Genomic DNA, 56132 nt, shown 5'->3' with positions numbered 1-56132 from the left:
CCGAACCCACCGCACCCGCGCCGGACGAAGCCACCGCGCCGGCACCGGCGCCCGCACCAGAACTCACGCCTCCCGCACCGACACCAGCGCCCGCACCGGAGTTCACACCCCCGGCGCCAACACCCGCACTCGCGCCCGCGCCCGCACCGGACTCACCCTCCGACCCCGCCGACCCCTGCAGCCCCTGCGGCCGCCGCTCCCCGATGCCCAGCTTGTCCGCCGCCTCCTGCAGCCACTCCGGAGGAGTCAGCAGGAAGGACGTCTGGTTCAGGTCGACCCGGGCGGGCGCCGGTGCCGGAGACGCGTCCTGCGGGCCGTCAGGACCGCCGTACTCCTCCTCGAACCGGCGGATCACCTCACCCACCGGCAACGCCGGCCACAGCGTCGCCTCCCCGCTGTCCCGCGCGATGACGAGCCGCTGCGCACCCGCGTCCGAACGCGGACCCTCCGCCCGGTCCTCGCCCCACACCACGAAACCCAGCTCGAACTCCCGCACCCGCACCTCACGATGCTGGTACGCCGGCACATCGCCGTTGATCCACTCCTCGGCGCGCTCCTGCGCCTGCGCGTAAGTCACCATCGCCTGAAGCTCACTCCCCCACCGGACCGGACGACATCGGACCGGACGACGCCGAACCGGACGACACCGGCACGACACGGGCGAAGCCACCGTCGACCATCAGATTCGCCACCGTCTCCAACTCCGGCGGACTGCCCGCCAACCGCGACAGGAACGCGTCGAAATCCTCACCCGCCGACACCAGCAGACGCTCCACCCGCTCCGCAGGCGACCACGACGGATCCACGTCCCGCACATCGTCGTACGCGCAGAACCACACCGAACCCGGCCGCTCACCCTTCACCTTCACCGCGAGCAGACCACCCTGCACGAACGCGACACCCAGGTAGTCCTTCGTCAGATGGTCGCGCAGACACTTGTTGACGTACACCAGGTCATTGACCGCCGCCTCGTCCCGCACCGTGAAGAACGGCTGGTCCACCAGCAGACCCAGCTCGGCATCCAGCGCCGTACCCACCGGCGCACAACCGCCCGCCGCCTTCAGGAACGAGCGATACGCACCCGGAAGCCGGTAGCCGAGATCCTCCTCGACCCCCTGCACCTGCGACTCCGTCACCGCCACACCCGACTTCGGCAGCCCGAAATGCGCCGGCCGCGTCTCCTGCAACGGCCGCGTCCCCCGCTTGCCATGATCCACCGGCGCCGTCGCGATCCCCCCGTGATGCCGCAACAACGCCTTCACCTCGACCGGAACCAACTCCAACCGCCGCGTGCCCGCCACGTGATGCCACGTCCAGCCATGCGGCGTCGCCACATCCGGCACCGTGTCCCACAACTCGTGCTCCGCCGCCGCCAGAGCCGCATTCGCCGACACGAAGTCCGTCAACCGCAACTCGTCGACCCCGAACCCGTCCGGCGGCTCGGCAATCTCCACCGCCACGCGCGCGTACGGCGAGAAATCCGGGTAACCCCGCTCGTCGACCCGTACCCCTCTCGGGTGACGCGCCGCCCGGACCGGATCCGGGAAATGCACGACCTGCCCGGCATAGGCCGCGTTCGGCGGCGCGGCTTGCTGCCCGAGCCGACCTGTCGTCATGACGGTTGCCCCCTGCGGCGTTCTCTCTGGCCCTTAAGCGCTGGCCCTTAAGCGGCGGTGTCGATCGCGGATGCCGACAGCCTATGCGGTACACGCACCCCGGTCACCGGCCCACCGCATCCCCGGAGAAACCACCCCTCCGCTTCCGCCACAACCCCGGAAAATCCACCCCCAGCCACCGCCACACCCCCCGCAAACCCCCCTCCGCCTCCACCACACCACCCAACAACCACCCCACCCCCTCCACCTCCGTGACCAGCCGTCACCCCACCGTCACGACCAGCCCCGACCCTGGCGTGTCGCACCGCCCCAGCTTCCGCACAAGCCACGGCATTTGGCACCCTGTGTCCTTCGGGGGACGCCCGGGGAGGGGAAAACGATCATGAATACCTTGCACCACGGAGGTACCGACGTGCGCTCCGGCGACCCCCGCATCGACTGGAGCGGCACCGACACACCCCCCACCCCCACCCTCCGCCACCGCCGCGACGGCATCCTGCCCACCATCGCCGCCGCCCTCTCCGTCCGCGGCGCCACCCTCACCGGCACCGCCGCCCGCGGCGACACACCCCCCACCCTCCACCACCTCGTCCAAGACTTCCTCGACACCCTCACCAGCGCCCAACGCGACCGCTTCACCGGCCGCTGCGCCGAAACCATCCTCATCTCCCGGCACATCACCGCCGCCGACGCCACCCGCAGCAAACGCGCCGCCCGCAAACCCATGACCAACGGCGAAGCCCGCAAAGCCCTCAAACACGCCAAACTCACCGCCCGCCGCATACGCGAGGACGGCGACCCCCTCCACGGCAGCTTCGCCACCCCCTGCCGCGCCTGCACCGCCCTCAGCGCCCACTTCGGCGTCCACATCGTCGACCCCACGGCAACCGACGGCTGACCACCACCGTCACCCCCAGAACGACCACGCCAGCACGACGAACGAAGGGCAGATGCACCCCGACCGCGCCACCACCACACGCTTCCCCGTCCCCGTCGACGCCGCCCTACGCGCCGCCGGCTGGCAACCCGGACGCTGGGACATAAAGCAGGCCGAGATCTGGGCCGACGCCCTACGCGAACACACCTCACCCGCCGGCCACCGCCACACCGTCTTCCCCGCCGCCGTCGAAGCCTGGGCCGAATTCGGCGGACTCCACATCACCCCCGGCGGACCCGGCCGCCAGATCGCCCCCGCCACCCTCCACCTCGACCCCCTCCACGGCCGCCACCTCGCCCGCACCCTCAGCGACCTCGGCCGCGCCCTCGGCACCGAACTCTGCCCCCTCGGCACCGAGACCGACACCACCACCGCCCTCGCCATCGACACCGAAGGCCGCATCTACGCCCTCGACCACACCGGCGACTGGTACATCGGCCCCGACATCGACCACGCCCTCACCACCCTCATCACCGGCATCGAACCCGTACGCCTCACCGCCGGCTGACCCACCCCCGAACAACCCGGACCTACGCCGCCGGAATCACCGCCGACACCCGAAAACCCCCCGCATCCGTCGGCCCCGACACAAACACCCCACCCAACCCCACCACCCGCTCCCGCATCCCCACCAGACCATTACCCCCCGACGGCAACCCCACCGCCCCCGCCGAACCCGGCTCCGGCGGCGCCTCGTTCTCCACCTGCATCGCGATCTCCGACACCCGATGCGCAAGCCGCACATGCGTCTTCGCACCCGCCGCATGCTTGTGCACGTTCGTCAACGCCTCCTGCACCACCCGATACGCCGTCTGCTCGATCACCGCCGCATACGACCGCACCTCCCCCACCACCGACAGATCCACAACCATCCCCGCCGCCGCCGACTGCCCGATCAACTCATCCAACTCCGACAGACACGGCCCCTCACCAGAACCCACCTCGTCCACCACCCGGGACGCCGCCGCAGCAGCCGCCTCCCGCACCGCCGCCAACGGCACCCCCCCACCCCGCCGACCACCCACATCCTCACCAGCCCGCAACACCCCGAGCATCTCCCGCAACTCGGTCAACGCCTGCCGCCCCATATCCCCCACCAACGCCGCATTCCGCACCGCCTTCTCCGGATCCTTCCGGGCAACAGCCTGCAAAGCAGCGGCATGCACCACCATCAACGACACCCGATGCGCGACCACGTCATGCATCTCCCGCGCGATCCGCGTCCGCTCCTCATTACGCGCCCACTCGGCCCGCTCCTCAGCCCGCTCCGCCAGCAACTGAAGCTCCCGCTCCAGACTGTCCGCCCGCTCCCGCAAGCTCTCCATCAACCGCCGCCGCGCCCCCACATACAGACCCAGCAACAACGGCGGAGCCGTCAGCCCCAACGACGTCGTCACCGCCGCGAACGGCACGAACCAGTCACCCAGCGTCAGATCACCACGCGCCATGCTCTGCCGCACCCGCACGAACGTCACGATCATCGTGCCCAGCAACGACATCCCCGCCAGCGCACCGATGACCCGCCGCGGCAGCTCACACGACGCCAGCGTGTACAGGCCGACGATCCCCATCAGGAAACCCATCTCGGCCGGCGTGATCGCAATGGAGACCAGCACGACAGCGATCGGCCACTTCCGCCGCACCAACAGCACCGAACCGGCGATCAGCCCGAACACGACCCCCAAGGACACCGGTATCCCCGCGTCCCGCGCGAACGGAATCCCCTCCGCGCCACACTCCAGGGCCGACACCAGCGCGAGACTCCCGTCGAGCACCGCACTACGCCACCTGGCCCACCACCACGGGCCGGTCACGCCCCTGGTGGTCTCTTCCCCCGTCACGGTCATGCAACCAGCCTACGGGCGACCGGTCCGCCATTTCCGGCGACTTTCCCCACCCGCGACCCACCACACTCCGTGATCGAACGACCTCGAAACGGACCGATATCCCTCGAACAGGTGAACCGGTCCCGTTCGACCCCGGAATGGATCATTCCGCCCGGACGGTATGCGTATGACACATGCACCTGGCAAATATGCCGACTTCGAGGGGCTGCGGGAGCGGGCGGTGGCCTTGCGGCGGGCGGGCTACAGCCTCCGGCAGATCCGGGACGAGCTGAAGATCTTCAACAACGACATCCTCAATCAGCTGGTGAAGGGGGAACCGCCACCGGAGTGGACGAAGCGCCCGAACGCGAAGGACGACCTGCGGGCGAAGGCCCGGGACCTACGACTCCAGGGCTGGACCTACGACCAGATCGAGGCGGAGCTGGGCTGCTCGCGCAGTTCGGTGTCACTGTGGGTCCGGGATCTGCCGAGGCCGGAGCCTCGCTACACACCGGAAGAACAGCGAGCACTCATGCAAGAAGGCCTGGCAAGGCGCCGCGCGGCCGAGAACGAGAAGCGCAAAGAGACGAGGCTGGCAGCCCACAAGGACATCGGCGACCTGACGGACCGCGAGCTCTTCGCGGCCGGAGTGGCGCTCTACTGGGCCGAGGGCTCGAAGAGCAAGCCCTACGACCGCCGCGAGCGCGCGATCTTCGTCAACAGCGACCCAGGGGTGATCCGGACGTACCTCGCTTGGCTCGATCTGTTGGATGTGGACCGGGAGCGGCTGAACTTCAGACTGCTCATCCACGAGTCGGCGGACGTGGACGCCGCGCACCGCTTCTGGGCGGCCGTCGCCGACGTGGACCCGTCAGTCTTCGCCAAGCCGACGTTGAAAAAGCACAACCCGAAGACCGTCCGCAAGAACACCGGAGACGACTACCACGGCTGCCTTGTCATCGGCGTAGCCAGAAGCGCCCACTTGTACAACCGCATCGAGGGCTGGTGGGCCAGAATCGTGGCCCAGGCCGAGGCTCGTCTCGGGTAAGGTCTGAAGCGCCGTTCCCCCGTGGTGTAACAGGCAGCACACTAGATTTTGGATCTAGCAGGACAAGGTTCGAATCCTTGCGGGGGAGCCACGGCACACAAGACCTAATTTCGGGCCCTGACCGGTACGTGACCTCACCGTCCAGGGCCCGCTCTCATGTCCCCCCGGAAACACCCCGGTATCCTGCGGCTGTATCCCCACTCACCCCCAGCCGAAGGGCAACCCCGTGAGCGCCATTCGCCCCGCCGCCGTCGTCGTTCTCGCAGCGGGTGAGGGCACCCGTATGAAGTCGGCCACACCGAAGGTCCTGCACCAGATCTGCGGCCGTTCCCTCGTGGGCCATGTGCTGGCCGCCGCCCGTGAGTTGGACCCCCAGAACCTCGTGGTCGTCGTAGGACACGCGCGCGAGCAGGTCGCCGCCCACCTGAACGAGATCGACCCCGGCGTACGCACCGCCGTGCAGGCCGAGCAGAACGGGACCGGGCACGCCGTGCGGATGGGTCTGGAGGAGCTGGGCGGGGCCGTGGACGGGACTGTCGTGGTCGTCTGCGGGGACACGCCCCTGCTCACCGCCGACACTCTGCAGCGGCTCGCCGAGACCCACGCCACCGATGGCAATGCCGTGACCGTGCTGACCGCCGAGGTGCCGGACGCCACCGGGTACGGTCGTATCGTCCGCGACGAAGTGACCGGTGCCGTGACCGCGATCGTCGAGCACAAGGACGCCACCGACGCGCAGCGGTCGATCCGGGAGATCAACAGCGGGGTGTTCGCGTTCGACGGGCAGCTGCTGGCGGACGCGCTGAAGAAGGTGCGGACGGACAACAGTCAGGGGGAGGAGTACCTGACTGACGTGCTGGGGATTCTGCGGGAGGCCGGGCATCGTGTCGGTGCCTCCGTGGCCGGCGATCACCGGGAGATCGCCGGGATCAACAACCGGGTGCAGCTCTCCGAGGCGCGGCGGATTCTCAACGACCGGCTCCTCACTCAGGCGATGCTGGACGGAGTCACGGTCATCGACCCGGCCACCACTTGGGTGGATGTGACCGTCACCTTCGAGCGGGACGCGATCGTGCATCCGGGGACGCAGCTCATCGGTGCCACGCACATCGGCGAGGGTGCCGAGGTCGGGCCGAACAGCCGGCTGAGGGACACGCGGGTCGAGGCGGGGGCGCGGGTGGACAACACGGTGTCCGACTCGGCTCACGTCGGTCCGGGGGCGTCCGTCGGGCCGTACGCCTATCTGCGGCCTGGTACCCGGCTCGGTGCCAAGGGCAAGATCGGTACGTACGTCGAGACGAAGAACGCGTCGATCGGGGAGGGCACGAAGGTGCCGCATCTCTCGTATGTCGGTGACGCGACGATCGGTGAGTACACCAACATCGGTGCGGCCAGTGTGTTCGTGAACTATGACGGTCAGGACAAGCACCACACCACGGTCGGGTCGCATTGCCGGACGGGTTCGGACAACATGTTTGTGGCTCCTGTCACGGTCGGGGACGGTGCTTACACCGCTGCCGGGTCTGTGATCACGAAGGATGTGCCGCCCGGTTCGCTGGCCGTGGCCCGTGGTCAGCAGCGGAATATCGAGGGTTGGGTGGCTCGGAAGCGGCCGGGGAGCGCGGCGGCGAAGGCGGCCGAGGTGGCGTCCCGGCGGGGCGAGAGCGAGGACTGACCGGAATCGTGTGCGCCAAACACGGCGTACCGTGATAAGTGCACATCCGCACGCGTGCACCCGCATCCCTACCAGCTGGTTCGGCCTTTCATGCCCGACGGGAGGCCGTACGAGCAGCCGGCTGGATGAGACAACCTCTGAGGAGACTGTGCTGTGACCGGGATCAAGACGACCGGCGAGAAGAAGTTGATGTTCTTCTCCGGCCGCGCCCACCCCGAGCTTGCCGAGGAGGTCGCCCACCAGCTGGGTGTCGGGGTCGTCCCGACGAAGGCCTTCGACTTCGCCAATGGCGAGATCTATGTTCGGTATCAGGAGTCGGCGCGTGGTGCGGACTGTTTCGTGATCCAGAGCCACACGGCTCCGATCAACCAGTGGATCATGGAGCAGTTGATCATGCTGGACGCGCTGAAGCGTGCGTCGGCTCGCTCCATCACGGTGATCGTGCCGTTCTACGGTTACGCGCGGCAGGACAAGAAGCACCGGGGTCGTGAACCGATTTCGGCGCGTCTGATCGCGGATCTGATGAAGACGGCGGGTGCGGATCGCATCCTGACCGTGGATCTGCACACCGACCAGATCCAGGGCTTCTTCGATGGTCCGGTGGATCATCTGTTCGCGTTGCCGCTGTTGGCGGACTATGTGGGCGAGAAGGTGGACCGGGACAAGTTGACGGTCGTGTCGCCGGACGCGGGCCGGGTGCGGGTGGCGGACCGTTGGTGTGACCGGCTGGGTGCGCCGTTGGCGATCGTGCACAAGCGGCGTGACAAGGACGTGGCGAACCAGGTGACCGTCCACGAGGTCGTGGGTGAGGTCAAGGGTCGCGTGTGTGTGCTGGTGGACGACATGATCGACACGGGTGGCACGATCTGTGCGGCTGCGGACGCGCTGTTCGCGCATGGCGCCGAGGACGTGATCGTCACGGCCACGCACGGTGTGCTGTCGGGTCCGGCGGCGGACCGGTTGAAGAACTCGCGGGTGAGTGAGTTCGTGTTCACGAACACGCTGCCGACGCCGGGTGAGCTGGCGGTGGATCTGGACAAGATCAAGGTGCTGTCGATCGCTCCGACGATTGCGAGTGCGGTGCGTGAGGTCTTTGAGGATGGTTCTGTGACCAGCCTCTTCGACGAGCAGTGAGGTTTCTGCAGGCCGGCCTTCGGGGCTAGCTGAAGATCCTTTTGGGTGCGGCCTTCCTTGCCGAGTAGACTGACGAAGTTGCTCGGCGAGGGAGGCCGTACGCGTGTGTACGGCGGTCCGTTATCGACGCGCTCTTCGTAGCAGGCCGTTCGTGGCCGGGTGACCCCGTCCGTTTCCGCCTCTACGAGGAGTGATCAGTATGTCCGAGGTGAAGCTCACCGCCGAGACCCGCACCGAGTTCGGCAAGGGTGCGGCCCGTCGCATCCGCCGTGACAGCAAGGTTCCGGGTGTTCTGTACGGCCACGGCTCCGAGCCGCTGCACCTGACTCTGCCGGGTCATGACCTGCTGCTGGCGCTGCGTACGCCGAACGTCCTGATCTCCCTGGACATCGACGGCAAGACCAACGAGCTGGCGATCCCGAAGGCTGTGCAGCGTGACCCGCTGAAGGGCTTCCTGGAGCACGTCGACCTGCTGCTGGTCAAGCGGGGCGAGAAGGTCACGGTCGAGGTTCCGGTGCACACCGAGGGCGAGCTGGCCCCGGGTGGCAACCTGCTGGAGCACGTCCTGAACACGCTGCCGGTCGAGGCCGAGGCCACGCACATCCCCGAGGCTGTGACGGTTTCCGTGGAGGGCCTGGCGGCCGGTGCGTCCGTCCACGCCAAGGACATCACGCTGCCGAACGGCGTGACCCTGGCCGTCGAGGAGGACGCGGTCGTGCTGCAGGTTCTGCAGGCGCAGGCCGAGGAGACCGAGGGCGAGGCCGCCGCCGAGGGCGAAGAGGCCGCCGAGGCCTGATCCTCGCTGTCAGTCGGCAATCCGGTCAGCCGCTGCTTCCTTCCGGGGAGCGGCGGCTGGCGCGTATCAAGGAGACATGGACGTGACCACCCCTGCCAGCACTGATCCCTGGCTGATCGTCGGGCTCGGCAATCCCGGGCCGGAGTACGCCATGAACCGGCACAACGTCGGGTTCATGGTGGTGGACCTGCTCGCGGAGCGGATCGGGGGGAAGTTCAAGCGGGCGGGCAAGGCGCAGGCGCAGGTGTTGGAGGGGCGGATCGGTCCGGCGGGGCCGGGGAGCCGTCGGGTGGTGTTGGTGAAGCCGATGTCGTTCATGAATCTGTCGGGGGGTCCGGTGAACGCGCTGAAGGACTTCTACAAGGTGCCGGTGGCGAATGTGGTCGCGGTCCATGACGAGTTGGACATCGACTACGGGGTGCTGCGGTTGAAGCTGGGTGGCGGGGACAACGGGCACAACGGGCTGAAGTCGATGACGAAGGCGATGGGGGCGGACTATCACCGGGTGCGGTTCGGGATCGGGCGGCCGCCGGGGCGGATGCAGGTGGCGGATTTCGTGCTGAAGGATTTCTCGTCGGCGGAGCGCAAGGAGCTGGATTACTTCGTGGACCGGGCGGCGGACTCGGTGGAGTGTCTGGTGTCGGAGGGGCTGGAGCGGGCAAAGAGCGCGTACAACTCCTGACATGTGCTTGTACGGCGGACAGTGAGGTTGACCGCCCGTGCGGGTATGGCCAATGATCCCGGCCATGCCTGCCACCTCCAGCACTGCCCGTAAGGGTTCCGCTCGTCAGGTGTCCGTGTCCGCGTTGCGCTTCGGGCGGCTCGCGGCGATGGGCGCGGTCGCCGCGTTGATTCTGTTCGCCGGGGTGTGGGGTTCCTGGGGGACGGCGCAGCACGTGATGCTGGCGAAGGGGCGGGAGGCCGGTACGGTCCGGGTGACCGGCTGTTCGGGGAGTACGTGTGCGGGGCCGTTCACGCCGGTGTCGGCGGGGGCGCGGGCACGCGCGCGTGTGGAGCTGCCGGAGTCTGTCGCGGTGCGCAAGGGGCAGACGTATGACGTCGTCCTGAAGCCGGGTACGTCGGAGGCGGTGCGGTCGGGGCCGGCGGGGATCCTGTATGCGTGGGTGCCGCTCGGTGGGGCGCTGTTGCTGGCCTCGGTGGTGGTCGCGGGCGGGATGCGGCTGACGCGGGTGGCGTGGGTGCTGGGGCTGTCGGGTGTGGGGTTGCTGACGGCGGCGTTCGTGGCGGTGCAGTGAGGTGTGGACGTGAGGGTGCCCCCGGGGTCGTGCGACCTCGGGGGCACCTTTTTTCGTGGCTGGTCAGCCGGTGTTGCGCAGGCCTGCTGCCACGCCGTTGACGGTGAGGAGCAGGGCGCGGGAGAGCAGCGGGTCGGCTTCGGCGCCGGTGGCGGCCGCGTCGCGCTGGCGCTTGAGCAGGGTGACCTGGAGGTAGGAGATCGGGTCCAGGTAGGCGTCGCGGATGGTGAAGGTCTGTCGCAGGGCGGGCTGGGCGTCCAGGAGTTCTTGTTCGCCGGTGACCCGCAGGACTTCGCGGACGGTCAGTTCGTGTTCGGCCCTGATGGTGTCGAAGACGTGCTTGAGGTCGTCGGGGACGAGGGTGTCGACGTAGTGCTGGGCGATGCGCAGGTCGGTCTTCGCGAGGGTCATCTCGACGTTGGAGATGAAGTTCTGGAAGAAGTGCCACTGTTCGTGCATCTCGTCGAGCACGGTGTCGAGGCCGGCCTCGCGCAGGGCCTTGAGGCCGGAGCCGACGCCGAACCAGCCGGGGACGATCTGCCGGGACTGGGTCCAGCCGAAGACCCATGGGATGGCGCGCAGGCCGTCGAGTCCGGCGCCGGAGTCGGGGCGCCGTGAGGGGCGTGAGCCGAGGTGGAGGTCGGCGAGCTGGTCGACGGGGGTGGAGGCGAAGAAGTAGGCGGGGAGGTCCGGGTCCTCGACCAGGCGGCGGTAGGCGGCGTGCGCGGCGTCGCTGACGACGTCCATGGCGGCGTCCCAGCGGGCCAGGGCTTCGTCGGACTGGCGGGGGGCGGTGTGCAGGGCGGAGGCCTGGAGGGTGGCGGCGACGGTGAGTTCGAGGTTCTCCCGGGCGAGGGAGGGGATGAGGTACTTGTCGGAGATGACCTCGCCCTGTTCGGTGACCTTGATCTCGCCTTCCAGGGTGCCCCAGGGCTGGGCGAGGATGGCGTCGTGGGAGGGGCCGCCGCCGCGGCCGACGGTGCCGCCGCGGCCGTGGAACAGCCTCAGCCGCACCCCGTACCGATGCGCGACGTCGCGCAGGCGGCGCTGGGCGCGGTGGATCTCCCACTGGCTGGTGGTGATGCCGCCGAACTTGGAGGAGTCGGAGTAGCCGAGCATGACCTCCTGGACGTCGCCGCGCAGTGCGACCAGGCGCCGGTAGGACGGGTCGGAGAGCATGTCCTCCAGGATGGTGTCGGCGGCCTTGAGTTCGTCCGTGGTCTCCAGCAGGGGCACGATGCCGATCTTGGCCCAGCCGGCGTGGAGGTCGATGAGGCCGGCTTCGCGGGCGAGGACGGCGGCGGCGAAGACGTCGTCGGCGCCCTGGCACATGGAGATGATGTAGGACTCGATGACCTCGGGGCCGAAGACTTCCAGGGCGCGCTTGACGGTTTCGAAGACGCCGAGGGTCTTGGCGCCGGCGGCGTCGACGGGGGCCGGGGTGGGGGCGAGGGGGCGGCGAGAGCGCAGTTCCTTGGCGAGGAGCTTGGCGCGGTAGTCGCGGGGCATGTCGGTGTAGCGCCAGGACTCCTCGCCGAGGCGGTCGAAGAGCTGGCCGAGGGCGTGGTGGTGGGCGTCGGCGTGTTCGCGGACGTCCATGGTGGCGAGCTGGAGGCCGAAGGCGGCGAGGGTGCGGATGACGCGGCCGAGGCGGCCGTCGGCGAGGAGTCCGCCGCGGTGTTCGCGCAGTGAGGTCTGGATGAGTCGGAGGTCGCTGAGCAGTTCGCCGGTGCCGAGGTAGTCGCGGCCGTCCTGGTGCGGGGTGCCCTTGGCGAGGCGCTGCTTGGTGTTCTCCAGCTTCTGCCGGATGCAGGTGGCCTTGAGCCGGTAGGGCTCCTCGGCGTTGAGGCGCTTGTAGCGGGGGCTGATCTCGGGGAGGCGCTCCAGGTCGGCGTCGAGGGAGTCCAGGAGTTCCTGGGTGGCGCCGGCGTAGCGGATGGAGTTGGAGAGCAGGCCGCGCAGTTCGTCGATCATCTCCAGGGCGTCGTTGATGCCGTGTTCGTGCTGGAGGATGAGGACGTCCCAGGTGACCTGGGGGGTGACGTTGGGGTTGCCGTCGCGGTCGCCGCCGATCCAGGTGCCGAAGGTGAGGGGCCGGGTGTCGTCGGGGAGCTTGACGCCGACGCGTTCCAGTTCGGCGGTGAGGTCTTCCAGGACGTCGCCGACGGCGTCGGCGTGCAGCTCGTCCAGGTAGTAGATGGCGTTGCGGGCCTCGTCGGCGGGTTCGGGGCGTACGACGCGCAGTTCGTCGGTCTGCCAGACGAGGTCGATGTTCTCGGCGAGGCGGACGTCGTGGCGGCGGCGGTCGGAGTCGAGGACGGGGGTGTCCAGGAGGGCTGCGATGCGCCGGAGCTTGTTGAGGACGGAGCGGCGCGCGGCCTCGGTGGGGTGCGCTGTGAACACCGGGCGGACGTTGAGGTGCTGGACCGTCTGGCGCAGGTGTTCGGGGTCGGCGTCCTTGAGCCGGTCGGCGGTGCGGGCGAGCAGGCCGCCCTCGGCGGCGCGGCGGGCGCGCAGTTCGCGGCCGCGGTGCACCTGTTCGGTGATGTTGGCGAGGTGGAAGTAGGTGGAGAAGGCGCGGACCAGCTTGGCGGCGGTCTGCAGTTCGGTGCCGCGCAGCAGTTCGGCGGCGGCCTCGCCGTCTTCTCGGGTGAGGCGGCGGACCTTCTCCACCAGGTCGAGGAGCTCGGGGCCTTCCTGCCGTACGAGGGTCTCGCCCAGGAGATCACCCAGTCGGCGGATGTCGGCGCGCAGCTCGCTGCCGGTCGTGGTGGTCTGGTCGTCGGCACTGCTCACAGGTGCGGCTCCTTGCAGTGTTGAAGCTCGTCTGGAAGGGAACCCGGCGGTCTGCCGCGCGGCGGGAGCCGCATACGGGCCGGAGCGTCCGGGAAGGAAACTTCAGCGGACCGCGCTGTCCGACCGAGTCCAAGGATAGGTGTCCGCTCGGACGCGCAGGCTGTCGGGCTCTTGCCGGGGCGCGACACGCTGCCATACTTACGTCGCCGTAGGTTACGGAACCGTAGGGACGTACCGTCCGCTCCCGCCGGTCCCGGCGGCCCGGCGAATCCGCCCCGACCCTCGACCCCACAGGGGACGCGCATGACTTCGAGTTCCGATGTGATCGAAGAAGCAGGCAAGGCCACCGACACTCCCACTCCCTCCGCCACGCTGGGCGGCGAGCAGAAGCGCTCGATCGAGCAGATCACCCTGCTCCTGTTCATCGTCGTGCCGTTCCTGGCACTGGTGGCGGCCGTGCCGCTGGCCTGGGGCTGGGGGGTGAGCTGGCTCGATCTGGGCCTGCTGGTCTTCTTCTACTTCCTGGGGTGCCACGGCATCACGATCGGTTTCCACCGGTACTTCACGCACGGTTCGTTCAAGGCCAAGCGGCCGCTCAGGATCGCGCTGGCGATCATGGGTTCGCTGGCCGTGGAGGGCCCGCTGGTGCGCTGGGTGGCCGATCACCGCAGGCATCACAAGTTCTCCGACGCGGAGGGCGACCCGCACTCTCCGTGGCGGTTCGGGGAGAGTGTCCCGGCGCTGATGAAGGGCCTGTGGTGGGCCCACATCGGGTGGATGTTCGACGAGGAGCAGACCCCGCAGGAGAAGTACGCGCCGGATCTGATCAAGGACCCGGCGATCCGGGCGATCTCCCGGCAGTTCGTGCTGTGGACGGCGGTGTCCCTGGCCCTGCCTCCGGTGATCGGCGGGCTGGCGACGATGTCCTGGTGGGGCGCGTTCACCGGGTTCTTCTGGGGTTCACTCGTCCGGGTGGCGCTGTTGCACCATGTGACGTGGTCGATCAACTCGATCTGCCACGCGGTGGGCAAGCGGCCGTTCAAGTCGCGGGACCGTTCGGGCAACGTGTGGTGGCTGGCGGTGCTGTCCTGCGGGGAGTCGTGGCACAACCTGCACCACGCCGACCCGACCTCGGCGCGGCACGGGGTGATGCGCGGCCAGATCGACTCCTCGGCCCGTTTCATCCGGATCTTCGAGAAGTTCGGCTGGGCGTACGACGTGCGCTGGCCGTCACGCTCGCGTATCGATTCGCGCCGGAACACCGGTGATGACGGCTCCCAGCGCCGGAGGGAGCCCGCGAAGGCGGCATGATTGACGCCGTGGCGACCGACTCCAGCAGCACCTCCAGCAACGACAAGCAGCGGCGGACCCGCCGGACCCGGATGACCGGCGCCGAGCGCCGCCAGCAGCTGCTGGAGATCGGTCGCACCCTCTTCGCGGCGAAGGGCTTCGAGGGCACGTCGGTGGAGGAGATCGCGGCGAAGGCCGGGGTGTCCAAGCCGGTGGTGTACGAGCACTTCGGTGGCAAGGAGGGGCTGTACGCGGTGGTGGTGGACCGGGAGATGCGGCGCCTGCTGGACATGGTGACCAGCTCGCTGACCGCCGGGCACCCGCGCGAGCTGTGCGAGCAGGCGGCGTTCGCGTTGCTGGACTACATCGAGGAGTACACGGACGGTTTCCGGATCCTGGTCCGGGACTCCCCCATCCCGCAGTCGACGGGCTCCTTCGCCTCGCTGATCTCGGACATCGCCACGCAGGTGGAGGACATCCTGGGCCGCGAGTTCAAGTCCCGCGGCTTCGACCCGAAGCTCGCCCCGCTGTATGCCCAGGCCCTGGTCGGGATGGTCGCCCTGACCGGCCAGTGGTGGCTGGACGTGCGCCGCCCGAAGAAGGCGGAGGTGGCGGCCCACCTGGTGAACCTGGCCTGGCACGGGCTGGACGGGCTGGAGCAGAAGCCGCGGTTGATCGGGCACCGGAAGGCGTGAACCGCCGACCGGTGCGGTGCTTGACTCTGCGATGGGCTCAGCGCGATTCGCTCAGCGCTTGCCTCAGGGCTTGCCTCAGGGCTTGCCTCAGGGCTTGCCTCAGGGCTTGCCTCAGGGCTTGAAGGCGTCCTTGCCCTTCTCCTTCGCCTGACGGACGTCACCCTTGGCCTTCTCGGCGCGGCCCTCGGCCTCCATCGGCAGATCGCGCACGGCGCGCCCGCCGACCTCCTTGGCCTTTCCCTTGATCTGTTCCTTCTTGGCCTTGGCCTTCTGTTCTCGTGCCACCGTCCGTCCTCCTGACCTGGCGGGACTTCTGGGTCATCGCGACGGGTAACCATGACGGGGGCCGGGCAAACGGCGGCTCAGCCCATCGGCTCCAGGAATTCCAGGCGGTTGCCGACCGGGTCCTCGGAGTAGCAGCGGCGGTGGCCGGGAAGGTTGTCGTCCCAGGTCACCGGGGCACCGAGGGATTCGAGCCGGGCCGCGAACGCCTCGATGCCCGTCACCCTGAGCCCGGGGTGGGCCTTCTTCGCGGGCCGGAAGTCTTCCTCTGTGCCCAGGTGGAGCTGGACGGATCCGGCCTGGAACCAGCAGCCTCCGCGCGCGGCCAGCACGGGCGGCTTGGGGATCTCGGTCATGCCGAGGACGCCGGCGTAGTACGCCCGCAACGCGTCCTCCGACCCGGGTGGGGCGGCCAGCTGCACATGGTCGATCGCGGTGAGCACGCTCAGCCCTCCTTCACGGCGACGGCGAACAGCCGGCGGAACGGCATGACCGTGCCGTACGGCGCGCTCGGGTAGGCCTGCCGCAGCAGGTCCCGGTACTCGGTGAGGAACGCGTCGCGTGCCTCGGGGTCGTCGGCGAGCGCGGTCAGGGCGGGCCGCAGCCCGGTGCCCTTCACCCAGTCCAGGACCGGGTCCTCGCCCTGGAGGACGTGGTGGTACGTCGTCTGCCACACGTCGGCCGCGCAGCCGAGGCGGGCGAGGCGGTCCAGATAGGCGCCGGGGGTGTGCACGGAGTCGGTGCGGCGCAGGACGTCGGCGAGCCGGCCCTTCCAGCGGGGCGTGCCGGCGAGGTCGCGCATCAGGGCGTGCAGCGGGGCGTCGATGTTGTCGGGCACCTGGAAGGCGAGGGCGCCGCCCGGCTTGAGACCGGCGATCCAGTCGGCGAAGCGGTCGGCGTGGCCCGGCACCCACTGGAGGGTGGCGTTGGAGACGATCAGGTCGTACGGCTGCTCGGGCGTCCAGGTGCGCGCGTCGGCGTGGGAGAAGTCCAGCCGGCCGCCCCCGGGGGTGGGGCCGTCGTGGTCGGTGTGGGCCTTGTCGAGCATCTCGGGGGAGTTGTCGTAGCCGGTGACGTGCGCGGCCGGCCAGCGTTCGGTGAGCAGGACGGTGACGTTGCCGGGACCGCAGCCGAGGTCCGCGATGCGGGGTGCCGCCGTGGGGAGGGCGGGGACGCGGGCGAGGAGGTCGGCGAAGGGGCGGGCCCGGTGACCGGCGTGGCGCAGGTACTGCCCGGGGTCCCAGACGGGGTGGGAGTTCGCGTTCGTCATGTCTCCACTGTCCTCCCCGATTTATCTCGATGTCAAGAGACTTGAGATCAAGAGACTTCACGTCGACACAACCACTACACTGATCTCCATGGAGGACGAGGTCGATCGGCTGGTCGCAGCGTGGCGCCGGGAGCGCCCGGACCTCGACGTGGAGCCGCTGGAAGTGCTCAGCCGGGTGAGCAGGCTGGCCCGGCACCTGGACCGCGCACGCCGGCTCGCCTTTTCCGAGCACCAGCTGGAGCCCTGGGAGTTCGACGTGCTGACCGCGCTGCGGCGCGCGGGCACGCCATATCAGCTCTCCCCCGGCCAGCTGCTGACCCAGACCCTGGTCACGTCGGGCACGATGACCAACCGCATCGACCGGCTGGCCAAGAAGGGCCTGGTGGAGCGGCTGCCCGATCCGAGCGACCGGCGGGGCGTGCTGGTCCGGCTGACCGAGACCGGCCGGGACCGCGCCGACCAGGCGCTCGCCGGGCTGCTGGAGCAGGAGCGGGCGATCCTCGGCGAGCTGTCGCGTGCCCAGCGTGCCGAGCTCGCCGGGCTGCTACGCCAGCTGACCGCCCCGTTCGACAACATCCCCGGCTAGCTCGGCCGGGCCGACGCCCGCGCGCCGGGCGAGCGCCACGGCGGCCAGCGTGGAGTGGACGCCCAGCTTGCCGAGGACGTTCTGCATGTGGGTGCGCACGGTGTGCGGGGAGAGGAACAGCCGCTCGGCGACGGCCTTGCGGCCCAGCCCGGCGACCATGCAGCGCAGCACCTCCCGCTCGCGCGGGGTGAGGGACTCCACCAGCCGCTCGCTCTCGGTGCGGTGCCGGCGCGCGGCCGTCAGCTCCTTCAGCACGCCGGTGAGCAGGGCGGGCGGCAGATGGGTCTCGTCGCGCAGCACGCCCCGGATCACCGTCAGCAGCCGGGACAGCGAGCAGTCCTTGGCGACCCATCCCGAGGCCCCGGCCTGCAGCGCGAGCGCCGCCCGCCGGGGGTCGTCCTTCTCGGCGAGTACGACCGTCCGCACGCCGGGCTGGGCGGCACGCACGCCCGCGACCAGCGAGATCCCGTCGACGAGCCCCTCCGCGTTGCCCTCCTGCACGGGCACGGCCGGGCGGCCGCCGGGCACGGTGCCGCCCAGGTCGGCGTCGACCAGCAGGACGTCGTAGCGGCGGCCCTCCCCGGCGGCGCGCTCCAGGCAGCGCAGCGCGGCGGGACCGCTGCCGGCGGCGAAGACGTCGACGTCCGGCTCGGCGGCCAGGGCGGCGGCGAGCGACTCGGCGAAGATGCGGTGGTCGTCCACGACCAGGACTCGGATACGAACCACGAAACCCCCTTCCCCAGGCTCCGTTCGGAGCAGGGGATACCAAAAAGGTTGGGAAACGCCCACGGGTACGACACCCACGGGAAGGACGCGCGCCGCACGGCCGCCGCCGTCGCGGAGACTGCTACCCCCACCGCGGGCGCCGTACCCGCATGTCTCGCCCCCTGATCGGCACCGGCCCCCACCGGTGCTGCTCCTCAGAGTACGGATGCGGGCACGCAGCGGAAGGAGATTTACAAAAGTGGCGCTCTGGCGCGTTTATGGTGTGCCGCATGTTTCGTATCGAGACGGAAGTCGACAAAGGCCGACGTGATCTGCTCCGCTCGCGGCTGCGGGACACCAACACGGCGGCGTCCCCGGTGCTGGCGGCCCTGCGCGGCACACCCGGCGCGCGCGAGGTCCCGCTCCACGTCTGGGCGCTGGACGAGGCCGGCGGCCTTGCGGGCGGCCTGGTCGGCCACACCTGGACGACCTGGCTGCACGTCACCTACCTGTGGGTCGACGCCGCCCACCGCGGCACGGGTCTGGGTTCCCACCTGCTGGCGAAGGCGGAACACCTCGCCCGCACCGACCGCGCCTGCACCGCCGCCCGCCTGGAGACCTGGGACTTCCAGGCCCCGCGCTTCTACGAGAAGCAGGGCTACGAGGTGGTGTGCGTGATCCCGGACTATCCGCCGGGGATCACGGAGTACACGTTGGTGAAGCGGCTACCGGTACGGTGAGTCCGACACCGCGAAGGGAGCCCTGACCGCCATGACCGCAGATCCGGCAGACTCCGGCACGCCCCGCCTGCCCGCCATGCGCACCATCGGTGAACTCCGCGCCGCCCTCACCCTGGGCTACGGCTTCCCCGGCGACGCCGATGACTTCGAGGCCGAGCTGGCCCGCGAGATCAACCATGCCGATCCCGCCGATCTCAGCGGCGTCGTCCGGCTGGTCGAAGAGTTCCGCGGCCGGATCATCGCCCGGCAGGATCCCGGCTTCGACGCCGCCGTCGCCACGGCGGCCGCCGAGATCCGGGCCGCCCGAGGACACCAGCGTTGACCGAGGCCCGGCAGCCGGTCGTCGCCGAGATCACGCACGAGGCCCTCTCCCGCTGCCGAGCCATCGGACACGGGGCTCTCGAAGCCGTCGAAGCTCTGCGTGCCGAGCTGGAGAAGAGCCCGACGCTCGGCCGTCAGGCACGCAGCGCCGTCGGCGGGATGAAGCTCTACACGACACGCCTCGAAGCCACGGCCGGCCGTCCGGCTCTCACGGTCACGTACGTCTACGACGCCCCGCCACCGGAACCCGGCCTGATCCGCATCGCCCTCGTGTCGCCGGTCCGCTTCGCAGGCGGCGCCGGGTCCTGACACCCGGCGCCACCGCACCGCGGACCGCGGACGTCAGACCAGTCGCCGCGCCCCCGGCGAGGGCACCGCCTCGAAGACGCGGGGGGCCGTGAAGCGGGCCGTGGCGAAGGCTTCCTCGATGGCCTTCGTCAGGGTGTCCACCTCGGTGGCCTCGGTCAGGACGATCGCCGAGCCGCCGAAGCCGCCGCCGGTCATGCGGGCGCCCAGGGCGCCGGAGGCGAGGGCCGTGTCGACGACCAGGTCCAGCTCGGCGCAGGAGATGCGGAAGTCGTCGCGCAGGGAGGCGTGGCCCTCGGTGAGGACCGGGCCGATGGCGCGGGTGTCGCCCGCCCTCAGCAGGCCCACGACCCGCTCGACCCGCTCGTCCTCCGTCACCACGTGCCGGACCAGGCGGCGGACCTCCTCCTCGTCCCCCAGCCGCTCCAGCGCCGCGTCCAGCTCGGCGTAGGGGATGTCCCGCAGGGCGTCGACGCCGAGCAGGGCCGCGCCCTTCTCGCAGCCGGCCCGGCGCTTGCCGTACTCGCCGCCGCTGTGCGCGTGCTTGACCTGGGTGTCGACCACCAGCAGGCGCAGGCCCTCGGCCGCGAGGTCGAAGGGGATCTGCTGCTGGGACAGGTCACGGGTGTCCAGGAAGAGGGCGTGGCCCTGCTCGCAGCAGGCCGACGCCGTCTGGTCCATGATGCCGGTGGGCGCGCCGACGTAGACGTTCTCGGCGCGCTGGCACAGGCGGGCCAGCTGCCAGCGCTGGAGGCCGAGGTCGTAGAGGTCGCCCAGGGCGAGCGCGATCACCACCTCCAGGGCCGCCGAGGAGGACAGGCCCGCGCCCGTCGGGACCGTCGAGGACAAGTGGACGTCCGCGCCGGTGATCGCGTGGCCCGCCTCGCGCAGCGCCCAGACCACGCCTGCCGGGTACGCCGTCCAGTCCTCGTCGCTGCCGGGTGCCAGGGCGTCCAGGCGCAGTTCCGCCACGCCGCCCTCGATGTCGTCCGAGTGCAGGCGCAGCACGCCGTCGTCCCGGCGCGAGACCGCCGCGACCGCCTGGTGCGGCAGCGCGAACGGCATCACGAAGCCGTCGTTGTAGTCGGTGTGCTCGCCGATCAGGTTCACCCGGCCCGGCGCCGCCCAGACCCCCTCCGGCGCGGCGCCGTACAGCTCGGTGAAGCGCTGCGCGACCTGCTGTGCTGCCCCCACTACTGCTCCTTTGCGATGTGCTGCGCGAACTGCCAGGCGTCCGCGACGATCCCCGCGAGGTCCTCGCGGGACGGGTTCCAGCCCAGTTTCTCGCGGGCCGTGTCCGCCGAGGCGACCAGGACCGCCGGGTCGCCGCCTCGGCGGGGGGCGACCACCTCGGGGATCGGGTGGCCGGTGACCTGCCGGACGGTCTCGATGACCTCGCGGACGGAGAAACCGTTGCCGTTGCCGAGGTTGCAGATCAGGTGCTCGCCCGGCTGCGCGGCCGTCAGGGCCAGCAGGTGGGCCTCGGCCAGGTCCGCGACGTGGATGTAGTCGCGCACGCAGGTGCCGTCGGGGGTGGCGTAGTCGTCGCCGTAGACCGAGATGGCGTCGCGGCGGCCCTGGGCGACCTGGAGGACCAGCGGGATCAGGTGCGACTCGGGGTCGTGGCGCTCGCCGTACGTGCCGTAGGCGCCGGCCACGTTGAAGTAGCGCAGCGACACCGCCGAGAGGCCGTGCGCGTGCGCCTCGCTGGTGATCATGTGGTCGACGGCCAGCTTGGTCGCGCCGTAGGGGCTGGTCGGCTTCGTCGGGGCGCTCTCCACGATCGGGACCTGCTCCGGCTCGCCGTACGTCGCCGCCGTGGAGGAGAAGACGAGCCGGCGCACGCCCGCCTCGCGCATGGCGCCGAGCAGGGCCATGGAGCCGCCGACGTTGTTGTCCCAGTACTTCTCGGGCTTCACCACCGACTCGCCGACCTGCGAGGACGCGGCGAAGTGCAGCACGCCGTCGTAGGAGGGGTCGAGCCACTTGGCGGCGTCGCGGATGTCGCCCTCGACGAAGGCCGCCCCGGCCGGGACGCCCGCGCGGAAGCCGGTGGAGAGGTTGTCGAGGACCGTGACCTCGTGGCCGGCCTCCAGCAGGTGCTGGGCGACCACGCTGCCGACGTAACCCGCCCCGCCCGTCACCAGGTACTTCATGAACTCGCTACCTCTCGCAGTCGCTCGGCCGCGCGCTCCGGCGGCACGTCGTTGATGAACACGCTCATGCCGGACTCGGAACCCGCGAGAAACTTCAGCTTGCCGGAAGTGCGGCGGATGGTGAAAAGCTCAAGGTGGAGCGCGAAGTCGTCCCGCGTCACACCGTCGAACTCCGCCAGCGCGCCGAACGGGGCCTGGTGCCAGGCCGCGATGTACGGCGTCGGAGGCTCACCCTCGCCGAAGATCCGGTCGAAGCGCCTCAAGAGTTCCAGATAGACCTGGGGGAACTCTGTGCGAGCCGCCTCGTCGAGCGCGAGCAGGTCGGGCACGCGACGCTTGGGGTACAGGTGCACCTCGTACGGCCAGTGCGCCGCGTACGGCACGAAGGCGGCCCAGTGCTCACTCTCCAGGACGACGCGCTCACCGGCCAGTTCCCGCTCCAGGACCGCGTCGAACAGGTTCTCCCCGCCGGTCGCCTCCTTGTGTGCGGCGAGCGAGCGGAGCATCAGCGCGGTGCGCGGGGTGGTGAAGGGGTAGGCGTAGATCTGCCCGTGCGGGTGGCCGAGGGTCACGCCGATCTCCGCGCCCCGGTTCTCGAAGCAGAAGACCTGCTCGACGGCAGGCAGGTGGGACAGCTCCGAGGTGCGGTCCGTCCACGCGTCCAGCACCAGGCGTGCCTGCTCCTCGGTGAGGTCGGCGAAGGAGGCGTCGTGGTCGGAGGTGAAGCAGACGACCTCGCAGCGGCCGGAGTCGCCGGCGAGGGAGGGGAAGCGGTTCTCGAAGACGACGACGTCGTACGACGAGTCCGGGATCTCGCTCAGCCGGTCGCCCTGCGTCGGGCACAGCGGGCACTCGTCGGCCGGCGGGTGGTACGTACGGCCCTGGCGGTGCGAGGCGACCGCGATCGCGTCGCCGAGCAGCTCGTCCCGGCGGATCTCGGAGGTGGTGACCGTGCGGTCCAGCGGACGGCGGTCCACGGCGTCCCGCACGGTGTCGTCCCGAAGGTCGTAGTAGATCAGCTCACGACCGTCGGCCAGCCGTGTCGAGGTCTTCTTCAACGCCGGACTCCTCTACGTCCTTCTACTGCACCCGCACCCAATCACTCAACACAATCAAACATAACAGACCACAACCCGACAACACCTAGCTTCATCACAATCAAACAAAGAACACCAACAGAAGTGTTCAATAACTAAACGCGGAGGCGTAGGTTCCGCTCTGGATCAGTTCGCGCAACGAAGCGAGTTCTCATGCAAACCCCCACAAACGGACCCACCTACCTGGCGGCGGGGCTACGGCTCCCCACCAACTGGCTGGACTACACGATCCTGGCGATCTACTTCGTCGTCGTACTCGGTATCGGCTTCGCCGCCCGCCGCTCGGTCAAGACCAGCCTCGACTTCTTCCTCTCGGGACGCTCGCTGCCCGCCTGGATCACCGGCCTCGCCTTCATCTCCGCGAACCTGGCGGCCACCGAGATCCTGGGCATGGCCGCGAACAGCGCCCAGTACGGCGCCTACACCGTGCACTGGTACTGGATCGGCGCCATCCCCGCCATGGTCTTCCTCGGCCTGGTGATGATGCCGTTCTACTACGGCAGCAAGGTCCGCTCGGTCCCCGAGTTCCTGCTGCTGCGCTTCGACCGGGCCGCCCACCTGCTCAGTTCGATCCTGTTCGCGTTCGCCGCGATCCTGATCGCCGGCGTCAACCTCTACGCCCTCGCGATCGTCGTCGAGGCGCTGCTGGGCTGGCCGCAGTGGGTCGCCATCGTCGTCGCCGGCGCGTTCGTCCTCGCGTACATCACCCTCGGCGGTCTCTCCTCGGCGATCTACAACGAGGTGCTCCAGTTCTTCGTGATCCTCGCCGCCCTCATCCCGATCACCATCCTCGGCCTGAAGAAGGTCGGCGGCTGGGGCGGGCTGACCCACAAGCTCACCGAGACCCACGGCGCGAACTTCACCACGGCGTGGGGCGGCACCGGCATCGGCAGCGCCAACCCGCTCGGCGCGAACTGGCTGACCATCGTCCTCGGCCTCGGCTTCGTGCTCTCCTTCGGCTACTGGACGACGAACTTCGCCGAGGTGCAGCGCGCCCTGTCCGCCAAGAACCTCTCCGCGGGTCAGCGCACGCCGCTGATCGCCGCCTACCCGAAGATCTTCATCGTCTTCCTGGTGATGATCCCGGGCCTGGTCGCCGCCGCGGTCGTCCCGCACTTCGGCTCGGCCGGATCCGGCTACCAGTACAACGACGCCATCCCGTACCTGATGCAGGAGCTGCTGCCCAACGGCGTGCTCGGCATCGCGGTCACCGGTCTGCTCGCCGCCTTCATGGCCGGCATGGCGGCCAACGTGTCGTCCTTCAACACCGTGTTCACGAACGACATCTGGGCCAAGTACGTGATGCCCGGCCGCGAGGACGCGTACTACGTCCGCTTCGGCCGTCTGATCACCGCGATCGGCGTGGCCGCCTCGGTCGGTACGGCGTTCCTGGCGTCCTCGTTCTCGAACATCATGAGCTACCTGCAGACGCTGTTCTCCTTCTTCAACGTGCCGATGTTCGTCGTCTTCATCGTCGGCATGTTCTGGAGGCGCGCGTCCGCCAAGTCCGGCTTCTGGGGCCTGCTCGCCGGCACCGTCACGGCGATGGTGAACTACTTCGTGCTCTACAAGAAGGGCATCATCTCGATCCCCTCCGACCAGGGCGCCAACTTCGTCTCCGCGATCGCGGGCTTCGTCGCCGGCGCGGTCGTGATGGTCGCGGTGTCCCTGTTCACCAAGCCGAAGCCGGCGACGGAACTCCAGGGCCTGGTCTACGGCACCCGCTCCCCCGGCATGGCGGAAGCGCCGGCACCCGGTGACGAGGCCTGGTACCGCAAGCCCGCCCTGCTGGGCTGGGGCGCGGTCGTCCTGGCCGCCGCCTGCTACATCCCGTTCTCGTTCTGACGCGGAGGACCGAGGAAACCATGAGCGAAAATTCCGGACACTCCGAGCACCACCCCGACCGTCACGAGCACTGGACCGAGGAGGGGGTCGCGCGCGAGGTCACCGAGCTGGAGACCAAGTCCGCGACCGCGGCCCGCATCTTCGACCTGCGCCGCATCATCGGCGGCCTGTTCGTGCTCTACGGCGTCATCGTCACGATCACCGGCATCACCGACTCCCGGTCCGCCATCGACAAGGCCCAGGGCGTCAACATCAACCTCTGGACCGGCATCGGCATGCTCCTGCTGGGCATCTTCTTCCTGGCCTGGCTGAAGCTCCGCCCCACTCCGCCGCCGCTTCCTCCGGAGGGGTTGCCGGAGGAGTGACCGTCGGCCGGGGGACGGTCGCGCCGTAGGGGTGCGGGCCGTTCCCCGGCTGCCGGTCCGTCGTGGTCGCTCGCGCAGTTCCCCGCGCCCCTTCGGGGCGCTTGAGCTGCGGGCAGTCGTGCCTCCCCCAAGCTCTTCGAGCAGGGGGTACCCCCAGGGCGGCACGGGTGGGCGCAGCGGCACCTCTCAGCGAGCAGCGCCCCCTCGCCCAGCCGCAGCACCGGGCGCCTACTCCAGATCGGAGTTCAAGGGCCCGGCCCGGTCAAGCAGCCCCGTCCGTGCAGCCAACGCCGCCGCCTCCAACCGCGACCCGACGCCCAGTTTCATCAGCACGCGCTGCACATGCGTCCGCGCGGTGCTGGGCGCGATGCCCATGCCGGCCGCGATCAGCCGGGTGTCCTCGCCGTCGGCCACCCGGACCAGAACCTCCACCTCCCGCGGCGTGAGCATCTCCAGCAGCCGCTGTGCCTCGTCGTCGGGTTCGGCGGCCGGGTTGAGCAGCTCGCCGAACGCGCCCTGGAGCAGCTGCGGAGCCACCGCGGCCTCCCCGGCCCGCGCCTTCATGATGGCCCGCTCGACGCCCTCGATCCGCTCGTCGTGCCGGACGTACCCGGACGCCCCCGCCGCGAACGCCGCCGCGATGCCCCGCGGCGACGGCACAGGGCCGAGCACCAGCACCGCCACCTGCGGCCGCTCCCGCTTGATCTTCACCACCGGGTCGAAGGCCCCCGGCTCGGCCGGTGCCGCCGTACCCAGCAGGCACACCTCCGGCGCCCGCGCGATCACCAGGTCCGCCGCGCCCGCGGCCGGTGCCGCGGCGGCGAGCACCCGGTGCCCGCGCAGCTTGAGCGCCGACGCCAACGCCTCCGCGAGCAGGCGATGGTCGTCGATGACCATGAGCCGTACTCCCATAGAGCAACCCCCCAGTCCCCCCCATGGACGCCCCACTATGGACGTCCACCGGTCCGCAAGGACAGAGGGCCCCCCGGCACCTCGCCCTTCATGCCCCCGGAAGCTACACGCTTGTTCGACGTATTGCTGCCCCTCTTGATGAGAAGTGCCCCGGATCGATGAAATCCGGGGCACTTCTTGGTATGTCACCCATTCGGGCGAGAGTCGCTACGGCGCCGACGCGCGGCGGTCAGCCGTTCGTGCCGTACGCGATCACCAGGTCCTGCTTGCCGTACGACGAGGTGCCCTTCCGCTGGGCGAAGACCTGCGCCATGTACAGCCGGCCGTCGCCGAAGAGGATCTCCGCGTAGTCCGGCAGCATGGTGCCCTCCACCTGCCGTGCGGCCGGTGTGGTCGGGTTCTCCAGCAGCTTGGTCATCGTGAAGGACCCGCCGTCGATGCTGACGATCTGGCCGCCCTTGTCGTAGGGCGGGCGGTTGTAGGCGATCAGGTTGCCGCCGTCCATGCGCAGCGGGGTCAGCAGGTAGCCCTCACCGGCCTCGACGCGCTGGCCGGTCGGCTTGCCGGTGTTCAGGTCGAAGGCCACGATCTCGTTGGTCTTGCTGAACGCGCCGCCGTTGCCGTCGTGTTCCTCGGTCGCCAGGTACAGCTTGCCGTTGCCTGCGACGATCTGCTTGCAGTACTCGATGCGGGTGATGCCGTCGCAGCGCCCGCCGTAGGTCTTGGCCGGCGCGGAGATGTGCGCGAGCAGTTTGCCGGTCTTGCCGTCGATGGAGAAGTAGTCCGAGACGCCGCTGCCGTCGTCCGCGTTGACGTCGGCGGCCACCACCAGCGGGTCGGTGGAGACGATGGCCGCGTACTGGATACCCGAGTCCATCCGGTACTCGGAGATCACCTTCCCGGTCTTCGGATCGAGGGTCTGGATGCTGATCTGGTCGTTCTGCGAGTCTCCGCAATGGCGCACCGCGACCAGGCTGGTGCCGCCGCCGTACCCCGCGTCGTAACAGCTGTCGCCCGACTTCGGCAGCCACAGCGCCTTGCCCGAGTCGAGGTCGAAGGCGGCACCACCACTGGTGTCGCCGACCGCGACGGTGCGCTGAGCGACCGTCACATTCTGGTAATTGACCAGGGTGTCACCGGAGTTGACCGTCTTCGTCCACAGCTTCTTGCCCGCGTCGAGATCGATCGCGGCGATCTGCGTGCACCCGCCGAAGCTCTTCTTCGTGTCCCACTTCGGCTGGTACACGATCGCGGTCTTGTCGTCGGACGTCACGTGCTGGCTGGCCGCGCAGACCGGGCCGGGCAGCTTGATCGTCCACAGCTTGGTGCCCTTGGCCGGGTCGTAGCCGACGATCTCGCCGACGCCGCTCTTGGCGTACACCTTGCTCGTCAGCCACGAACCCGCGGTGCTGACCGTGTCGTCCGCGGTGGGCAACGGCACTTCGAACAGCACGTTGGCCGCGGGGTTGCCCGGCACCTTCTCCTTGCCGCCGCCGCCCGTGGTCCCGGTGCCGCCGCTGCCGTTCTTGCCGCCGGTGCCACCGCTGGACGAGGCGGTGTCCTGCTTCTTTCCGTCGCCCCCGGAGGACGAGGCGTACCAGATGCCGCCGGCCACGATCAGCGCGATCGCGACGACCGCCGCGACCACGATGAACAGCGTGGTGTTCTTCCGCCCGCCGCCGCCCGGCCCGCCCTGCGGCTGCATCGGCACGGTCGGGGGCTGGCCCGGATAGCCGTAACCCGGCTGCACACCCTGCAGGGGCGCCGTCGGCTGCGCGTACGGGTTCTGCGGCCCGGGTGCGCCGTAGGGCGCGGCCGGCTGCTGGCCGTACGGGCTCGGCTGCGCGCCGGGGTAGCCGTAACCGGGCTGGGGCGGCGCGGCCTGCGGGTAGCCGTAACCGGGCTGCGGAGGCGGGGCGGCCTGCGGGTAGCCGTAACCCGGCTGCGGCTGCTGGGGCGGCTGTGGCTGCTGGGCCGGCGGGGCGGGGGGCGTCGGCGGGGCGGACGGCGGCTGCTGGTCCTGCGGCGCGCCCGGGGGCGGGCTCGGGGGGCCGAAACCGCCCTGCTGCGGGGGCTGGTTGGGCGGCGGAGGGGGCGGCTGGGTCATGACAACGGGTACCTCGGTCGGGCTCGGACGGCCGGGCGGGCCGGACGGCACGGGGACAGGGGCGGACGACGACGAACGACGGACAGGGAGGGGAGAAGGCGCGGGCTGCGGCTCAGTTGCCGAAGGCCATGATCAGCTTCTCCTTCGCCTGGTCGCTGCCGGACAGCCGGCCGGCGGAGATGAAGAACCGCCCGTCGGACCAGTCGATGACGCCGTCGTAGAAGGTGTCCTCGATCTCGGCCGTGCCCGACGGGTTCTGCAGCAGCTTGGCGGGCGCGTGCGAGGAGCCGGTGACCGGCAGCGCGACCACCTGGCCGCCCGAGTCGTACGACGGCTGCACGTACGCGACGAGCTTGCCGCCGTCTTCCTTCATCGGGTACATCGGCTCGTCCGCCGGGGACTTGGCCCGCCACTTCGCCTTGCCGTCGGCGAGGCCGATCGCGACGATCTCGTTGGCGCTGCTGGTGGTGTCCGTCGGCAGGTAGAGCGTGTCCGCGTCCGCGACGACGCCCTGGCAGCCCTGGAGGTCGCGTTCGAGGATCTGCCAGCCGCAGCGGGGGCCGAACTTCTCGTCGACCTTGACCTCCGAGCGGAACTTGCCGTCCTTGGTGAACGTGGAGATGTTCCAGGCCTTCTTGTCCTGGTTGGTCAGGTAGACCACCAGCGGGTCGACCGAGAAGGTCCGGCTGACCTGCCAGCCCTTCTTCACCGCCTGGGTCCACTTGACCTTGCCGGTGGCCGGGTCGAGCTCCTGGATCTCGTCGTGCTCGTTGTCCCCGCCGGCGCCGCAGGACGCCACCTGGATCAGCCGGCTCGCACTGCCCGCGTACGCGGCCGGGAAACAGGCCGACCCGTACTTCTGCTTGTCGTACAGCTTCTTGCCGCTGTCGATGTCGTACGCCGTGCCCGACTCCGAACGGGCCACCAGCAGCGTCTTGCCGCTCACCGTCAGCTCGACGTTGAGCGCGCTGTCGAACAGCCCGCCGTCGGCGACCTGGCCGCTCCAGCCCTTCTGGCCGGTGGCGAGGTCGATCTGCTGGAGCTGGTTGCACTTGGCGCGGTCACTGACACCGCTCATGTACGCCACGACGACCTTGTCGTCGGCCGACTTCTGCGGGGTGACCGCGCAGATCTTCTGCGGGAAGGAGATCGGCCCCCAAGCGGCCTTGCCGTCGCCGGTGCCGTAGGCGAAGACCTGCTTGTACGCCGCCTTCGCCACGACCTTGTCCGTGACCCACATGCCGGGCGCGTCCGCGCCGGAGCCCGGGGCGTCCGGCGCCGAGTGGTACCAGAGCACCTTCGCCTCGCCCGCCTTGCGGTTCGCGTTCAGGTTGTCCGGGTCGTCGCCGCCGGCCGCGCTCGGCGAGGCGGAGGCGGAGTGCTTGGGGTCGTCGCTCTGCTGGGCGACGGGCTTCTTCTTGCCGTCGCCGCCACTGGTGACCGCGTACACGGTGCCGCCGATGACGGCCAGCGCGGCCACCGCGGCACCGACGATCAGCGCCGTCCTCTTCTTGCCGGCACCGGCCTGCGGCACGGCACCGGGCGCGCCCGGGTACGGCTGCTGCTGCGGGTAGCCGTAACCGGGCTGCGGCGCGGCTCCGTAGGGGCCCGGCTGCTGCGGCTGCTGCGGGTAGCCGTAGGGGCCCGGAGTGCCGGGCGCGACGGGGGCGTTGTACGGGTTCTGCGCGCCGGGGGCGGCCGGGGCGCCGTACGGGCCGGGCTGCTGGGGGTAGCCGTAACCGGGCTGCGGGGCGGCCGGCGGCTGCGGCGGGGCCGCGGGCGGCTGGGCCGGCGGCGGAGGCGTGCCGTGCGGGGCGCCCGGCGGGGACTGCGGGGCGCTCGGGGCGCCGAAACCGCCCTGGGCCGGTGGCGTCTGCGGGGCGCCGAAACCGCCGCCCGGTGGCGGCTGGTCCTGCGGCGCTCCGAATCCGCCGTGCGGCGGCTGGTTGGGCGGCTGGGTCATCAGCGCTCTTCCCCCTCGTTCACTGATTTTTAGCCACGCCCTGAGGTTCTTGACGGACCCTGGGTCGTTACTCAGACAGTTCTCAGACGGCCCTTTCTATCACCCGCCTCTGACAGCGCACGGGCACGGATCCGCCCCTGTTCCCAAGGGAGAACCGGCCCGTGATGCCGCCGTTACGCGCCTTCACGCCCCCTTCACGCGGCGCACGCACCTGGCTGATTCACGCCCGCGCGCGCCCCACTCCGCGCTCCGCGCGCTACGCGTCCTCCGCCAGCTCCAGCCAGCGCAGCTCCAGTTCCTCGCGCTCCCCGGCCAGATCGCGCAACTCGGCATCCAGTTCCGCGACCTTGGCGAAGTCGGTGGCGTTCTCGGCGATTTGGGCGTGCAGCCGGGACTCCTTCTCGGAGACCTTGTCCAACTGGCGCTCGATCTTCTGGAGTTCCTTCTTGGCGGCGCGCTGGTCGGCGGCGCTCTTCTCCGTGGTGGCGGGCTTGGGTGCCGCGGCGGCGGCCTGGGCGGCGACCGCCTCCTCCATCCGCTGCCGTCGCTCCAGGTACTCGTCGATGCCGCGCGGCAGCATCCGCAGGGTGCCGTCGCCGAGGAGGGCGAAGACGCGGTCGGTGGTGCGCTCGACGAAGAACCGGTCGTGGGAGATGACGATCATCGAGCCGGGCCAGCCGTCGAGGACGTCCTCCAGCTGGGTGAGGGTCTCGATGTCGAGGTCGTTGGTGGGCTCATCCAGGAAGAGGACGTTGGGCTCGTCCATGAGGAGGCGCAGCAGCTGGAGCCGCCGGCGCTCACCACCGGACAGGTCGCCGACCGGCGTCCACTGCTTCTCCTTGTTGAAGCCGAACGTCTCGCACAGCTGACCGGCGGTCATCTCACGCCCCTTGCCGAGGTCGACGCGCTCGCGTACCCGCTGCACGGCCTCCAGGACCCGCCAGGTGGGGTCGAGTTCGGCGACCTCCTGGGAGAGGTAGGCGAGTTTGACGGTCTTGCCGACGGCGATCCGGCCACCGGCCGGCTGCTCCTCGCCCTCGCTGCGCGCGGCGGCGGCCATGGCGCGCAGCAGCGAGGTCTTGCCGGCGCCGTTGACACCGACGAGGCCGATCCGGTCGCCGGGGCCGAGCTGCCAGGTGACGTGCTTGAGGAGCACCTTCGGCCCGGCCTGCACGGTGATGTCCTCAAGGTCGAAGACGGTCTTGCCGAGCCGGGAGGAGGCGAACTTCATGAGCTCCGAGCTGTCCCGGGGCGGCGGCACGTCCGCGATCAGCTCGTTGGCGGCCTCGATCCGGAAGCGCGGCTTGGACGTACGCGCGGGCGCCCCGCGCCGCAGCCAGGCCAGCTCCTTGCGGACCAGGTTCTGCCGCTTGGTCTCCTCCGTGGCGGCGATCCGCTCGCGCTCCGCGCGCGCGAAGACGTAGTCGGAGTAGCCGCCCTCGTACTCGTAGACGTCGCCGCGCTGCACGTCCCACATGCGGGTGCAGACCTGGTCGAGGAACCACCGGTCGTGGGTCACGCACACCAGCGCCGAACGCCGGTTCTGCAGATGCCGCGCCAGCCAGGCGATGCCCTCGACGTCGAGGTGGTTGGTGGGCTCGTCGAGGACGATCAGGTCCTGCTCCTCGATGAGCAGCTTGGCGAGCGCGATCCGGCGCCGCTCACCACCCGAGAGCGGTCCGATGACGGTGTCGAGCCCCTTGGGGAAGCCCGGCAGGTCGAGCCCGCCGAAGAGCCCGGTCAGCACATCCCTGACCTTGGCGTTCCCGGCCCACTCGTGGTCGGCCATGTCACCGATGACCTCGTGCCGGACGGTGGCGGCGGGGTCCAGGGAGTCGTGCTGGGTGAGCACACCGAGCCGCAGCCCGCCGGAGTGCGTGACACGCCCGGTGTCGGCCTCCTCCAGCTTGGCGAGCATCCGGATGAGGGTGGTCTTGCCGTCGCCGTTGCGCCCGACGACCCCGATCCGGTCCCCCTCCGACACACCGAGCGAGACGCCGTCCAGCAGGGCACGGGTGCCGTACACCTTGCTGACGTTCTCGACATTGACCAGATTGACGGCCATTTCACTCCTGTGCGCGGGGGTCGGTCAGCCTTCTAGCGTAGGGCAGCGGGGGGTGAGGGGGAGCGGTGAGGGGGCGGTCACTCTTTGTGATGGTGTACGGGCGGTATGGCGGCGACTGCTGCGCGGGTGCCGCATGATCGCTTCCATGCGAGGAAGCACCCCACCAGGCGGCTACACCGTGGACGACTTGCTGACGCTGCCCGGTTTGCCTCGGCACGTCGAGCTGATCGACGGCGAGCTGGTTGTCCCGGGTCCGCAGACCGTCTTCCACTCCGTCGCTGTCGACCTGCTGGTGAGCGGCCTCCGGGCCGGGTGCCCGGCCGAGTTCCACGTCAGTAGGCAGATGACCGTCATCCTCGACGAACGCAACGGGCTCGAACCGGACGTGAGCGTGATCCGGACCGAGGCGGTCACCGGACTGGACCAGATGTGCTACCAGGCCAAAGACGTCATCCTCGGCGTGGAAGTCGTCCACCCGGGCTCCGAGTGCCGGGACCGCACCACCAAGCCCCTGAAGTACGCCGCTGGGGGGATCCCTGACTTCTGGCGGGTCGAGATGGAGGAGGACGGCAGACCTGTCGTCCACACCTACACACTCGACCCGCTCGCGAACACATACGCACCCAATGGCACCCACCGCGACCGGATCGAAGTCAACAAGCCCTACCCCATCGACATCGACCTGACGGCGATCGACGAACTCTGAGGCCCTAGAGAACCGTCGCCCCCGCCACCGGCCCCACCGCCATCCGCACGGCCCGGCACGTCCCCGACGCCCGCAGGGCCTGGGAGACCTTCTCCGCCGACTCGGCATCACGCGCGAGGAACGCCGTCGTAGGCCCGGAGCCCGAGACCAGCGCGGTAAGCGCACCCGCCCCCCGCCCGGCCTCCAGCGTGTCCGCCAGCTCCGGGAACAGGGACAGCGCCGCAGGCTGAAGGTCATTGGACACGGCCGCCGCCAGCGCCTCCACGTCCCCCTTCGCGAGCGCCTCCAGCAGCTCCGCCGAAGCCACCGGCTCCGGGATCTCCCGCCCCTGAGCCAGCCGGTCGAACTCACGGAAGACGGCCGGCGTCGACAGCCCCCGCTCGGCCATCGCGAAGACCCAGTGGAAGGTGCCGCCGGTCTCCAGGGCGGTCAGCTGCTCGCCCCGTCCGACACCGAGCGCGACACCCCCGACCAGGCTGAACGGGACGTCACTGCCCAACTCCGCGCAGATCGCGAGCAGTTCGGCCCGCGAAGCCCCCGCCCCCCACAGCGTGTTGCAGGCGAGCAGCGCGCCCGCGCCGTCCGCGCTGCCGCCCGCCATGCCGCCGGCGACCGGGATGTCCTTGTCGATGTGGATGTGCACGGCCGGTTCGATCCCCCGGCGCGCGGCCAGCGCGATCGCGGCGCGCGCGGCGAGGTTGGTGCGGTCCAGAGGGACCTCGCCGGCGTCCGGGCCGGCGCAGGTGATCCGCAGCTCGTCGGCCGGGGTGACGGTGACCTCGTCGTACAGGCCGACGGCGAGGAAGACGTTGGCGAGGTCGTGGAACCCGTCGGGGCGCGCGGCGCCGACCGCGAGCTGGACGTTGACCTTGGCCGGCACCCGTACCGTGACGCTCACGTGCCGCTCTCCTCGTGCCGGGTGATCGCGTCCTTGTGCTCGGCGATCCGCGCGAACTCCTCCACCGTCAGCGACTCCCCGCGCGCCTGCGGCGAGACCCCGGCCGCGACCAGGGCGGCCTCGGCGGCAGCGGCGGACCCGGCCCAGCCGGCGAGCGCCGCCCGCAGGGTCTTGCGGCGCTGCGCGAAGGCCGCGTCGACGACCGCGAAGACCTCTCTCTTGGAGGCCGTGGTCTTGATCGGCTCGGCCCGCCGGACCAGTGAGACCAGCCCGCTGTCGACGTTCGGCGCGGGCCAGAAGACATTGCGGCCGATCGCCCCGGCCCGCTTCACCTCGGCGTACCAGTTGGCCTTCACCGACGGCACGCCGTACACCTTGTTGCCGGGCGCGGCGGCGAGCCGGTCGGCGACCTCGGACTGCACCATGACCAGGGTGCGCTCGATGCTCGGGAACGTGTCGAGCATGTGCAGCAGCACGGGCACGGCGACGTTGTACGGCAGGTTCGCCACCAGGGCCGTCGGGGCCGGGCCGGGCAGTTCGGTGACGTGCATGGCGTCGGAGTGGACCAGCGCGAACCGCTCGGCACGCTCCGGCATGCGCGCGCCGACGGTGGCGGGCAGCGCTGCGGCCAGCACATCGTCGATCTCGACGGCGGTGACCCGGTCGGCGGCCTCCAGCAGCGCCAGCGTGAGAGACCCGAGCCCCGGCCCGACCTCCACGACGACGTCATCGGGGCGGACCTCGGCGGTGCGCACGATACGGCGGACCGTGTTGGCGTCGATCACGAAGTTCTGGCCGCGCTGCTTGGTGGGACGGACACCGAGCGCGGCCGCCAGCTCGCGGATGTCGGCGGGACCGAGGAGGGCGTCGGGGGTGGGGCTGCTCACGGGACAAGGGTACGGGGGTCTGCCCGACCGGATTGCCAGGTGCCGGGTCCTGGGGGGAGCCGGGGGCGGATCGCCGGCCGGCGCCGGCGTCGTGCCTCCCCCAAGCTCTTCGAGCAGGGGATGCCCCCAGCGGCCCGACCGTCCGCAGCCCGACGGCGATTCCCCGCAGCCGCCGGCCTTCAGCCGCGCAGCCGCGCCCCGCAGTGCGGCCACGGTGTCGCCCCCCGCCGCACGTACAGCTTCTTCGCGCGGAACGTCTGTTCCTCGGCCGGTGCCTCCTGGGGGCGTCCGCTGCCGCCGAGGCTGTGCCAGGTGTGGGTGTCGAACTGGTAGAGGCCGCCGTAGGTCCCCGAGGGGTCGACCGCGTCCGGGCGGCCGCCGGACTCGCAGGCGGCGAGACCCCGCCAGTTCAGGTGGTCGGCGCCGGCCACGGAGGTGGGCCGCTTCCTGGTGCCGACCCTGACGATCTGCGGTTTCGGCTTGCGCACCACCTCGGAGGCCTCCCGGCGCGGCTTCCCGCGGACCCCGTTGACGGTGCGCAGCACGTAGGTGTCGCGCCGCAGGCCTGGCACGCCGGGCTGAGTGATGACCTCGGTGCCCGTGAAGAGGGTGGGGTCCTCGGTGCGCCGGACCTCGAACGGGATCTGCTCCTCGCGGACCTCCCGGCTGCCGCTGACCCGCAGCACGGTGATCGTCTGCCCGTCGCGCGGGAAGCTGTCCGGCGGGACGGAGGTGGCGTCCTCGCCGCGCAGGGTGACGCCGGCCTCCTCGACGGCCTCGCGGACGGTGGCCGCGTTGGTGCGGACGGTGCGGGTCCGGCCGTCCGCCATGACGGTGACGGCGCGCTCGGTGCGCACGTCGAGCGCGAGCCCGGCGCGTCCGATGGTCTGGGAGCGTGAGGCGGACAGATACGCGCCCTCGGCGCGCACTCCCAGCTCGTCCAGCGCTCCTTCCACCGTGTGCGCCGTCGTCCACACCTCGCGCCGTTCGCCGTCCAGGGTGAGCCGGACGGGGCGCCCGTAGTGCACGGCGACGGCGTCGCCGCTGGCGAGCGCCGTATCGGGGGCGGGCGCGACCATGTCATGCGCCCCCACGCGCACGCCCTCGTCGGCGAGCAGCTCGCGCACGTCTCCGGCGAAGGTGTGCAGGGTGCGCTGCTTGCCGTCGACAGTCAGCTCGATCGCCTTGTCGTTGGCGATGAACGCGGTGGTGCCGCCGGCCAGGAAGGCCACGACCAGCGCCTGCGGCAGCAGACGGCGCACGGCGGACTCGGGGCGCTCGGCGCAGCGCGCCCTGCGCCGGCGCGCACCCCGCCCACTCACTCCGGCGGCCACCTCCGCCTCGCTCGCCTCTTCTTCCAGCACGCTCCCGGCGTGCGCGACACCGGCGCCCGCGCCCTGCCGGGGCAGCACCGGCTCGGCCACGAAGTACGCCTGCGCCTCGTAGGCGGGCCGGTAGGTGTCCTCGTAGAGCCCGTACGGCAGGGTCTCCGCGCTGTGTACGGACCCGTCGGGGCCGTACGGCGGGGCGGGGACGTCATGGTGGTACGACGCGTAGGGCTCGTGTGTCTCGAACGTCTCGTACTGCGACTTGCTCACGCCGACACGCTCCAGGGGTGCCAGAGGGGTCCGGATCGGGCCCCCAGAACCTAGCGGAGCGGCCGTCACTCTCCAAAGCGACGCGACTACGTACTGTTGCCCGTACGCGCGCGTGTGCTCAGTAGTCGAAGGCGCGGGCGGTGTTGGCGGCCAGGGCGGTCGCCAGCGCGTCCTCGTCTATGCCGCGCACGGCGGCCATCGCGCGCACCGTGACCGGGATCAGATAGGGCGCGTTGGGCCGGCCCCGGTAGGGCGCCGGGGTCAGGAAGGGCGCGTCGGTCTCCACGAGGACCAGCTCCAGGGGGGCGACGGCGAGCGCGTCGCGCAGGTTCTGGGCGTTCTTGAAGGTGACGTTGCCTGCGAAGGACATGAAGTAGCCCTCGCGCGCGCAGATCTCCGCCATGGCGGCGTCGCCGGAGTAGCAGTGGAAGACGGTGCGCTCGGGGGCGCCCTCCTCCTTCAGCACGCGCAGCACGTCGGCGTGGGCGTCACGGTCGTGGATGACGAGCGCCTTGCCGTGCCGCTTGGCGATCTCGATGTGGGCGCGGAAGGACCGCTCCTGGGCCGCCTTGCCCTCGGGGCCGGTGCGGAAGTAGTCCAGGCCCGTCTCGCCGACGCCCTTGACCTGCGGCAGCCCGGCCAGCCGGTCGATCTCGGCCAGGGCCTCGTCCAGCGCCGCGTCACCGCCCGGCTCCCGGGCGCCCTGCCGCGACCAGCCGTCGGGGTCGCCGTGCACGATGCGCGGGGCCTCGTTGGGGTGCAGGGCGACGGTGGCGTGGACGCTGTCGTACGCCGCCGCGGTCTCGGCGGCCCAGCGCGAGCCCTTGATGTCGCAGCCGACCTGGACGACGGTCGTCACACCCACCGACGCGGCCTTGGCGAGGCCCTCCTCGACCGTGCCCGACTGCATGTCGAGGTGGGTGTGGGAATCGGCGACGGGCACCTGGAGGGGTGCCGGAAGCGGCGGGGCGCTGTTCTTGTCGGTCTTGTCGGTCTTGTCGTCCCTGGAGCTCTGGCCGGCGTTCGAAGGCATGCCCCGATCCTACGAAAGGGGCATGCCGTCAGCGTCCGGAGCCCGGCTCAGCCGGCCTTGCGCTGGAACGGGTGCAGGAGGTCGGACAGATGCCAGTGGTGCGGCTCCCGGGGCTCGGCGGGCACCGCGGGCGCCCCGGGCACCTCGACCGGGCCCGCCGGCGGCACGCTGTGGTCCCGGTGCGCCTCGCCGCACACCGACGAGACCTGTCCCGCGCGCATGATCCGCACGACGTGACCGTCGCAGTTGTGGCAGCTGGGCCGGCTCAGCGGCGACGGCACGACCTGGCCGTCCGCCACGTACAGCACGAACTCGTGCCCATCGGCGTCCGTGTGGTGCTCTATCTCGTACGACTGCTCCCAGCCGTGCCCGCAGCGCATGCAGGCGAACGAATACGACTCGTGAACGACGGCTGTGGCCGTACCACGGAGGCCGGTCTGCCCTGCGATCTCGCTCATGCCAGCTCCTCTGATCCGCTGGTCGGAGGGACGGTTGTGCGTCCCTTCGACCAGTGGACGCCTTCACCGGCGCGGGCGCAGCAGGGCTGTCGAGTGTTGGAGGCGATTTGGCGGTTCCTTGCCGAAGATGACCCGTTCGGTCCCGTTTCGCTTTGCCATCGGCGACAGCCTTTTGCCGTCCCATGGCCCGTCCGCTCACCCGAGAACAGCCCTGCTCAGAGGGGGTTTTCGGCACCGCCCCCGGCGCCGCCGCCGGCGCGCTTGGCGGCGACGACGGCATCGAACACCACCCGCTTCGGCACCCCCGCCTCCACGGCCACCGCCGCGATCGCCTCCTTGCGCCGCTCCCCGGCCTCCTCCCGCACCCGCACCCGCCGCACGAGCTCCTCCGCGTCGAGTTCCTCGGGCCCGGCCTCGGGCGCCCCTTCGACCACGACGGTGATCTCCCCGCGCACCCCCTCCGCGGCCCAGCGCGCCAGCTCGTCCAGCGGACCGCGCCGGACCTCCTCGTACGTCTTGGTCAGCTCACGGCAGACGGCGGCCCGCCGGTCCGTGCCGAAGACCTCGGCCATGGCGGCGAGGGTGTCGTCGAGCCGGTGGGGGGCCTCGAAGTAGACGAGGGTGCGCCGCTCGCCGGCGACCTCGCGCAGCCGGGACAGCCGTTCGCCCGCCTTGCGCGGCAGGAAGCCCTCGAAGCAGAAGCGGTCGACGGGCAGCCCGGACAGGGCGAGCGCGGTGAGCACGGCGGACGGGCCGGGCACCGCGGTGACCCGGATGTCCTTCTCGACGGCCGCCGCGACCAGCCGGTAGCCAGGGTCGGAGACGGACGGCATGCCGGCGTCGGTCACGAGCAGCACGCGCGCGCCGCCGAGCAGCTCCTCGACCAGCTCCGGTGTGCGGGCGGACTCGTTGCCCTCGAAGTACGACACGACACGCCCCTTGGGCAGGACGCCGAGCGCCTGGGTGAGCCGGCGCAGCCGCCGCGTGTCCTCGGCGGCGACGATGTCGGCGCCGGCCAGCTCCTCGGCAAGCCGGGGCGGCGCGTCCGCGATGTCGCCGATGGGGGTACCTGCGAGGACAAGGGTTCCAGTCACACCCCCATCCTCCCAGCCCCGGGCCACCGCGCGGCCCGCCCCCACGGCCACGGGCCCGCCCTCGCGGACGCGGCGGAGTGACCGCTTCCCGACCGGTACCGCACATGCACGGGACTCGCACAGATCGGTTCCCTACCATGGCGCGGGTGACCAGTACCGCGTCCTCCATGGACCTCCGGCAGGGCCAGGCGCCGCACGACGAGCGGCCGGCGTGGCAGCAGCGGCTGCGCCGATTCGGGTACGTACCGGCCGAGGACGCGCCGTCGGGCGATGTACGGGACCGGCTGGTGCCCCCGTACGCCGAGCCGAGCCCGCGGCTGTGGCAGGCGCTCGGTGTGCCGCCGGTCCTCGCCGAGCGGATCGTGCGCTGGTCGGGCTGGGGCGGTCCGCTGCTGGTCACGCTGATGGCGGGCCTGATGCGGTTCTGGAACCTGGGCAGCCCGCGCGCGGTGATATTCGACGAGACGTACTACGCCAAGGACGCGTGGGCGCTCGTCCACCGCGGTTTCGAGGTCAACTGGGACAAGAACGCCAACGACCTGGTCCTGCGGACGCACGGCCATCTCGTCATCCCGACGGACGCGTCGTACGTCGTGCATCCGCCGGTCGGCAAGTACGTCATCGGGCTCGGCGAGATGGTCTTCGGGTTCAACCCGTTCGGCTGGCGGTTCATGACCGCGCTGCTGGGCACGCTGTCGGTGCTGCTGCTGTGCCGGATCGGGCGCCGGATCTTCCGCTCGACGTTCCTCGGCTGCCTGGCGGGCGCGCTGATGGCGGTGGACGGCCTGCACTTCGTGATGAGCCGGACGTCGCTGCTGGACGGCGTGCTGATGTTCTTCGTGGTGGCCGCGTTCGGCTGCCTGGTCCTCGACCGGGACCGGGCACGGGCGAGGCTGGCCGCGGCCCTGCCGGTGGACCGCGACGGGCGGGCGCGCCCGGACGCGCGCGTGGCCGACACGTTCCGCTTCGGCCTGCGCCCCTGGCGCTGGGCGACGGGGTTGATGCTGGGTCTGGCCATCGGCACCAAGTGGAACGGGCTGTACATCCTGGCCGCGTTCTGTGTGATGGCGGTTCTGTGGGACGTCGGCGCCCGGAAGACGGCCGGTGCCCGTCACCCGTATGCCGCAGCTCTCAAGTACGACACCGGCCTCGCCTTGCTTACGACCGTTCCGGTGGCCATCGCCGTCTACCTGCTGTCCTGGCTCGGCTGGATCCTCTCCCCGGCCGACGGCACGGGCGGCTACTTCCGCAACTGGGCGGCCACCGACGGCAAGGGCGGCAGCTGGACGTTCCTGCCGGACTGGCTGCGCAGCCTGTGGCACTACGAGCACGAGGTGTACGAGTTCCACGTCGGGCTGACGTCCCCGCACACCTACCAGTCCAACCCGTGGAGCTGGATCGTGCTGGGCCGCCCGGTGTCGTACTTCTACGAGTCCCCGAACCCCGGCGTGGACGGCTGCCCGGCGAACGCGGGCCAGAAGTGCGCCCGGGAGGTGCTGGCGATCGGCACACCGCTGCTGTGGTGGGCGGCCTGCTTCGCGATCCTGTACGTGCTGTGGCGCTGGGCGTTCCGCCGCGACTGGCGGGCCGGTGCGATCGCCTGCGGCATCGCGGCGGGCTACCTCCCCTGGTTCATGTACCAGGAGCGGACGATCTTCCTGTTCTACGCGGTCGTCTTCCTGCCGTTCCTGTGTCTGGCGGTGGCGATGCTGATCGGCGCGATCATCGGCCCACCGGGCTCCAGCGACATCCGCCGCCTGGCCGGCGCGTCGACGGCCGGCGTCCTGGTGCTGCTGATCGCCTGGAACTTCATCTACTTCTGGCCCCTGTACACGGGCACGGCGATCCCGATCGACCAGTGGCGGGCGCGGATGTGGCTGGACACCTGGGTGTAGCCGGGCGGACGCACGACGAGGGCGCGGCACTCGGCCGCGCCCTCGTCGTGCGTCACCGGTCGTCAGAGGCCGCGGGCCGCGCTGGATGCCCCGAGCGCGGCAAGGGTGAAGCCGTCCCGCAGTTCTCCCGCGCGGATCGCCGTCGCGATCTCGCCCGGACTCCACCAGCGTGCCGCGGCGACCTCGCCGTCGCCGGACGAGCCGGGGCGCAGCGGGGCGTCGCCCGGAACCGAGACCTCGACGACGGCGACCTCGTTCTCCAGCATGCCGGAGTCGACGTCCAGGAACGCCACCGCGGCCGCCGCGGAGCCCACCAGTCCCGTCTCCTCGGCCAGTTCGCGCAGCGCGTCCGAGACAGGATCCGTCTCGCCGAAGCCGCGCGGCAGTTCCCAGGCCCACCGGCCGATGGCCGGTCGCCACTGGCGGACGAGCAGAATGTCGTCACCCCGCCGTGCCAGCACCACGACTCCCGTACGGCCGCCCCCCACCCGGACGCGGTGCTGGACGGTCTCGGCGCCGGACGGCGAGCGGTAGGTGTCGAGGTAGACCTCGCACCACCGCCCGCCGTCGGCGTCGGTGTAGGCCTTGTGGGTGTGCGTGCGCGGCGCCTCAGTGTCCATGGGGCCCTCCTGGTATCACTCCAGGAAGCTCTATCACGTCGTACCGCCCCCGGAAGTCGGTCAGCCGGGTCACACCGGCCGCTACGGCCGCCACGACGACCGGTGTGAGCGCTCCGCCCGCGCCGGCCGCGAACGCCCCGGACGTGCCCTGGCCGAGCAGGCTGGTCGCCAGGCTGATCCCGCCGCCCGCGGCCATCTGAGCGGTGACCCCGTGAGCACTGTGCACGAACCGCTGGAGTCGGCTCACCGACACCTCGTCCACACCGGCGGCCGGTGGCTCCTTCGTACGCCCTGCGAGCAGGTCGCCCACCTCCTGCAGGGCGGCCAGGTCACGCCGGTGCCACCAGTTGGCCAAGGCGTCGGCCGCGTCATCCGTGTACCGCTGCCATTGCTCACCGCTCATCAGGCCGAGCCGCAGCTCGAACCGGGTCGGAAAGATCACGATCGGTGTCTGCTCCACGAGCGCCGCCGCCTCCCGGCGCCGGACGCCGCGTCGCGGCGAAGCCAGCCCGAGCAGGCAGCCTTCGCTCACCGCGATGGCTCGGTAGTACGTCTCGTCGAAGGACTCGCGCAGCGTCCGTGCGTCCGCTTGCGCGTTGGGGTCGCCGGAGCGCAGCAGGGGGTCGAGGCTTTCGTACAGGCGGCTGCGGCTGGGCAGGCCGTTCACGTCGAACTCCCCGCCGGTCCAGGAGGCGAGCACGGCCCTGCCCTCGGCACTGGCCGCATCCTCGGGGCGTGGCGGGGGAAGCAGCGCGTAAGCGGTCGCGTAGTCGGCCGGCGTCAGGGGGCTGACCTCCAGCAGGCCGTGCTCGGCGGCCTCCAGCCAGTCGCCCCACCGGGCGACCGTGCGCCGCCGTAGCGGGGTGTCGAGGACACCGGTCGCCGCCAGCAACCGGTCCGCCAGGCCGACCGGCCCCTCCGCGGCGAGGGCCGCGGCGGCGGCCTCGCTGTCCGCGCGGACGGCCAGCTCCCGCTGGAGTCGCAGGCACTGTTCGTCGGGGATCGGCAGGGAGGAGAAGAGGAAACCGGTCGAGAGCATCGCGATCAGCTGCCCGGCCAGGTCCGCGTTGCGGGAGTTCACCCGGATCGGCAGGACGCCACCCCCGCCGATCGCCCGTATCGCCAGCTCGTCGAGCAGCGCGGCGGGCCGGAGCGCGGCGAAGGCGGCTCCGTCGAGCAGTTGGGGGTAGGTCAGGAACAGCGTGCCGCCCTGGAGGACCTCCCAGCGCAGCCGGCCGAGCAGCTCGGCCCGCCCGAGCGCGGTCAGCCGCTCCACCGGGGCGGCGGCCCCGGCCGCTTGGGCGCTCAGCGTGGCCCGCTGCCGGACGCTGTCCCACCCCGTGCTGAGGACCGCGGTCATGTGCCCGCCCCTTCTGTCGCGTCCATACGTGAGCCAGTTCAGCATGCACCGATCAGCGGAACAACGGTCGTTCGGCACCGGGATGCCCGAGGACGGCGGGCACGGCATCGACGCGGTCGGCCCGATTGTCGCAACCGTGCTACGGAATGCAGGCTGACGTCACCCGCAAAGGTGGGGACTTTAAGGTGATTGCCGTCGTTGGGGAGTGTGAAGGGGCGGCGGGGACCCTGGGGAAGTCACGGAGGAACTGAGGCTGTGGGCAACAGAAGGCGCGTCGCCGAGCGACGCAGGACGACACGACCCGCTGTGGTCGGCGGGATGATCGCCGTGGTTGTCGCCGGCTCCGGGTTCGCCGTCTATGCGCTGACCGGCGGTGGGGCGTCGGCCGACGAGCGCGCGTCCGCAGGGGCTGACCACAAGGCGGTCAAGACCGGTCCGCTCAGCGCCGCCGAGATCCGCACGGCGTCCACCCGCTTCCTGACGGCCTGGCAGCAGGGCCGGGTCTCCGAGGCGGCCGCCGCCACGGACGACGCCCCGGCCGCGACCACGCTGCTCTCCGGCCTCGCCAAGGACGCCCACCTGAAGGGCGTCACGCTCACCCCGGGTGCGGCCACGGGCGCGAAGGTGCCGTTCTCCGTCAAGGCGACGGTGTCGTACGACAAGCTCAGCAAGCCGCTGGCGTACGGCAGTTCGCTCACCGTGGTGAGGCGGGCGAGCGACGGCGTGCCGCTGGTCGACTGGCACTCCTCGATCGTCCACCCGGACCTGCAGGACGGCGACACGCTCGTCACCGGCGAGTCCGGCACCCCGCCCGTCAAGGCCCTGGACCGCGACGGCGGCGAGCTGACGGCCGCCAAGTACCCCTCGCTGGGCACGGTGCTGGACGGGCTGCGCGAGAAGTACGGCAAGACGGCCGGCGGCAAGGCGGGCATCGAGCTGCGCGTGGTGCGCGGCAAGGCCTCGCAGAAGGCCCAGCTGCCCGACAAGACACTGGTGGAGCTGAGCCAGGGCACGCCGGGCACGGTGAAGACGACGCTCGACCCGACCCTGGAAGCGGCCGCCGAGCAGCAGGTGGCCAAGAAGTCGCAGGCGTCGGTGGTGGTGCTGCGGCCGTCCACGGGCGAGATCCTCGCGGTCGCCAACAACGGGCACGGCTTCAACGTCGCCTTCCAGGGCTCCCTCGCGCCCGGCTCCACGATGAAGATCGTGACGTCGACGATGCTGTTCGAGAAGAAGCTCATCACCCCGGACGCCTCCCACCCCTGCCCCAAGACGTACAAGCTCGCCGGCTGGACGTTCCACAACGACGCCGACTCCGAGATCAAGCAGGGCACGTTCAAGCAGAGCTTCGGCGCCTCCTGCAACAACGCCTTCATCGACTTCGCGCCGAAGCTGTCCGACGACGACCTGACCAAGGAGGCTCAGCAGGTCTACGGCCTCGGCATGGACAACTGGGCCATCGGCGTGCCGTCGTTCGACGGCTCCGTGCCGGTGCAGAGCGGCGCGCAGATGGGCGCCTCGCTGATCGGGCAGGGCGGGGTGCGGATGAACCCGCTGAACATGGCGTCGGTGGCGGCGACGGTCGAGGCGGGCGCCTTCCACCAGCCGTACCTGGTGGCGCCCTCGGTGGACAACCGCACGCTGGCGAAGGCCACGCGCACCCTGTCGGCGCAGACCCAGTCCCAGCTGAAGGACGTCATGCGGTTCACCGCGGACTACGGCACGGCGGCCAAGGCGATGGCGGGCATGAGCGGGGACTACGGCGCCAAGACCGGCTCCGCCGAGGTCGACGGGCAGAAGAAGCCCAACGGCTGGTTCACCGCCTACAAGGGCGATCTGGCCGCCGCGGGCGTGGTCCAGGCGGGCGGCCACGGCGGCGACACCGCCGGACCGATCGTGGCGGCTCTGCTGAAGATGGGCGGCTGACCGGCCCCGGCCGGTCAGCCCCGCACGGGCTCCGCGGTGTAGGTGCGGCGCAGAAATCTGAGCAGCGTCTTCGACTCGAACTGGACCACCTCGACACCGTTGTCAGAGTGGAACTCGACAACGGCCTGCACGCGCCCGCACGGCCACACGCGTACGTCGCCGCTCTCGGCCGGGACCCGCAGTCCTCGCTCCAGCAGCGCGCGCGAGAAGGTCCACTCATGGGCGCCGGGCAGGTCCACCCGCACCGATCGTGGATCACTGTCGGGGTCGTACCGCAGCACCACCGGTACGGCCCCCGGGTCCTCCTCGTCCGTGACGATGTGGGCGCGGGCGTACTGTTCGACCACAGACATCGGACCGCCCTCTCACGCTGAGTGACCATTACCGGAAGCTCTCCATCCGCTTCCTCCTCTAATGTGCCATATTTTCCGGTTTGCGCCTTTCGGGGCGGCCGATCTCACGCACGGCTAGCGGATCGATCGGCCCTCGTTTTCGCGAGTGGCTGGTTCTTGCAAACTCTTCGCAACAAGCCTCTAAAATCGACATCGTGCATGTACCTGACGGATTCATCGATGCCCCGACCTCCGCCGTCACCGCAGTGGTCGCCGCCGGCGCCCTCGCGGTGAGCCTGCGCGGCGCCCGACGTGAACTGGGGGGCACCTCCCGCGCGAGCGAAGCCGAGCGTGGGGGAGAAAGAGCGGCACCGCTGGCCGGTCTGGTGGCGGCGTTCATCTTCGCCGTCCAAATGCTCAACTTCCCCGTGGCGGCCGGAACCAGCGGTCATCTGCTCGGCGGAGCGCTCGCCGCGATCCTCGTCGGCCCGTACACCGGCGTGCTGTGCGTGTCGGTCGTACTGCTCATGCAGGGCGTGCTGTTCGCGGACGGCGGGCTCACCGCGCTCGGCGTGAACATCACCGACATGGCGATCGTCACCACCGTCGCGTCGTACGCCGTCTTCCGTGCCCTGCTCGCCGTCCTGCCCCGCAGGCGGCACTCGGTGACCATCGCCTCCTTCGTCGCCGCGCTGGTCTCCGTGCCGGCCGCCGCCGTCGCCTTCACGCTGATCTACGCGATCGGCGGCACCACGGACGTCTCCCTCGGCAAGGTGGCGACCGCGATGATCGGCGTCCACGTGCTGATCGGTATCGGCGAGGCGGTCATCACCGCGCTCACCGTGAGCGCCGTCATCGCGGTGCGCCCCGACCTGGTGCACGGCGCGCGCGGCCTGCGGCAGCGGCTCACGTTGCGCTCCCCCACGCTCGGCTCCACTCGCGCGGGAGGTGCCCCCATCGGCGCGCTCGTGGACGCTCCCGCCCCCGCGGCGCTCACGGCGCCTGTGGCGGCGCGCACCTCCCGGCGCGCGCTGTGGGTGACCGGCCTGGTCACCTCCCTCGTGCTCGCCGGTTTCGTCAGCTTCTACGCCTCCTCGAACCCCGACGGCCTGGAGAAGGTCGCGCACGACAAGGGGATCGACCAGAAGACCGAGAAGCACACGACGGCCGGCTCCCCGCTCGCCGACTACGGCGTCAAGAACATCTCCGACGCGCGGCTCTCCGGCGGCCTCGCGGGTGTGATCGGCGTCGGGGTCACGATCGTGGCGGGCAGCGCGGTGTTCTGGGCGGTGCGCCGGCGCACCACGCCGACGCCGGGCGCCCGCGACTCCACGGTCTCGCCCGTGAACACGGGGTGGTGACGTGGGCGCCGGACACACCCATCGCCTCTACCGGCACGGGCACTCCCCCGTGCACACCCTGCCGCCGCACACCAAGCTCGCCGCCGCCTTCCTGTTCATCGTGGTCGTGGTGTCCACCCCGCGCGAGGCGATGTGGGCGTTCGCGCTGTACGCCGTCCTGCTCGCGTCTGTCGCGCATCTCGCGCGCGTGCCCGCCGGTTTCCTGCTCCGACGGCTGCTGATCGAGGTGCCGTTCGTGGCGTTCGCGGTGCTCATGCCGTTCGTCGCGGAGGGCGAGCGGGTGCACGCGCTGGGCCTCTCGCTCAGCCTGAACGGACTCTGGGGCGCCTGGAACGTGCTCGCCAAGGGCACGCTCGGCGTCGCCGTCTCCGTGCTGCTGGCCGCCACCACCGAACTGCGCGCGCTGCTGCTCGGGCTCCAGCGCCTGAGGCTCCCGCCTCTGCTGGTCCAGATCGTGTCCTTCATGATCCGCTACGGCGACGTCATCACCGACGAGATGCGCCGGATGCGCGTCGCACGCGAGTCACGTGGTGGTGAAGCGAGGGGCGTGCGGCACTGGGGCGTGCTCGCCAAGTCCGCCGGCGCGCTGTTCATCCGCTCCTACGAGCGCGGGGAGCGTGTGCACCTGGCCATGGTGAGCCGCGGCTATGCCGGTGCGATGCCGGTCATCGACGAGGTGACCGCGTCCGGTGCGCAGTGGCGGTACGCCCTCACGCTCCCCTGCACCGCCCTCGTCGTCTGCCTGTCGGGATGGATCCTGTGACACCTTCGTTGGAAGTGGCCGGACTGGCCTTCGCCTACCCCGACGGCCACCAGGCGCTGTTCGGCGTCGACTTCACCATCGCGCGCGGTGAACGCGTCGCGCTGCTCGGCCCGAACGGCGCCGGCAAGACCACCCTGGTCCTGCACCTCAACGGCATCCTGAGCGGCGGCACCGGCACGGTCACGGTCGCAGGGCTGCCGGTCGGCACCCAGCACCTGGCCGCCGTCCGGCAGAAGGTCGGCATCGTCTTCCAGGACCCGGACGACCAGCTCTTCATGCCGACCGTGCGCGAGGACGTGGCCTTCGGCCCGGCCGCCGCCGGCCTCAAGGGCGCGGCCCTGGAGGAACGGGTACGGCACGCCCTGGAGCGCGTCGGCATGCGGGACTTCGCCGACCGCCCGCCGCACCACCTGTCCTTCGGCCAGCGCCGCCGGGTCGCCGTGGCCACCGTGCTCGCGATGGAACCGGAGATCCTCGTCCTGGACGAGCCCTCCTCCAACCTCGACCCCGCCTCCCGCCGTGAACTCGCCGACATCCTGCGTTCCCTGGACGTCACGGTCCTCATGGTCACCCACGACCTGCCCTACGCCCTGGAACTGTGCCCCCGTTCCCTGATCCTCAGCGACGGCGTGATCGCAGCCGACGGCCCGACCGCCGGGCTCCTCTGCGACGAGGACCTGATGCGGGCTCACCGACTGGAGCTGCCGTTCGGGTTCGATCCGCGGGCGCGTCCGTGAGAATGGGGCGCGTGACGCCTCAAGACGACCGTGACGACGAAGAGGCCGCCGGGTCGCTGCTGCTGGACGACCAGCTGTGCTTCGCGCTGTACGCGGCACAGCGCGCCGTGACCGCCGCGTACCGTCCACTTCTGGACGACCTCGGGCTCACCTACCCCCAGTACCTCGTGCTGCTGGTCCTCTGGGAGCACGGCGAGACCAGCGTGAAGGACCTGGCGCGCGCCCTGCGCCTGGACTACGGGACCGTCTCGCCGTTGCTGAAACGGCTGGAGGGGGCGGGCCTGGTGCGCAGGGAGCGCGCGGCGGACGACGAGCGCTCCGTGCTCATCGCGTGCACCGAGCGCGCGGAGGAACTCAGGGAACGCGCAGCGCGCGTGCCCGGCGCACTGCTCACCACGACGGGGCTCAGCGCCCAGGAGGTGGCGCGGTTGCGCTCCGAGTTGTGGCAGCTCACCGAGCGCGCCGACACCGCGGCCGTCCGGCGCCGAGGCCACTGAGCTCGCGTTACCCACGGTTGCCCACCCCTGCCCGCGTTCACTGACCTACCGGCCAGTACCTTGTGCACGATGTATTTGTGCGCCACTTGTTCTGTGGAAGGCCGGCCATGACCGAGGACTCCGCCGTCGACACCCGTCCGACGAAGATCATGTACGTCGCCGAGGCCACCGCCCACGGCGGCCGGGACGGCTTTGTCACCAGCCAGGACGGCCGGCTCGCGCTGCAGGTCGCGATGCCTCCGGAGCTGGGCGGCGACGGCAACGGCACCAACCCGGAGCAGCTGTTCGCGGCCGGTTACAGCTCCTGCTTCCACAACGCGCTGATCCTGGTGGGCAACCGCGCGGGCTACGACCTGACCGGCTCCACGGTGGCCGCGAAGGTCGGCATCGGCCCGAACAAGCAGCGCGGCTACGGCCTCGCGGTCGCCCTCAGCGTCTCCCTGCCGGTCCTGGACGCCGACCTGGCGGCCGAGCTGGTGGACGCGGCGCACGAGGTCTGCCCCTACTCCAACGCGACGCGCGGCAACATCGACGTAACGATTCTGCTGGGCTGATCCCACCAAGGAATCACAGGCGCACGGCCGGTGTTGCACGCACTGTCGCAGGCGATGGGACGGTGTGGGAAAGGACGGCGGACGTGGACGTGAACGGCACTGTGGCCGAGGGCTTCGAGCCGGTCAGGGAGGCGTTCGCCGCGAACTTCGCGCTGCTCGGGGAACGCGGCGCGGCCGTCGCGGTGTACCGCGACGGGCACCGGGTCGTCGACCTGTGGGCAGGCGCGAAGGACGTCGACGGCACGGCCGGCGAGGGCCCCTGGGAGCGCGGCACCGCACAGATCGTGCGTTCCGCCACCAAGGGCGTCGCCGCCGCCGCGCTGCTGCTCCTGCACCAGCGCGGTGAGCTGGACCTGGACGCCCCGGTCGGCACGTACTGGCCCGAGTACAAGGCGGCGGGCAAGGAGCACACCCTCGTCCGGCACCTGCTCGCCCACCGCGCGGGCGTACCCGTGCTGGACCGCCCGCTGACCCCCGCCGAGGCCGCCGACCCCGACCTGGGCGCCGCGGCCGTCGCCGCGCAGGCACCGGTATGGGAGCCGGGCACGGACCACGGCTACCACGCCCAGACCTACAGCTGGCTCACCGGCGAACTGCTCCGGCGGGTCACCGGCCGTCCGGTCGGCGCATGGATCGCGGACGAGATCGCCGCACCCGTCGGCGCGAATCTGTGGCTCGGCCTGCCGGAGTCGGAGCACGCGCGCGTGGGCCGCGTCGGACCGGTCGAGGCGCCCGAGGCCGCGGGCGCCCTGAAGACGCGCCCCAAGCGCGCGGTGGCCGAGGCCTACGCCGACCCGGACTCCCTGACCCGGCGCGCGTTCGCCGCGATCACCCCACTGCCCGACGAGAACGACCCCGCCTACCGCGCGGCCGCCCTGCCCGCCTCCAACGGCATCGCCACCGCCGACGGGCTGGCCCGCTTCTACGCCTCGCTCATCGGCGAGGTGGACGGCGGCACGCGTCTGTTCACCCCGGAGACGACGGAGCTGGCCCGCGCCGAGCAGTCGGGAGGCCAGGACCGGGTCCTGGTGGTGGGCACCCGGTTCGGCCTCGGCTACATGCTCCACGGCGCCGCGTCCCCGCTCCTCTCCCCCGGCTCCTTCGGCCACCCGGGCCGGGGCGGCGCCCTCGCCTTCGCCGACCCGGAGACCGGCATCTCCTTCGGCTACGTCACCAACGGCTTCAGGAAGAGCGTGACGGCGGACCCGAGGGCCCAGGCCCTGGTTCGAGCGCTGCGCACGGCACTCGCATAGGGCGCACGCCCAGGACTTCACGCCGGGGCGCGCGCCCAATCGGTGTCACACATTGATCGGATGCGAGGTCCGCCCGGACTCCGCGTCGATCTCCCCATGAGCCTTGGTCAGCAGTTGCATGGCCAGTTCGTTGAGGGCACGTGCACCGGCGATCTCCTCGCCGACCCGGGGCTGGTTGGGGTCGACGCGGTGCCGGGTGGCGTGGCCGTGCGCCCGTACCTCGGTGCCGTCGGGCAAACGCACCAGCGCCGCAGCGCGCGTGTGCTGATCATCCTCCGTGAACTCCAGCTCGACATGCCATCCCACAGCTGTGTGCATCATGACGATCACCTCCGAGAACCGCTGCTTCCAGGGTGCGCCCCAGCACCCCGGCCCGTCATGTCGACAACGCGACGCGCCCTATGCGCCCTCCCCGCTCTTCTCCTCGAAGCTGGCGAAGTACGCGGCGGCCATGTCCTCGTCCGCGTGGCCCTGGGCGGCGGCGCGGGCGAGCCGTTCGGCGGTCGCGGCGGCCACGTCGAGCCGTACGCCACCGTGCTCGCCCGCCGCCACGATCAGCCGGGCGTCCTTCACGGCGGTGGCCACCGCGAACGACGGCGGGGACAGCTTGCCGTCGAGCACCAGTGCGGCCTTGGCCCGCAGGTAGCCCATGTCGAGCGGGCCGCCCTCGATGAGGTCGAAGAAGCCCTGCGGATCCACGCCGAGGGCCTGGGAGAGGGCGAGGACCTCACCGGCCGCGGCGGTGGTGGCCAGCACCCAGCTGTTGGCGACCAGCTTCAGCCGGCTGGCGCTGCCCGCCGCACCGTCGTCCCCGGTCCACACGGTCTTCGCGCCGACCGCGTCGAAGACGGGCGTGACCGCTGACCGCCCCTCCTCGGGCCCGGCGGCCAGCACGGTCAGCTGACCGGCCTCGGCGGGCTGGCGGGTACCGAGGACGGGGGCGTCGTAGAAGACGAGTCCGTGTTCGCGGGCGAAGGCGGCCAGGTCGGTGAGCAGGCCGATCCCCGCGGTGGTGCACTGCGCCCACACCGTGCCGGGGCGCAGTGCCGGGGCGGCGTCGCGCATGGCCTCCAGTGCGGTCGCCCCGTCGTAGAGCATCGTCAGGACGACGTCGGCGCCCTCGACGGCCTCGGCGGGCGTGCCGGTGACCCGGGCGCCGTCGGCGGCGAGCGGCTCGGCCTTCTCCCGTGTCCGGTTCCAGACGCGCACCTCCAGCCCGGCCCGGCACAGGTTGCGGGCCATGGCGGCCCCCATGATGCCGGTGCCCAGCACGCTGACGGTCGGTTTGTCGGTCATGAACGGCCCTGCCTCTCACGTCGTGGGTTCGAACTGATCATTCGTGACCACCCACCACCCAACACCCACCACACCCCTACCCGGCGTGCAGCATCGACCCGATCACGGCGCCGACGATGATCGACGTCATCCCCCTGGCCGAATGTCGGTTTCACCGAGATCGATCAGGCCGACGGCCACATGGGGAGTCCATCGGCGGACTGCCGCCGTGACCGGGGCGGAGTCCGTCGGGGCCCCTGCGAGCCTCCAGGACAATCCGCCAGCGGCTCCGACCGACTTGAGCACCTCCCCGGCCACCTCATGCCAAGGCGACACCCTCGTGGGCGACGGCGACGGGACCGCGGACTGGAACAACTGGACCATCGCCACGACGCAACTGCCCACCACGGGCGGCGGAAGCAGCACCGCGATGTTCCTGTGGAAGAAGTCCACCGGCGAACTCGACCTGTGGAAGAACCTGGCCGCCGACGCCGACAGCGACGGCATACCCGACCTGTGGACCGTTTCCGCAGGAGGGTCGGTCACGGCCAACCTGTTCACCAACCTGTCCAGCACCGCCCCGGCCACCCTGGCTCGGATCACTGAGACCCTCGCCACCGACTGACCGATGACGGAGGGCGTCCCGACCGCTGAGGACACTGCTTCCTCTGCGTGGACTTGAACGCCTGCCTTCAGGGCCTCTTGGTAGTCGGATGAGCCAAACCGATCCGAGTGCCAAGAGGCCCGGCCGGCCTCATGGACGTGAAGTTGAGGGCCGACGCGGCTACGTGCCTGCGATGAGCAGCCGGTATCCATAGTCCATGGCCTGCTCACACAGCAGGTCCGCGTGCCGGCGGTGCCAGGTACCGGAGTCGAGGTCGGCGCGGAGCCTGGCGATCGCCGCATCTACGACGGAGGGCGGTAGCTGGGCGAAGGTAGAGCTGGCCTGCCGGATGACCGGGTCGAGGTAGAACTCCGGTCGGCGCCAGTAAGCGATCTGGAAGCCGTCGGTGAAGTCGTGCGGGACGGGGAAGGGCAGCACGGTGTGCGCGTCGAGTGCGTCGACAACCTCGCTCAGGGGCGTGAAGCGGGCATGCTCCATCTCACGGATCTCCGGCAGGTACTCCTCCAGCAGCCACAACTCCGGCTGGTGTGCCGGGTCCCATGTGAAGACGAGCTGTCTGCGGGCGACGCGGCGCAGTTCGCCGAGTCCGCGGTAGAGGTCAGGCCAGTGATGGACGGTCATGATGGCCATGGCCGCGTCGAAGGAGGCGTCCGCGAACGGCAAGGCTTCCGCTCGGGCCTTCACCTTCGTCGTCCCAGGGTGTTGGTCGAGCATGACCCGAGAGGGATCGACAGCTGTCACGTCGGCGCCCGCCGGCTCATAGGAACCGGTGCCGGCGCCCACATTGACAACGGTCCGAGCTCCTTCCAACGCCTGGCCGATGAAAGCGTGCAGTCGGGGATCAGGACGTCGAATGTCGCTGTATCCCATGCCGATGCGGTCGTAGGTCGCCGGAGGACGGTCGGCAGCAGCGGTATCCATGAGGCCGAGCCCAGCAGATCGGAAGGTCGAGGGCCAGAGATTCGGCGCGGGGCGAATGCACGACGCCCTGGACGGCCATGAGCCAGGCGATGTACCCGAGCGGGGAGTGCGCGGCGCGTACGCCGAGGCCGTCGATCACCGTGTACGCGGCGATCGTCAGCCCGGTCGCCAGGGCCGCGCCGATCGCCGCCCAGTGCGGCCGGCTTCCGTGCAGCCCCCACAGGCTGACGCCGGTGAGCCCCACGCAGGACACGGCGATCCCGGCCGGCGCCCAGCCGCCGGGCACCTCGTGCGCGAACACGGCCGCACGACCGCCGAGACCAGCAGGTACCGCCAGGCCGGCCCGGCCGGGAGCGCTGTGTACGGCGCCACGGCGAGCCCGATCAGCACCCGCCCCCGGAGGTCAGGGTGAACCCGACGAGCTTGTCGATGATCCGGTCGCGATGGCGTTCCAGCCGGCGTGGGTCACGGCGGCGCACAGGACGGCGGCCGTGACGAGCGCCGTCACGCGCTTCGCTCGCGCACGTCCACCACGGCGGCGCCGGCATGGGTCACGAGCGCCGCCGGCTCGATCGGGAAGACGGTGTACGGCGTTCCGGCCGCCGCCCAGACCATGTCGTGCGCGAGCAGCGAGCGGTCGGCGAGGACACGCGTGCGCGTGCGGTGCCCGAAGGGCGGGACGCCGCCGATGGCGTACCCGGTGGTCTCGCGTACGACACCGGCGTCGGCCCGGGTGACCTTCCCCGCGCCCAGTTCCTCGCGCACCCGCTCCACGTCCACGCGCGAGGCGCCGTCCATCAGGACGAGCACCGGGACGCCGTCGGCGGCGAAGACCAGCGACTTGCAGATCTGGCTCAGCTCGCATCCGATCGCGGCGGCGGCCTCGGCGGCGGTCCGGGTGGCCTCCGGGAACCGCCGGGTCCGCGCGAGGACGTCGGCCAGGCCGAGCGCCCGCATCGCTTCGGCGAACCGGGGGTTGGCTCCGGAGGCTCCGGTGTCAGTGGCGGTCGTCGTCATGCGGGCACGCTACGGCATCGTTCCGGTCGCGCTCATGGGGTTTTCACGGGCGCAGAAAGAAGCCGGTGAGGGTGCCCCGTCCCCACGGATCCCTCACCGGCCGGCCCTTGTAGTCCTTCTGGACTAGAAGCGGTACGTCACGCGCGTACCAGCTCCTTCTCCTCGTCCGGATCGGCGTCCTTGCCGTCCGCCGAGGACAGCCTGCGCAGGCCCTCGCCCTCGACGTCGACGTTGGGCAGCGCGCGGTCGAGCCACTTGGGCAGCCACCAGGCCCGCTTGCCGAGCAGGGCGAGCACCGCCGGGACGATCGTCATGCGGACGATGAACGCGTCGAAGAAGACGGCGATCGCGAGGCCGAAGCCGATCATCTTGATCATCGACTCGCTGGAGCCGATGAAGCCGGAGAAGACGGCCATCATGATGACGGCCGCGGCGGTCACGACCCGCGCTCCGTGCCGGAAGCCGGTCACCACGGCCTGGGTCGGCTTCTCGCCGTGGACGAACGCCTCCCGCATCCGGGTCACGAGGAAGACCTCGTAGTCCATCGCGAGGCCGAAGACGACGCCCACCATGAAGATCGGCATCATCGACATGACCGGGCCGGTCTCCTCGACGTTGAACAGGCCGGACAGCCAGCCCCACTGGAAGACCGCGACCACGGCGCCCAGGGCCGCCGTCACACTGAGCAGGAAGCCGAGGGCCGCCTTCAGCGGGACGAGGATCGAGCGGAAGACCACGATCAGGAGGAGGAAGGCCAGGCCCACGACCAGCGCCAGGTACGGCAGCAGCGCGTCGTTCAGCTTCTGCGAGAAGTCGATGTTCATCGCGGTGGAGCCGGTGACCAGGACCTTGGAGTCGGTCTGCCGCTTGATGTCCGCGCCCTTGTCGCGGATGGCGTGCACCAGGTCCTCGGTGGACTTGGCGGACGGCTTGGAGTTCGGCACGACCGTGATGGTCGCGGTGTCACCGGCCTTGTTGGCCACGGCCGGGGTGACCGTGACGACGTCCTTCATGCCCTTGATCTCGTCGCCGACCTTGGTGAAGGCCGCCTTGGGGTCATGGCTGTCCTTGGCGTCGACGACGATCATCAGCGGGCCGTTGAAGCCCGGTCCGAAGCCCTCGGAGAGCAGGTCGTAGGCGCGGCGCTGGGTGGTGGAGGTCGGCTGGGCGCCGTCGTCCGGGAGGCCGAGCTGGAGCGAGGCGGCCGGGACCGCCGCCGCGCCGAGGCCGATCACACCGAGCAGGAGGACCGCCACCGGGCGCCGTACGACGAAGCTCGCCCAGCGGGTGCCCATGTTGGGGCGGCCCGGGTTCTTGGGCGGACGGCCGCCGCCGAGCAGCTTGCTCTTCTCGCCCGTCGGCTTGATCCTGCGGCCCGCGTAGCCGAGCAGCGCCGGGATCAGCGTCAGCGCGATCAGGACGGCGATGGCGACCGTGCCCGCCGCCGCGATGCCCATCTTGGTCAGCATCGGGATGTTGACGACCGACAGGCCGACCAGGGCGATGACGACGGTCAGGCCCGCGAAGACCACCGCCGAGCCGGCCGTGCCGACGGCGCGTCCGGCCGCTTCCTCGCGCTCGCGGCCCTCGGCCAGTTCGGCGCGGTAGCGGGAGACGATGAAGAGGGCGTAGTCGATGCCGACGGCAAGGCCGATCATCGAGGCCAGGGTGGAGGTCGTGGAGCCCAGGTTCAGGGCGCTGGCGAGCGCGGTGATCGTGGAGACGCCGATGCCGACGCCGACGATCGCGGTGAGCAGCGGGAACCCGGCGGCGAGCAGCGAGCCGAAGGTGATGACCAGGACGACAGCGGCGATCACCACGCCGATGATCTCGCTGGAGCCGGTCGACGGGGCCGCGGTCAGCGCGTCACCGCCGACCTCGACGGTCAGCCCGGCGTCACGCGCATGCTGGGCGGCCCCCTTCAGGGCGTCCTTGGAGGAGTCCTTCAGCTCCATGCCGGAGACCTTGTACTTCACCGAGGCGTAGGCGACCTGGCCGTTCTTGCTGACGGCGTGCCCGGCGTAGGGGTCGGCGACGGAGACGACCTCGGAGCCGCTCTTCAGCTCCTTGACGGTCTTCTCGACGGCCGACTTGTTGCCGGCGTCGGTCATCTTCTCGCCGGTCGGCGCCTTGAAGACGACCCGCGCGGTGGCGCCGTCGGCGCTCATCCCGGGGAAGCGCTGTTCCAGCAGGTCGAAGGCCTTCTGGGCCTCGGTACCGGGAATCGAGAAGGAGGTGCTGCCGGCGGCCGGCGCGGAGGCGGCGCCCACCCCGGCGAGGACCAGCAGCGCCACCCATATGAGGGCGACGAAGTGCCGTCGCCGGAAGGCGAGACGGCCGAGTCGGTACAGGAACGTGGCCATGGAGGCGTACTCCCGGTCAGGTCGTTGGGTTGATCAGGGCAGGGGTGGTCAGCCCGACGACGTGAGCGGTGACGTCAGATGGTGGGCTTGCTGGGGAGAGAGATCAGTCGGTGGAAACGCCGAGGGCGGGGAGGACCACGGCGTCGATGTACGACATGAGGAAAGCCTGC

General features: G+C 70.7%; 56 protein-coding genes, 1 tRNA gene and 1 pseudogene (2 of these 58 cut by a window edge). 27 read left to right on the top strand and 31 right to left on the bottom strand.

The features are described 5' to 3' along the window. Window positions 1-580, bottom strand: partial view of an SUKH-4 family immunity protein gene (locus O1G22_RS24850; RefSeq protein ID WP_270083342.1) — the 5' portion only. Its footprint begins 2711 nt before the window's first position; 580 of the gene's 3291 nt are visible here — the first part of the coding sequence; its start codon is at window positions 578-580; the stop codon falls past the left edge of the window. 10 nt (window positions 581-590) lie between these two features. Beyond that, complete coding sequence (locus O1G22_RS24845; protein ID WP_270083341.1) at window positions 591-1616, bottom strand: SMI1/KNR4 family protein; 1026 nt, start codon at window positions 1614-1616, stop codon at window positions 591-593. A gap of 382 nt (window positions 1617-1998) precedes the next feature. On the opposite strand from O1G22_RS24845, the gene O1G22_RS24840 reads away from it, so the two are divergent. Continuing rightward, window positions 1999-2514 carry a YwqJ-related putative deaminase gene (locus O1G22_RS24840; RefSeq protein ID WP_270083340.1) on the top strand — a complete coding sequence of 172 codons (516 nt, stop codon included), beginning with the start codon at window positions 1999-2001 and terminating at the stop codon, window positions 2512-2514. Between the two features lie 52 nt (window positions 2515-2566). Next, a complete protein-coding gene (locus O1G22_RS24835) occupies window positions 2567-3061 on the top strand; it encodes an SUKH-3 domain-containing protein (protein ID WP_270083339.1) in 495 nt (164 codons plus the stop codon). 22 nt (window positions 3062-3083) lie between these two features. Here the strand turns inward: O1G22_RS24835 and O1G22_RS24830 are convergent, their stop codons facing one another. Further along, entirely contained in the window at window positions 3084-4400 is a 1317-nt protein-coding gene (locus O1G22_RS24830) for a sensor histidine kinase (RefSeq protein WP_270083338.1), read from the bottom strand. 166 nt (window positions 4401-4566) lie between these two features. Between O1G22_RS24830 and O1G22_RS24825 the strand changes: the two genes are divergently transcribed. From O1G22_RS24825 to O1G22_RS24795, 7 genes are all read left to right on the top strand, one after another. Then, window positions 4567-5427, top strand: a complete 861-nt coding sequence (locus tag O1G22_RS24825) for a helix-turn-helix domain-containing protein (RefSeq protein WP_270083337.1) — start codon at window positions 4567-4569, stop codon at window positions 5425-5427. Between the two features lie 15 nt (window positions 5428-5442). Continuing rightward, window positions 5443-5518 (top strand) — tRNA-Gln (locus tag O1G22_RS24820). A gap of 135 nt (window positions 5519-5653) precedes the next feature. Then, complete coding sequence (glmU, locus tag O1G22_RS24815) at window positions 5654-7102, top strand: bifunctional UDP-N-acetylglucosamine diphosphorylase/glucosamine-1-phosphate N-acetyltransferase GlmU (RefSeq protein ID WP_270083336.1); 1449 nt, start codon at window positions 5654-5656, stop codon at window positions 7100-7102. Window positions 7103-7255: 153 nt separating this feature from the next. Next, window positions 7256-8236, top strand: a complete 981-nt coding sequence (locus O1G22_RS24810) for a ribose-phosphate diphosphokinase (protein WP_225099133.1) — start codon at window positions 7256-7258, stop codon at window positions 8234-8236. A gap of 199 nt (window positions 8237-8435) precedes the next feature. Then, window positions 8436-9032 (top strand): 50S ribosomal protein L25/general stress protein Ctc, encoded by a 597-nt coding sequence (locus O1G22_RS24805; protein WP_270083335.1) that lies wholly within the window; start codon window positions 8436-8438, stop codon window positions 9030-9032. A gap of 76 nt (window positions 9033-9108) precedes the next feature. Further along, on the top strand, window positions 9109-9714 hold the full coding sequence (gene pth / locus O1G22_RS24800) for an aminoacyl-tRNA hydrolase (RefSeq protein ID WP_270083334.1): 606 nt from the start codon (window positions 9109-9111) through the stop codon (window positions 9712-9714). A 52-nt stretch (window positions 9715-9766) separates the two neighbouring features. After that, window positions 9767-10288, top strand: a complete 522-nt coding sequence (locus O1G22_RS24795) for a hypothetical protein (RefSeq protein ID WP_270086526.1) — start codon at window positions 9767-9769, stop codon at window positions 10286-10288. 63 nt (window positions 10289-10351) lie between these two features. Here O1G22_RS24795 and ppc read toward each other — a convergent pair whose 3' ends face one another. Next, complete coding sequence (gene ppc / locus O1G22_RS24790; RefSeq protein ID WP_270083333.1) at window positions 10352-13084, bottom strand: phosphoenolpyruvate carboxylase; 2733 nt, start codon at window positions 13082-13084, stop codon at window positions 10352-10354. A 303-nt stretch (window positions 13085-13387) separates the two neighbouring features. Between ppc and O1G22_RS24785 the strand changes: the two genes are divergently transcribed. Both O1G22_RS24785 and O1G22_RS24780 read left to right on the top strand, forming a co-directional pair. Next, window positions 13388-14395 (top strand): acyl-CoA desaturase, encoded by a 1008-nt coding sequence (locus O1G22_RS24785; RefSeq protein ID WP_270083332.1) that lies wholly within the window; start codon window positions 13388-13390, stop codon window positions 14393-14395. Next, window positions 14392-15069, top strand: a complete 678-nt coding sequence (locus O1G22_RS24780; protein ID WP_208900399.1) for a TetR/AcrR family transcriptional regulator — start codon at window positions 14392-14394, stop codon at window positions 15067-15069. Before O1G22_RS24785 ends, O1G22_RS24780 begins: the two co-directional genes overlap by 4 nt. Window positions 15070-15180: 111 nt before the next feature. On the opposite strand, the gene O1G22_RS24775 is transcribed toward O1G22_RS24780, so the two are convergent. The 3 genes from O1G22_RS24775 to O1G22_RS24765 all read right to left on the bottom strand — a co-directional run bounded on the left by O1G22_RS24775 (window position 15181) and on the right by O1G22_RS24765 (window position 16621). After that, on the bottom strand, window positions 15181-15354 hold the full coding sequence (locus tag O1G22_RS24775) for a CsbD family protein (RefSeq protein ID WP_225099139.1): 174 nt from the start codon (window positions 15352-15354) through the stop codon (window positions 15181-15183). Window positions 15355-15431: 77 nt separating this feature from the next. Further along, window positions 15432-15794 carry a VOC family protein gene (locus tag O1G22_RS24770; RefSeq protein ID WP_270083331.1) on the bottom strand — a complete coding sequence of 121 codons (363 nt, stop codon included), beginning with the start codon at window positions 15792-15794 and terminating at the stop codon, window positions 15432-15434. A 2-nt stretch (window positions 15795-15796) separates the two neighbouring features. Beyond that, window positions 15797-16621 carry a trans-aconitate 2-methyltransferase gene (locus O1G22_RS24765; RefSeq protein WP_270083330.1) on the bottom strand — a complete coding sequence of 275 codons (825 nt, stop codon included), beginning with the start codon at window positions 16619-16621 and terminating at the stop codon, window positions 15797-15799. Between the two features lie 88 nt (window positions 16622-16709). Here O1G22_RS24765 and tamR point away from each other — a divergent pair, with 88 nt between their 5' ends. Beyond that, window positions 16710-17207 carry a MarR family transcriptional regulator TamR gene (gene tamR / locus O1G22_RS24760; protein ID WP_270083329.1) on the top strand — a complete coding sequence of 166 codons (498 nt, stop codon included), beginning with the start codon at window positions 16710-16712 and terminating at the stop codon, window positions 17205-17207. Here tamR and O1G22_RS24755 read toward each other — a convergent pair. Further along, on the bottom strand, window positions 17166-17933 hold the full coding sequence (locus O1G22_RS24755) for a LuxR C-terminal-related transcriptional regulator (protein WP_270083328.1): 768 nt from the start codon (window positions 17931-17933) through the stop codon (window positions 17166-17168). The genes tamR and O1G22_RS24755 overlap by 42 nt on opposite strands. Before the next feature lie 257 nt (window positions 17934-18190). Between O1G22_RS24755 and O1G22_RS24750 the strand changes: the two genes are divergently transcribed. From O1G22_RS24750 to O1G22_RS24740, 3 genes are read left to right on the top strand one after another with little or no spacing between them, the layout of a single operon-like run. Beyond that, entirely contained in the window at window positions 18191-18652 is a 462-nt protein-coding gene (locus O1G22_RS24750; RefSeq protein WP_270083327.1) for a GNAT family N-acetyltransferase, read from the top strand. A gap of 31 nt (window positions 18653-18683) precedes the next feature. Continuing rightward, complete coding sequence (locus O1G22_RS24745; protein ID WP_270083326.1) at window positions 18684-18974, top strand: hypothetical protein; 291 nt, start codon at window positions 18684-18686, stop codon at window positions 18972-18974. Beyond that, a complete protein-coding gene (locus tag O1G22_RS24740; protein WP_270083325.1) occupies window positions 18971-19282 on the top strand; it encodes a hypothetical protein in 312 nt (103 codons plus the stop codon). Before O1G22_RS24745 ends, O1G22_RS24740 begins: the two co-directional genes overlap by 4 nt. Before the next feature lie 33 nt (window positions 19283-19315). On the opposite strand, the gene galK is transcribed toward O1G22_RS24740, so the two are convergent. From galK to galT, 3 genes are read right to left on the bottom strand one after another with little or no spacing between them, the layout of a single operon-like run. Then, window positions 19316-20473: a galactokinase gene (gene galK / locus O1G22_RS24735; RefSeq protein WP_270083324.1), complete on the bottom strand. Its 1158-nt coding sequence runs from the start codon at window positions 20471-20473 to the stop codon at window positions 19316-19318. Beyond that, window positions 20473-21435, bottom strand: a complete 963-nt coding sequence (gene galE, locus O1G22_RS24730) for a UDP-glucose 4-epimerase GalE (protein ID WP_270083323.1) — start codon at window positions 21433-21435, stop codon at window positions 20473-20475. Before galE ends, galK begins: the two co-directional genes overlap by 1 nt. After that, window positions 21432-22493, bottom strand: a complete 1062-nt coding sequence (galT, locus tag O1G22_RS24725; protein ID WP_225099147.1) for a galactose-1-phosphate uridylyltransferase — start codon at window positions 22491-22493, stop codon at window positions 21432-21434. The genes galE and galT overlap by 4 nt, the downstream gene beginning before the upstream one ends. Before the next feature lie 192 nt (window positions 22494-22685). Between galT and O1G22_RS24720 the strand changes: the two genes are divergently transcribed. Both O1G22_RS24720 and O1G22_RS24715 read left to right on the top strand, forming a co-directional pair. Next, window positions 22686-24377: a sodium:solute symporter family protein gene (locus O1G22_RS24720; protein WP_225099148.1), complete on the top strand. Its 1692-nt coding sequence runs from the start codon at window positions 22686-22688 to the stop codon at window positions 24375-24377. 20 nt (window positions 24378-24397) lie between these two features. Further along, entirely contained in the window at window positions 24398-24742 is a 345-nt protein-coding gene (locus tag O1G22_RS24715) for a hypothetical protein (RefSeq protein ID WP_270083322.1), read from the top strand. A 228-nt stretch (window positions 24743-24970) separates the two neighbouring features. Here O1G22_RS24715 and O1G22_RS24710 read toward each other — a convergent pair whose 3' ends face one another. The 4 genes from O1G22_RS24710 to O1G22_RS24695 form a co-directional block, all read right to left on the bottom strand. Continuing rightward, a complete protein-coding gene (locus tag O1G22_RS24710; protein WP_270083321.1) occupies window positions 24971-25654 on the bottom strand; it encodes a helix-turn-helix transcriptional regulator in 684 nt (227 codons plus the stop codon). 229 nt (window positions 25655-25883) lie between these two features. Then, complete coding sequence (locus tag O1G22_RS24705) at window positions 25884-27761, bottom strand: outer membrane protein assembly factor BamB family protein (protein WP_270083320.1); 1878 nt, start codon at window positions 27759-27761, stop codon at window positions 25884-25886. Between the two features lie 112 nt (window positions 27762-27873). Continuing rightward, window positions 27874-29724, bottom strand: coding sequence for an outer membrane protein assembly factor BamB family protein (locus O1G22_RS24700; protein ID WP_270083319.1), 1851 nt, complete (start codon window positions 29722-29724; stop codon window positions 27874-27876). Between the two features lie 256 nt (window positions 29725-29980). Next, window positions 29981-31789: an ABC-F family ATP-binding cassette domain-containing protein gene (locus O1G22_RS24695; protein WP_270083318.1), complete on the bottom strand. Its 1809-nt coding sequence runs from the start codon at window positions 31787-31789 to the stop codon at window positions 29981-29983. A gap of 145 nt (window positions 31790-31934) precedes the next feature. Here O1G22_RS24695 and O1G22_RS24690 point away from each other — a divergent pair, with 145 nt between their 5' ends. Next, complete coding sequence (locus O1G22_RS24690) at window positions 31935-32495, top strand: Uma2 family endonuclease (RefSeq protein ID WP_270083317.1); 561 nt, start codon at window positions 31935-31937, stop codon at window positions 32493-32495. A 4-nt stretch (window positions 32496-32499) separates the two neighbouring features. Here O1G22_RS24690 and O1G22_RS24685 read toward each other — a convergent pair whose 3' ends face one another. The 6 genes from O1G22_RS24685 to rsmI form a co-directional block, all read right to left on the bottom strand. Continuing rightward, a complete protein-coding gene (locus tag O1G22_RS24685) occupies window positions 32500-33393 on the bottom strand; it encodes a 4-(cytidine 5'-diphospho)-2-C-methyl-D-erythritol kinase (RefSeq protein WP_270083316.1) in 894 nt (297 codons plus the stop codon). Continuing rightward, window positions 33390-34280, bottom strand: coding sequence for a 16S rRNA (adenine(1518)-N(6)/adenine(1519)-N(6))-dimethyltransferase RsmA (rsmA, locus tag O1G22_RS24680; RefSeq protein ID WP_270083315.1), 891 nt, complete (start codon window positions 34278-34280; stop codon window positions 33390-33392). Before rsmA ends, O1G22_RS24685 begins: the two co-directional genes overlap by 4 nt. A gap of 179 nt (window positions 34281-34459) precedes the next feature. Then, a complete protein-coding gene (locus tag O1G22_RS24675; RefSeq protein ID WP_270083314.1) occupies window positions 34460-35878 on the bottom strand; it encodes a resuscitation-promoting factor in 1419 nt (472 codons plus the stop codon). A 118-nt stretch (window positions 35879-35996) separates the two neighbouring features. Next, window positions 35997-36911: a TatD family hydrolase gene (locus O1G22_RS24670; protein ID WP_270083313.1), complete on the bottom strand. Its 915-nt coding sequence runs from the start codon at window positions 36909-36911 to the stop codon at window positions 35997-35999. 47 nt (window positions 36912-36958) lie between these two features. Then, entirely contained in the window at window positions 36959-37369 is a 411-nt protein-coding gene (locus O1G22_RS24665; protein ID WP_225099158.1) for a hypothetical protein, read from the bottom strand. A 215-nt stretch (window positions 37370-37584) separates the two neighbouring features. After that, window positions 37585-38463 (bottom strand): 16S rRNA (cytidine(1402)-2'-O)-methyltransferase, encoded by an 879-nt coding sequence (gene rsmI, locus O1G22_RS24660; protein WP_270083312.1) that lies wholly within the window; start codon window positions 38461-38463, stop codon window positions 37585-37587. Between the two features lie 146 nt (window positions 38464-38609). Between rsmI and O1G22_RS24655 the strand changes: the two genes are divergently transcribed. Further along, window positions 38610-40358, top strand: a complete 1749-nt coding sequence (locus tag O1G22_RS24655) for a dolichyl-phosphate-mannose--protein mannosyltransferase (RefSeq protein WP_270083311.1) — start codon at window positions 38610-38612, stop codon at window positions 40356-40358. 62 nt (window positions 40359-40420) lie between these two features. On the opposite strand, the gene O1G22_RS24650 is transcribed toward O1G22_RS24655, so the two are convergent. Further along, window positions 40421-40978 carry an NUDIX hydrolase gene (locus O1G22_RS24650; protein ID WP_270083310.1) on the bottom strand — a complete coding sequence of 186 codons (558 nt, stop codon included), beginning with the start codon at window positions 40976-40978 and terminating at the stop codon, window positions 40421-40423. Continuing rightward, window positions 40968-42338, bottom strand: a complete 1371-nt coding sequence (locus tag O1G22_RS24645; protein WP_270083309.1) for a hypothetical protein — start codon at window positions 42336-42338, stop codon at window positions 40968-40970. The genes O1G22_RS24650 and O1G22_RS24645 overlap by 11 nt, the downstream gene beginning before the upstream one ends. Before the next feature lie 255 nt (window positions 42339-42593). Between O1G22_RS24645 and O1G22_RS24640 the strand changes: the two genes are divergently transcribed. Continuing rightward, a complete protein-coding gene (locus O1G22_RS24640; protein WP_270083308.1) occupies window positions 42594-44264 on the top strand; it encodes a penicillin-binding transpeptidase domain-containing protein in 1671 nt (556 codons plus the stop codon). Window positions 44265-44278: 14 nt separating this feature from the next. On the opposite strand, the gene O1G22_RS24635 is transcribed toward O1G22_RS24640, so the two are convergent. After that, entirely contained in the window at window positions 44279-44617 is a 339-nt protein-coding gene (locus O1G22_RS24635; protein ID WP_270083307.1) for an SsgA family sporulation/cell division regulator, read from the bottom strand. A gap of 194 nt (window positions 44618-44811) precedes the next feature. On the opposite strand from O1G22_RS24635, the gene O1G22_RS24630 reads away from it, so the two are divergent. From O1G22_RS24630 to O1G22_RS24605, 6 genes are all read left to right on the top strand, one after another. After that, window positions 44812-45957 carry an energy-coupling factor ABC transporter permease gene (locus O1G22_RS24630; protein WP_270083306.1) on the top strand — a complete coding sequence of 382 codons (1146 nt, stop codon included), beginning with the start codon at window positions 44812-44814 and terminating at the stop codon, window positions 45955-45957. 1 nt (window position 45958) lies between these two features. Next, complete coding sequence (gene cbiQ, locus O1G22_RS24625) at window positions 45959-46720, top strand: cobalt ECF transporter T component CbiQ (protein ID WP_270083305.1); 762 nt, start codon at window positions 45959-45961, stop codon at window positions 46718-46720. Next, window positions 46708-47457: an energy-coupling factor ABC transporter ATP-binding protein gene (locus O1G22_RS24620; RefSeq protein WP_270083304.1), complete on the top strand. Its 750-nt coding sequence runs from the start codon at window positions 46708-46710 to the stop codon at window positions 47455-47457. The genes cbiQ and O1G22_RS24620 overlap by 13 nt, the downstream gene beginning before the upstream one ends. Before the next feature lie 2 nt (window positions 47458-47459). Further along, on the top strand, window positions 47460-47954 hold the full coding sequence (locus O1G22_RS24615) for a MarR family winged helix-turn-helix transcriptional regulator (protein WP_270086525.1): 495 nt from the start codon (window positions 47460-47462) through the stop codon (window positions 47952-47954). Between the two features lie 107 nt (window positions 47955-48061). Then, window positions 48062-48508: an organic hydroperoxide resistance protein gene (locus tag O1G22_RS24610; protein WP_270083303.1), complete on the top strand. Its 447-nt coding sequence runs from the start codon at window positions 48062-48064 to the stop codon at window positions 48506-48508. 83 nt (window positions 48509-48591) lie between these two features. After that, window positions 48592-49761 carry a serine hydrolase domain-containing protein gene (locus O1G22_RS24605; protein WP_270083302.1) on the top strand — a complete coding sequence of 390 codons (1170 nt, stop codon included), beginning with the start codon at window positions 48592-48594 and terminating at the stop codon, window positions 49759-49761. Between the two features lie 45 nt (window positions 49762-49806). Here the strand turns inward: O1G22_RS24605 and O1G22_RS24600 are convergent, their stop codons facing one another. Further along, a complete protein-coding gene (locus tag O1G22_RS24600; protein WP_225099169.1) occupies window positions 49807-50082 on the bottom strand; it encodes a DUF1876 domain-containing protein in 276 nt (91 codons plus the stop codon). Window positions 50083-50160: 78 nt separating this feature from the next. Further along, entirely contained in the window at window positions 50161-51057 is an 897-nt protein-coding gene (locus O1G22_RS24595) for an NAD(P)-dependent oxidoreductase (protein ID WP_270083301.1), read from the bottom strand. 319 nt (window positions 51058-51376) lie between these two features. Here O1G22_RS24595 and O1G22_RS24590 point away from each other — a divergent pair, with 319 nt between their 5' ends. Continuing rightward, entirely contained in the window at window positions 51377-51661 is a 285-nt protein-coding gene (locus O1G22_RS24590; protein ID WP_270083300.1) for a hypothetical protein, read from the top strand. Window positions 51662-51820: 159 nt separating this feature from the next. On the opposite strand, the gene O1G22_RS24585 is transcribed toward O1G22_RS24590, so the two are convergent. From O1G22_RS24585 to O1G22_RS24565, 5 genes and pseudogenes are all read right to left on the bottom strand, one after another. Continuing rightward, window positions 51821-52444 (bottom strand): class I SAM-dependent methyltransferase, encoded by a 624-nt coding sequence (locus O1G22_RS24585; RefSeq protein WP_270083299.1) that lies wholly within the window; start codon window positions 52442-52444, stop codon window positions 51821-51823. A 199-nt stretch (window positions 52445-52643) separates the two neighbouring features. Then, window positions 52644-53090: pseudogene (locus tag O1G22_RS24580) on the bottom strand (EamA family transporter); the annotation flags it as partial. Beyond that, complete coding sequence (locus O1G22_RS24575) at window positions 53087-53599, bottom strand: YbaK/EbsC family protein (RefSeq protein ID WP_270083298.1); 513 nt, start codon at window positions 53597-53599, stop codon at window positions 53087-53089. The pseudogene O1G22_RS24580 and the gene O1G22_RS24575, both read right to left, overlap by 4 nt. A gap of 137 nt (window positions 53600-53736) precedes the next feature. Then, complete coding sequence (locus O1G22_RS24570) at window positions 53737-55962, bottom strand: MMPL family transporter (RefSeq protein ID WP_270083297.1); 2226 nt, start codon at window positions 55960-55962, stop codon at window positions 53737-53739. Between the two features lie 103 nt (window positions 55963-56065). Next, window positions 56066-56132: the 3' portion of a TetR/AcrR family transcriptional regulator gene (locus O1G22_RS24565; RefSeq protein ID WP_270083296.1), read on the bottom strand. The gene runs 542 nt beyond the window's last position; the window shows 67 of its 609 coding nt (coding positions 543-609); its start codon lies beyond the right edge, outside the window; it ends in the stop codon at window positions 56066-56068.

The organism is Streptomyces camelliae (assembly GCF_027625935.1).
Taxonomy (GTDB): Bacteria; Actinomycetota; Actinomycetes; order Streptomycetales; family Streptomycetaceae; genus Streptomyces; species Streptomyces camelliae.
This window is presented reverse-complemented; position numbering and strand designations above follow the sequence as displayed.

Coding starts and splice junctions, on each gene's coding strand:
- O1G22_RS24845 (WP_270083341.1), bottom strand. CDS start 1,616: ATGACGACAGGTCGGCTCGGGCAGCAAGCCGCGCCGCCGAACGCGGCC.
- O1G22_RS24840 (WP_270083340.1), top strand. CDS start 1,999: ATGAATACCTTGCACCACGGAGGTACCGACGTGCGCTCCGGCGACCCC.
- O1G22_RS24835 (WP_270083339.1), top strand. CDS start 2,567: ATGCACCCCGACCGCGCCACCACCACACGCTTCCCCGTCCCCGTCGAC.
- O1G22_RS24830 (WP_270083338.1), bottom strand. CDS start 4,400: ATGACCGTGACGGGGGAAGAGACCACCAGGGGCGTGACCGGCCCGTGG.
- O1G22_RS24825 (WP_270083337.1), top strand. CDS start 4,567: ATGACACATGCACCTGGCAAATATGCCGACTTCGAGGGGCTGCGGGAG.
- O1G22_RS24805 (WP_270083335.1), top strand. CDS start 8,436: ATGTCCGAGGTGAAGCTCACCGCCGAGACCCGCACCGAGTTCGGCAAG.
- pth (WP_270083334.1), top strand. CDS start 9,109: ATGGACGTGACCACCCCTGCCAGCACTGATCCCTGGCTGATCGTCGGG.
- O1G22_RS24795 (WP_270086526.1), top strand. CDS start 9,767: ATGATCCCGGCCATGCCTGCCACCTCCAGCACTGCCCGTAAGGGTTCC.
- O1G22_RS24785 (WP_270083332.1), top strand. CDS start 13,388: ATGACTTCGAGTTCCGATGTGATCGAAGAAGCAGGCAAGGCCACCGAC.
- O1G22_RS24780 (WP_208900399.1), top strand. CDS start 14,392: ATGATTGACGCCGTGGCGACCGACTCCAGCAGCACCTCCAGCAACGAC.
- O1G22_RS24765 (WP_270083330.1), bottom strand. CDS start 16,621: ATGACGAACGCGAACTCCCACCCCGTCTGGGACCCCGGGCAGTACCTG.
- tamR (WP_270083329.1), top strand. CDS start 16,710: ATGGAGGACGAGGTCGATCGGCTGGTCGCAGCGTGGCGCCGGGAGCGC.
- O1G22_RS24750 (WP_270083327.1), top strand. CDS start 18,191: ATGGTGTGCCGCATGTTTCGTATCGAGACGGAAGTCGACAAAGGCCGA.
- O1G22_RS24745 (WP_270083326.1), top strand. CDS start 18,684: ATGACCGCAGATCCGGCAGACTCCGGCACGCCCCGCCTGCCCGCCATG.
- galE (WP_270083323.1), bottom strand. CDS start 21,435: ATGAAGTACCTGGTGACGGGCGGGGCGGGTTACGTCGGCAGCGTGGTC.
- O1G22_RS24720 (WP_225099148.1), top strand. CDS start 22,686: ATGCAAACCCCCACAAACGGACCCACCTACCTGGCGGCGGGGCTACGG.
- O1G22_RS24715 (WP_270083322.1), top strand. CDS start 24,398: ATGAGCGAAAATTCCGGACACTCCGAGCACCACCCCGACCGTCACGAG.
- O1G22_RS24710 (WP_270083321.1), bottom strand. CDS start 25,654: ATGGGAGTACGGCTCATGGTCATCGACGACCATCGCCTGCTCGCGGAG.
- O1G22_RS24705 (WP_270083320.1), bottom strand. CDS start 27,761: ATGACCCAGCCGCCCCCTCCGCCGCCCAACCAGCCCCCGCAGCAGGGC.
- O1G22_RS24700 (WP_270083319.1), bottom strand. CDS start 29,724: ATGACCCAGCCGCCCAACCAGCCGCCGCACGGCGGATTCGGAGCGCCG.
- O1G22_RS24695 (WP_270083318.1), bottom strand. CDS start 31,789: ATGGCCGTCAATCTGGTCAATGTCGAGAACGTCAGCAAGGTGTACGGC.
- O1G22_RS24690 (WP_270083317.1), top strand. CDS start 31,935: ATGCGAGGAAGCACCCCACCAGGCGGCTACACCGTGGACGACTTGCTG.
- O1G22_RS24670 (WP_270083313.1), bottom strand. CDS start 36,911: ATGCCTTCGAACGCCGGCCAGAGCTCCAGGGACGACAAGACCGACAAG.
- O1G22_RS24665 (WP_225099158.1), bottom strand. CDS start 37,369: ATGAGCGAGATCGCAGGGCAGACCGGCCTCCGTGGTACGGCCACAGCC.
- O1G22_RS24650 (WP_270083310.1), bottom strand. CDS start 40,978: ATGGACACTGAGGCGCCGCGCACGCACACCCACAAGGCCTACACCGAC.
- O1G22_RS24645 (WP_270083309.1), bottom strand. CDS start 42,338: ATGACCGCGGTCCTCAGCACGGGGTGGGACAGCGTCCGGCAGCGGGCC.
- O1G22_RS24635 (WP_270083307.1), bottom strand. CDS start 44,617: ATGTCTGTGGTCGAACAGTACGCCCGCGCCCACATCGTCACGGACGAG.
- O1G22_RS24620 (WP_270083304.1), top strand. CDS start 46,708: ATGGATCCTGTGACACCTTCGTTGGAAGTGGCCGGACTGGCCTTCGCC.
- O1G22_RS24615 (WP_270086525.1), top strand. CDS start 47,460: ATGGGGCGCGTGACGCCTCAAGACGACCGTGACGACGAAGAGGCCGCC.
- O1G22_RS24610 (WP_270083303.1), top strand. CDS start 48,062: ATGACCGAGGACTCCGCCGTCGACACCCGTCCGACGAAGATCATGTAC.
- O1G22_RS24600 (WP_225099169.1), bottom strand. CDS start 50,082: ATGATGCACACAGCTGTGGGATGGCATGTCGAGCTGGAGTTCACGGAG.
- O1G22_RS24595 (WP_270083301.1), bottom strand. CDS start 51,057: ATGACCGACAAACCGACCGTCAGCGTGCTGGGCACCGGCATCATGGGG.
- O1G22_RS24575 (WP_270083298.1), bottom strand. CDS start 53,599: ATGACGACGACCGCCACTGACACCGGAGCCTCCGGAGCCAACCCCCGG.
- O1G22_RS24570 (WP_270083297.1), bottom strand. CDS start 55,962: ATGGCCACGTTCCTGTACCGACTCGGCCGTCTCGCCTTCCGGCGACGG.